The sequence below is a fragment of the Comamonas sp. CAH-2 genome (assembly GCF_009668305.1).
GTDB lineage: Bacteria > Pseudomonadota > Gammaproteobacteria > Burkholderiales > Burkholderiaceae_C > Comamonas > Comamonas aquatica.
On the sequence record NZ_VSWF01000002.1, the window covers coordinates 56563 to 112161 of the forward strand.

Below are 55599 nucleotides of genomic sequence, written 5' to 3' on the forward strand. Positions count from 1 at the left end.
GCCCGCAAGGATCGCCTCTTCGATGACCGGGCACTGGGCATTGCCCTGGAGCGCCTGACACAGTCAGCCACCGTGCTGGCGTGAGGGGGCGGCGTGAGCGAATACACGGAGGTCGAACGCCCCTTCCTGCAACAACTGGCTGAGCTGGGATGGACGATCATCGACCAGGGCGCTGGTGTACCCCAGGATGCGACCCCCAGCCTGCGCGCCAACTTCCGCCAATGGTTGTTGCCGCAGGTGTTCGACAGCGCAGTGCGCGCCATCAACCGCACCGATGACGGGCGTGAATGGTTGACCGACCGCCAGTTGGAAGATTTGCGCAGCCAATTGCTGCGCCACCCGAACCGCACCTTGCTGGAGGCCAATGAGGCCGTGCAGGCGATGCTGTTCAAGGCGCAGACCGACAGCAACGAGCTGACTGGCGAGGCCGACCCGGTGGTGCGCCTGATCGACTTCCACAACCCGGCGAACAACCAGTTCCACGCCATCAACCAGTTCCGCATTGACACGCCGGGCTGTGTGAAGGCCTTCATCATTCCGGACATCGTGCTGTTCGTGAACGGCATTCCGCTGGTGGTGGTGGAGTGCAAGAAGGGTTCGGAAACCTGCGCCAACCCGATGCAAGAGGCCTTTGTGCAACTACAGCGCTACATGTGCCGCCGCAAGGAAACCGAAGCCTCGGGCTTGAAGGAAGGCGAACCCCGACTGTTCTACAGCAGCCTGATGCTGATTCGCAGCTGTGGCCTGGAAGCCGACTACGGCACCATCACCTCGGGCGAAGAGCATTTCTATGCCTGGAAGACGCTCCACCCCGCTGACGATTCCGCGCTCGAAGGCCTGAATGCCCAGCAGCAGTTGATTGCCGGAATGTTGAACAAGGCCAACCTGCTGCAGATCCTGCGCACCAGCTCCGTGTTCATGGACACCGACGGTGGCCCACGGGTGAAGGTGGTGTGCCGCTATCAGCAATTCCGTGCTGCCAGCAAGATTGTTGAACGCTTGCGTACCGGCGAAACAGCCACCGAGCGCAGCGGCGTGGTGTGGCACACCCAAGGCTCGGGCAAATCATTGACCATGGTGTTTCTGGCGCGAATGCTGCGTGCCAGCCGTGACCTTGCCGATTACAAGATCGTGCTGGTCAATGATCGGCAAGACCTGGAAGAACAACTGGGCGACACCGCCACGCTGATTGGCGGACGGGTGAATGTGATCGAAACCAGGGCGGGTCTGCGCCAGCATCTTTCGACCGACAGTTCGGACATCAGCATGGTGATGATCCATAAGTTCCAGGAGCACAAGCAGACGCTAACCAACACCGTGGCGGAAGCGCTGGGTACTTACCTGGCCATGCCTGCGGGCAAGACTTTCGGCGTGGTCAACACGTCGGACCGCATCATCCTGATGATCGACGAAGCGCACCGCACGCAAAGCTCGGACCTGGGCGACAACCTGTTCGAGGCCTTCCCCAATGCTACGCGCATCGCCTTCACTGGCACGCCGCTGATCACGGAGCGCCACGGCGAGAAGAAGACCCACAAGCGCTTTGGCGAGTACATCGACACCTATCGACTGATGGACGCGGTGAACGACGGTGCCACGCTACAAATCCTCTACGAAGGCAAAACCGCCGACAGCGCGCTGAACGAAAAACACGCTTTCGACGAAGCCTTTGAAGACCTGTTCCGCGATCGCAGCGAAGAAGAACTGCTGGCGATCAAGAAAAAGTACGGCGCGACCGGCGATATTCTGGAAGCCGAAAACCGCATCACCGCGATTGCGCGTGACATGGTGGCGCACTACATCGACAACATCCTGCCCAACGGCTTCAAGGCACAGGTGGTATGCCATTCAAAACTGGCGTGTATCCGTTATCAGAACGGCATCAAGGCAGCATTGGCCGAGCGCTTGGCCCGCGAGGAAGCCAAGGCCTCGCCGGATAGCGATTTGATCCAGCGTCTGAGTTTTCTCAAGACTGCCGTGGTGGTGTCATCGGACGGCACCAATGAGGCGGCATACATCACCCAGGCGCGCAAGGAAGCCCAGCGCATGAACGCGGTGGAGAACTTCTGCCGCAGTTTCGATTTTGAAGATCCGGACAAGGAATACACCGGCATTGCCTTCCTGATCGTGTGCGACATGCTGCTCACGGGCTTTGACGCGCCTATCGAGCAGGTGATGTACATCGACAAAAAGCTGCGCGAACACGCCCTGCTGCAAGCCATCGCTCGCACCAATCGCGTGAAGAAGGGTAAGCAACGCGGTTACATCGTCGACTACATCGGCCTGGCCAACCACCTGACCGATGCCTTGACCCTGTACGCGGCCAGCGACGAGTTGCAGGAACTGCACGATGGGATGAAGAACATCGCGTCGGAGTTGCCAGTGTTGGAAGAGCGCTACCAGCGGCTGCTTCAGCACTTCACGGCGCTCGGCATCAAACAGATCCCAGCCTTCGTCAATGGAGAGTTGCCCGATCTGGATGCCGAGGCTGCCGTGGTGCACGAAGCGGTGAAGGCGCTCAAGGACGACAAGAAGCGCGCTGATTTTGAGGTCTACCTCAAGAAGTTCTTGATGAGCCTGGACATCATCCTGCCCAACGCATCTGCGCAGCCCTACCGCGTGCCCGCGAAGCGCTTCGGCTACATCCTGCAGGTGACCAAAGAGCGCTACAAGGACACCAGCCTGGACCTCGGCAGCGCTGGCGAAAAGGTGAAGGCGCTGATCAACGAGCACCTGATCAGTCTGGGCATCAACCCCAAGGTGCCGCCGGTCGAGTTGCTGGCAGAAGACTTCCTCGACAAACTGGCAGCGCATGCGGGCCAGAACAACGAGGCCAAGGCCAGCGAGATGGAGCACGCCATCCGCAAGCACTGTACGGTTCACCACGATGAAGATCCGGCCTTCTACAAGAGCCTGTCGGAAAAAGTCGATGCGCTGATCGAGAAACACCACGACGAATGGGATCTGCTGGCCGAAAAATTGGCCGAGCTGCGCAAGGAAGCCATTTCGGGCCGTCAGCGGGGTGAGGACGGCATGAGCAAGGAGGCGACGACCTTCTACGAATACATCGTGCAGCTTGGCTTCGCGAGTGGTTCTGTCAATGATGCAGACAAGCCTGCATTCAAGGCATTGATGGAGACCACCGTGGAAATACTGCAAGAAACCATTGCCAGCATCGATTTCTGGCAGAACCCCGATAAACAGAAGCGCGTGCGCGGTTTGATCAAAACCGAAATCGCTAAGACGGGCATCGAGGAACTAAAGCTCAATCGTGAGCGCGTGGCCGTGGAAATCATGAAGCTTGCCAAGAACCGGCACGATGAACTGGTCAACATGGCACGAGCAGGGAGCGTCTAATGCAGCTCCGTCAAGTGCGTGATATCGAATACCAGCTGCTGCCTGGCTCAGACCGCCAGACGACAGATATCGTGATCGAGCGCGACGGGATCATCACCGTTCGCCCGCCTAAGCGGATGACGCCCGAGCAGGTAGATGAAACCGTTTTAGCCAAGCGGATGTGGATCTACCGCAATCTGGCGGAATGGCGTGACCTCAATGCCACTCGCGTCACGCGCGAGTGGGTCAGTGGCGAGACGTTTCTCTACTTGGGCAGCTGCTACCGGCTGCAACTGGTGGCCGAGCAAGACGAACCACTCAAGTTGAAAGACGGTCGGTTCAACCTGCTGCGTGAGGTTGTCGACTGCGGTGGCAAGGACGCCGCCCATCAAGTGTTCGAAGCTTTCTACAAGATCAAAGGCCTGCCCCGGATTCAGACGCGCGCAGCGTATTTCGCGGCCAAGGTTGGTGTGAAGGCAGGCGATGTTCAGATCAAGGATCTGGGCTACCGGTGGGCGTCGTGCACCCCGCGCGGTGATCTGCATTTCCACTGGAAATGCCTGATGGCCCCGTTGACCATCATCGACTACATCATCGTCCACGAGCTCTGCCATATGCACCACCGAGACCATTCGAAGGCGTTCTGGAATGAGGTGGACAAGGTGCTGCCGGATTACCGCGAGCGAAAAGAATGGCTCAGGATTCGTGGCGCGGAGCTGGATCTGTGAAACGTCCTTAGGTTGCCAGAGCGGGTGCCCAGGCCCGCAACGAGATCTTGAGAACCACCCGAAAGCTTGGGCCAGCTATTTGGAAGAAGTGCAGCGGCCACCACCGCCGCAGCCTGGTGGAGACCAAGATGGGGGGGTTCAAGCGACAGGGGGAGCTGGTGATGGCACGCGACTTCGACCGGCAGGTCACGGAGCTGCAGGTGCGAGCCTCCATCCTCAACAGGTTCACCAGCCTGGGCACGCCCCATACGGTGCGCGTGGCATAGCTGCGCCAGGGGTAAGGGGAAGCTCGGCCTCACTCTGGATTATGCAACAGCGCCGTGCGGGAGTGCCAGGCATCCCTTTTGTCAGCCTCACCCTGTATTCCAGGTTGCTGGAAACCAGCAATCTAGTTTGCGGAAACTCGGCAATCCAGTTTGCTGAAATCCAGCAATCCAGTTTGCGGGAATCCAGCAATCCAGTTTGCGGGAATCCAGCAAACTGGAATGGAGGCCAATACCTTAGACCTCATCAATCAGGTGCAGCCAAAAAGCGGTGTGCTTGCGCACGTGCTCCTTCGTATATTTGCTTCGCCATACTCGGTGACACACTGGGATGCAGGCCAGCATTGACTTGCTCAATCGCGGTGTCCAGCTGCGCCAGCATCTCCAGCATCGCGGGCCACAGGCCCTCAACCCGCGTCCACTCTGCCAAAGCCTTCCAGTGCCGACGCTGGATTTTTTGCAGGTGGTAGTGGCGGCTTTGAGTCCCTGGAACAGCCATGGCCATCTTGGCTTTCTGCCAAGCAATCTTTCCGTGCCCATGGCCTATTACCGGCCATGCCGACAACACGTCATACAAAGGCGTTGCGATATATCCCCCGCCAGGTTGCATAAAGATGGAGAAATTTTTGGCGTGTCCATCGATAGCACCCAAAAGCCAAAACGCCAACTGCGCCATGACAAAACGTGCGCAATCTTGCGCAGACGCCTGGCTCTTGCTCAACACTTGCAAACATTGCGCGATCCCAGGGCCACCATCCGCTTCGTACTTCTGAGTGCTGGCGACCCCCAGCGACTGGCATAAATCTTCTTGCGGCAAACGTGCCAACCAGCCATCTGGTGTCCATGCGCGATCGAAGCGCTCGACACACAGCACCGTGTGTGGGCCAAAAGTTTCAATGCTGCAGTTCGCTACCGGCAATCCCAGCGCTTTAAGCAATTGATTGCACAACCACTCGTTTTGTACCGACTGTGTGAAATCCAGCTCTGTCCCCGGCACCAAACCAATGTTGGGCTTGAGTATGTGGGTGGTCGGCGTAGCGCCTTCGGGCACGTACCACTGCGAGTCCACGCGCAGCAGCGCTGTTTTCTCTTGTGCGCCAGCAATGGAAATGCGGAAGTCGACATCCGCATCCAGGCTGCCAAATGAAGCACCCAAAGAGCTCAAGTGTGCGCTGATCGATGATTCATCCAATCGCTGACCACGGACCTGATCAAAGCCATCAGGCTCAACACCTTCGGGCAGTAATTGCACGGCCCCTACACAATCACGGCCAATCGCTTCTAGCAAGGTAAACACGTCCAACTTGCGCAGCCCGTACCGTTGCCGAATGCGCTTGCGGATGTCGGTGTTGTCAGGCAATAGGTTGTCAAAAAAGTTCTCGACCACCTCGCCTGTGACACGCAGGTCCGGCGTAAATGGCAGCGACAGCGACAAAGGGCGCACATGTTTGCTCGCCAGCCAGCCTGGGTCATACACCACACTGTGCGCACCCGTGCGCGAGATCTCCCAGCGACCTACACGCAAACCGTTCATCCAAATACCGAGCGCGCGCATTACCAACGCCCTTGTGGCTTGTGACTCTGCCAGTCATCTGCGAGTACCGTGTGTTTCAGCGGCTGCGCGCTCGGCCTTGGCTCAAGGTGCTGGGCTGGCGCTGCCTGACTGGCTACTACCCTCGCCTGCTTGCTTTTTGACGTGGATTCACCGGCTTGCACTGGGACGGATGCTGCGTCTGAGAGCGCGGTCTCTGGGGGCAGCGTTTGAGCCCGCAGCACCAACTGCGCTCCCAACAATTCCAGGATGGCCATCATCTGCCCCACGCTGACGGCGGAAGGGTCCTTCTCAATCGCAGCGATTCTGGATTGCGTGACTTGGAGCAAGCTCGCCAATCCAGCTTGGCTCATGCCTTTGGCTTTACGCAGCGACTTGAGGTACAAGCCCAGGTGCTGCGGAAAATTCAGTGCGTAGTCCATCTCACCCCCACGGCCAAAATCATTTCAAAGTGATATATGCAAATTATCACTTTAATGTGATTTCTGCAAGTTATCACTCAAGAGTGATACTCATGAACTGGCGGTAGGACCTCGCCCTGTGACAACCAAGTGGATCACTTCACGATGCGCAATCTGGTCGCCTCTTGAGGCGCTTCAAATTGGACGTTGGCCAACTCCAAGATATACGCCTCAATGCGCTGCGCGAAGGGCCGCAACGCATCGATACTGCGCGGTCGATAACCCTCTGCCGTCGCACTGGGCTTGTGCCCCATGATCTGTGCAATCGCACCGGCAGGCGCGCCTGCAGCTTCCCCCAGCAACGAAAAAGAGCGACGCAAGCCGTGGAATGTCAAATGACCAATTCCCGCACTGCGTAGCGCCAAGGCATGGCTTGCGCGAGCGTCTGTAATCCGCCCCGCTTTACCGGTACTGGCAAACACATAGGTACCGACACGCGGTAAACGCATGAGTAGTTGCGCCAAATACGGGGTCAGCGGAATAACGCGGACCTCATCCACCTTGTCGGCCAAGGTCAACTTGCTCCAGCGGAAATCCACCTGCTGCCACGTCAAAGCTGCCACTTCTTCGCGGCGTGCCCCTGTCAGGAGCAAAGTTCTTAAATAAGCGCTGGCGGTTTGGTTGGACAACTGCTCGACCCCACTCCACCAGCTTTGCACCTGCACTGCCTCCAAAGCATCGGTCCGCCGAACACTAGCAGGCAAGCTTTCCACAATCGCAGGGGCTTTGCCGGCATCACGGTCCACCAGCGCTCGATATTTGGGCTGAGCAGCACACCAGCGTAGAAAGCCACGAAACATCATCAAGGCACGTGCAGCTTGGTGCTTACCTGTGATTGCTTCCCGGTCAAACCACACCTTCAGCGCATCTTCTGTCACACCAGACAGGGGCAATGCCAGAAGAGGAAAAAGTGGGCCGGGGCGCGTCAGTCCAGTACCGCGCTTTTTTGGCTCCCCACCGGGGAGCGCCATTGCATGAAGGTCTGCCAAGTAGCGCGGCTTCCAAGCATCCCGGCGCTTTGGTCTACCGTTCTCCAAATACAACGGCCAGATATCTCCTACTGTCAGAGCTTTGGCTTTGGCCTGCTGTCGCTGGGCGTCCTGCTCTGCCCTTTGCTGACGCTCCAGCTCGCGTGGGTCTTGGCCTTGGTCAACTGTCAATGCCAATTTCCGCGCCTCAGTGCGCGCTTGCTCGATGCTCCATACAGCTGGGGGGCCGATAGTCTTACTCAAGAAGCTGCCCTCTTTGGTTTTACGCTGAAAAACAAAAGCCTTTGCACCTTTATCAGTAGCACGAACCGCTAGGCCAGGCACTTCACTGTCACGTAAAAACACTTTCGCCTTACCTTCAGGGCAGCTCAGCCGCTCGATCAGCCCAGCGGTAAGTGCGTGGCGCTGACTCAGGTCTATAGGCGCATCTTTCTTGGGTCGGGCCATAGTCACCAATCTTTCTCATACAGTAAACAAAGGGGGTGCCTGCACTCATGCATCCCTCATGCATACCAATTCACTATATTTTGGCGAACTCCAATCAACACAACAACTGTATTTAAGCACAGATCAATTTCAATAAGTCATTGATTTATATAAAAATATCAACACAAACAAACACAACCAAACGATCAATCCCCGTCATTCGTAATGAGAAGGTCGCGTGTTCGATTCATGTCTCCGGCACCATTGAAATAAGGAAACCCCGCTATGTTCTGCATAGCGGGGTTTTGTTTTTTGCGGGGGTACAAAAGTGAGTGAGGTGCTTCACAGACGATTGGTGCTGACCTGCGTCAGTACCCCAGTCCAAACAGCGCAACAAGACTAGGTGCGTACCACCGTTGGGCAAGCCCAGCACCACCTTCATTCCGCCGCATTTGCCTATCGAATGCACCTCGCACGTGGAGCTTGCTCTGACAGTGCCGCTAATGCGCAGCACGCTGACCTCCCTGGTCAAGACCGAACGGCCCAGGCCAATACTGCGACAACATCTTGTACGGGGTACACCGGCTTATGGCCCACCCACGCCAGAAGCCAGTGAGCCACTGCTTGCCGGGTCGTTGAATTGTCCTGCTGGGGTTGGCCAATGCCAGCCTCCAGCCCCAGCGTGCTCGAACGTTCGAAGCCTGCTCCCTCCCATGCAACCGCAGTGCATTGAGACCCGTTAACACGACCCTTGATATGTCGTTGTTTTGCCATGTCGTCAGCTGGTACTGCCTGCGGCTTCACGCCTCGTCTCAGACGCAAATCTTCGATTTGCTGGGCGGCGTTAGAGGCTCTTGCTGCTCGCACTCAATCCGCTGAAATGCCGGCGGTCTTGATCAATTGGGTCCAGCGCTCCGTCTCTTGCTTGAGGTGGGTGCGCAGCACCTGCGGGGTGGTGCCCATCGGCTCGGCACCAATCGCATCCAGACGCTTTTTCACCTCCGGATCACGCATGGATTCATTGAGGGCCAGACTCAACTTTTCCACAACCGCCGCTGGCGTGCCTGCGGGCATAAAAGTCGCAAACCATGGCGAGACCTCATAGCCGGGGACCCCGGCCTCCGCCACGGTCGGCACATCGGGTAACGATGCCGAGCGCTGCTTGGTTGTCACGGCCAGGGCGCGCAGCTTGCCGGCCTGGATATGCGGGCGTGCCGATGTGATGCTGTCGAACATAAAGTCCACCTGACCACCCAGCAGGTCCGTGACCGCAGGGCCGCTGCCACGATAAGGGACATGCAACATCTGTACGCCGGTCAATGCCGTGAAGTTTGCACCGGCCAAATGGATGGAAGTCCCGTTCCCCGCAGAAGCATACGTAAACTTATTCGGCGACTTTTTGGCCTGCTCGATCACGTCCTTCACGCTCTGAATGTTCTTTTGGCTGGCGTGGGTCACCAAGACGTTGGGCACCACAGCCAGCAAGCTGACGGGTTCAAAGTCCTTGATCGGGTCATAGCTCAGTTTGCTGTACAGCGCACCATTGGTCGCCATGCCGATGGAGGTGATCATCAGCGTGTAGCCATCCGCAGGCTGTTTGGCCACGAAATCCGAGCCGATGTTGCCGCCTGCACCCGCCTTGTTTTCAATCACAAACGGCTGCCCCAGCTTGCGGCCAGCCACCTCACCCAGGGTGCGTGCAATCGCGTCCATGGCGCCTCCTGGTGGAAATGGCACCACCCATTTGATCGGTTTGTTGGGCCATTGCGCGGGATCGGTTTGCGCCAGCACGGGTGCAGCAAATGCCGCGAGCAAAGCCGTGGACACGGTGTATTTGAACAATTGAGGCTTCATGCTTGTCTCCGGGATAGATGTTTGTTGTTGTGTGTGCGTGCGTGCGTGACAGCGCAGGCTCAGCGGATCGAGGAAAGATGTTTGGCCAGCGGGGTGACCGTGATCTTCATGTAGGGAAACAAGGGCAGCTGGCTCAGGGCCTCGTGCAGCGCATCGTTGCTCTCTACGTCGAACACGCTGAAGTTGGCGTATTCACCCACTACGCGCCACAGGTGCAGCCATCGACCCTCTTGCTGCAGCCGCTGCGCATAGGCTTTCTCCTCCGCTTTGATGCGCGCAGCCTCTTCGGCAGGCATGGTGGAAGGGATCTCAACAATCATGTGAACCAGATACAGCATGTGATGTCCTTGGGAGAGAAATTGCGGGATGGGTTGGTTGGAATACCCGGAGCGGGGTCACTAGCTGCTGTCAGCGCACAGCACCCGGTGTGACTGCTGCGGGCAAGTCGTCTCAAGCGTGGCCGATGAAGCTCTGCACCGTTTGGGCAAAGTCATTCGGCGCTTCCAGATTCGACAGATGGGAGGCGGGCAGCACCGCCAGTTGCGCACGTGCAATCCCCGCTTGCATGGCCTGGGCATCGGCCACCGTGGTGACAGGATCAAACGCTCCTGCCAGCAACAGCGTGGGCGTTGTGATCAAGCCCACGTCGGCACGCAGATCGGAAGTGGCCAGGGCTTCACAGCAGGCGGCATAGCCGTCGGGGCTGATCTGTGCCAATCCCTCCTGTACGCGTTGCACCACGTCAGGCCGGTCTTGAATAAAACCTTCAGTAAACCAGCGCCCAGGGGCAGAGTCGGCAAGGCTGCGCATGCCGGCAGCTCCGCCTGCGCGCACCATCGCGGCACGCTCCTGCCAAGCGGGCTGCGTACCAATCCGTGCCGCGCTGTTGCACACCACCAGCGCACTCAGCCGTGCAGCAGCATGTATGCCCAGCCACAGCCCCGTGTGGCCACCCATGGAAATGCCACAAAATGCGGCCTGCTCCACGTCCAGCGCATCCAGCAGGGCCAGTACATCCTGCCCCAAATCATCAAAACGGTAGGGACCCGGTGTGACTGGACTGCCACCATGCCCGCGTGTGTCATAACGGATCACACGGCAGTGCTTGGCAAACTCCGCCACCTGCGGTGTCCACATCTCCAGCGTGGTGCCCAAAGAGTTGCTCAAAATGAGTGCTGGAGCGGTGACATCACCGTCCACCGCGACCCGGAAATTGCCGCGCGATGTCGGCAGCTGAAAAGGAGCATGGCCCATCAATGTTTCCTTTCATGCGGCAGGCGCTCCATCGCATCACACGGCCAAGCCGTGTGGTGCACGATGCAACGCTGTACCGGATCAAGCCATCAGGCCGCCAAGCGTGGACGATCCACCATCTGGTTGTCCACGCCATTCACCAGTGCACTGAGCTGGATGTCGAACACAATCTCAGCAAACGGCGCGCTCAGGCCCTCTGCCTGGATGCTGGCTGCATCGGTGCGCTCCACCACCGCAGGCACCAGGCCTTCGCGGGTGGCATAGGCGAAGTCATCGAACACCAGCGGATCACCATCGATGTTGATCTGCGTGGTCAGCTTGCGGTGACCGGGCGCCGACACGAAGAAATGGATGTGCGCAGGTCGGTTGCCATGGCGCCCCAGCTGATTGAGCAAGGCCTGTGTGGGACCATCGGGTGGACAGCCATAGCCCACGGGCACGATGCTCTGGAACTTGTACCGTCCCTGGCCATCCGCAATGATGGTGCGACGCATGTTGAAAGGACGCTGCTCACCGGTCGGGTCGAAGTGGGAGTAAAAGCCCTTGGTGTTGGCATGCCAGACTTCAACCTGCGCGTCCGGCAGGGGCTGGCCATTGGCGCCACGCACGGTGCCGTGCATGATCAGCGTGTGACCCTCCTTGTCGCTGCCATCATCCAGCCGTGCAAAGCCTTGCTCCACGGGGGCGCCAGCCACATACAGCGGGCCCTCGATCGTGCGGGGTGTGCCGTTCTGGATGCCCAGCGCAGCATCTTCAGCGTCCATGCGCATATCAAAGTAGCGGTCAAAACCCAGACCCGGGGATAGCAGCCCAGCTTCGCCACGCGCACCCAACTGGTTCAGATAGGCCACGCCAGCCCAGTATTCGTCGGGAGTGATGTTCAGGTCTTCAATCGCCTTGTACAGGTCCGACAGGATGCGGTGAATGATCTGCTTGGTGCGGGGATTTCCGCCTGGCTGATTGAGGCCACTGGCCAGACGCAGAAAGTCCTGCACTTCGGCGGTGTCGAAGAGTTGAATAGACATACGGGTCTCCTTGGTCATCGTAGGAACGGATAGAACAGACGCGGCTTCAGTGCGCCGCCACTGCGGCACTGCGCTTTTTGTCACGGCGGAAGAACTGCACGCGGTCTTCATCCAGCGCAATCCCCAGACCCGGAGCCGTTGGCACAGCCAGTTGGAAGTCCTGGTATTGCAGCGGCTGTGCCAAGATTTCTTCGGTTAACAGCAAGGGACCAAACAACTCGGTGCCCCACTGCAGATCTCGGAAGGTGGCAAACACATGGGCCGAAGCCACCGTGCCCACCGCCCCCTCCAGCATGGTGCCGCCGTACAGCGCAATGCCTGCAGCATCGGCAATCGCGGCCACCTGTTGTGCAGCGCGCAGCCCACCCGACTGCTCAATCTTCACAGCGAACACATCGGCACCCGCTACGCGGGCCAGGGCGAAGGCTGAAGCCGGGCCGGTCAGCGACTCATCGGCCATGATGGCAATCGGGTAACGCCCCTTCAGACGTGCCAGCGCTTCGGCGGTGGCCACGGGTTGCTCAGCCAGCTCACAGCCGGCATCGGCCAATGCCGCCAGGCCATGCTGGGCCTGCAGTTCACTCCATGCCATATTCACATCGACCCGCACGGCTGCGCGATCACCCAGGGCCTTCTTGATGGCCGCCACATGGGCCACGTCGTCGGCCACAGCACGGCGGCCAATCTTGAGTTTGAAGATGTTGTGGCGACGCTGCGCCAGCATGCGCTCGGCCTCGTCGATGTCCTTGGCGGTATCCCCTGAGGCCAGCGTCCAGGCCACGGGCAGGCTCTCACGCACACGCCCACCGAGCAACTGGGACACAGGCAGGCCGGTGCGCTGCCCCAGCGCGTCAAACAACGCTGTTTCCACCGCGCACTTGGCAAACCGGTTGTCGCGGATGGCCTTGTCGAGCTTGGCCATGATGGCGGGCACATGGCTGGCATCCGCCCCCACCAGCAAAGGTGCGAAATAGGTGTCGATGGCCAGCTTCATCCCCTCGGGCGACTCTGCCCCATAGGCCAGCCCACCAATGGTCGTGCCCTCGCCCACGCCCACGGTACCGTCTGAGCAATACAGACGCACCAGCATCAGCGTCTGGCCGTTCATCGTGGCCATGGACAGCTGGTGGGGACGAATGGTGGGCAAGTCCACCAAAAAGGTTTCTACCCGCTCAATGGCCACAGGGGCCACCGACAATTGAAGGCGTTGTGTGTGTTCCATGGCAGCCATTGAACAACGCAGTCCCCTGACACATCCAACACCAAATTCGTCTTGTTAAATACCTTCTAGGTATAGTCTCTAGCTAAGTCACTAAGAATTAACTAATTCGGCGCCATCAATTCCATTAATTAGTGGTTTACCCTATGGATATCAGGCAGCTCAAATACTTCATCGCTGTTGCCAACACCCGCAACTTCACGCGGGCATCCGAGCAACTGCACATTGCTCAGCCACCACTGAGTCGCCAGATCCAGTTGCTGGAGCAGGAGTTGGGGGTGCAGCTGCTGCTGCGCAACAGCCGCCCCCTGCGATTGACCGAAGCCGGGCGCGTGTTTTATGAGCAAGCACTGCAAATCACGAACCGGCTGGACCAACTCAAAAGCACCACCCAGCAAATCGGGCTGAACCAGCGACAAACCCTGTCCATCGGCTTTGTGGCGTCCACCCTCTACGGCGGCCTGCCCGCCCTGGTGCGCAAGCTGCGCCAGCACTACCCGGACTTGGACATCCAGCTGGTGGAGCTGACCTCCATGCAGCAAATCGCAGCCCTGAAATCTGGCCGTATCGACATCGGTTTCGGCCGTATCCGCAGCAACGATGCCGCGGTCACACGCATCGTCCTGCGCGAAGAGCGGCTGGTACTGGCCCTGCCGCCCAGTTCCCCGTTGGCTGCCGAAGCCTGCCAGCTCAGCCTGAAGGCTGTCCATGGGCAAAAACTCATCGTCTATCCCAAGGAACCACGTCCCAGCTTCGCGGACCACATCCTCAGCCTGCTGCGCGACCAATCGATACGCCCCTCAGAGATCCACGAGGTGCGCGAGATTCAAACCGCACTGGGTCTGGTGGCCGCAGAGTCCGGGCTGTGCCTCATCCCAGCCTCGGCACGGCTGCGCAGCGACCTGCATTACCGTCTGATCGAAGATCAGCGCGCGACATCTCCCATCATCTTGACCCATCGCATCAACGATAACGCCTGGTTCATCGATGCCATCAAGCGCCTAGCCACCGATGTGTATGCAGAACACCCGAGCTGGCTAGGCACGGAGCACAACCCACCCCACGGGAGTGATCCGGTTTGATGCCTGGCTGCATTGCGCTTGTCTGTTGTGAGCGCTGTGGGCTGCGCCCTTGATGAGCTGGATGTGATTGCTAGAAATTGAGCGAGGGGCACAGCGCGACCTTGAGGGCCCAAACTCCAGGTGAAATTCTGAATGAATGCGTTGGATTGATTGGTGGAATCCCCAACCCAAAGCGGCCTCCCCATGCTGCTTGCCCCCTGCGGAATGCGCAGGCACTTGTGCGCGCACCTTCTGCACCTTCTCCTTGTGATCCGCTTGTCGCAATCGCTTGTGTTCCACCACCAAGAGTCCCTGGAAGCGGCTGGAGGCCTCTGAATGGGTGACGCTGTTCAAAAGTACCGTACGAGCACCCGGCAATTCGCCGATATCGCGCAGCAGGTACTGCGCCCACACCATGGTGGCGCTGAACAGGTAAAACGTGTCTATGGCCGGATTCAATTCCAAAATTTGCGATCTGCAACAAAGTTATAGGAAGCGCCACCTGGTCACACGCTGATGTTTGGCGACATTCATTGCTACTAAAAATTAAGTACTGACCGTACGGAGGGCGCTGCCGCTGTTGCCTTGCCTGTTGAAGCGCTGACCGAGCAGACGCTCGACAAGATTTCCTGCAGTCTGGGCCATTCGCGCACGCTGCTGCGCAGGACACAACACGCACCGGATGGTTTTTGGGCAATCGCCGTATACTGTATGTATGTACAGCAACCGTCTTTTATCCGGCCTCCCGGTGCCTGCCACCGCCTCGTCCATGGCGCTGCCACTGGCCGACTGCCCGGTGCGTGCCGGCTTCCCCTCGCCTGCGGAGGACTTCCGGGGGGAGCGTCTGGACATTGCCAGCCTGCTGATCGAGCACCCGCACGCCACCTACCTGCTGCGGGTGGCGGGACCTTCGATGCGAGAGTACGGCATCGACGATGGAGACCTGATCGTGGTGGACCGCGCCATCCAGGCACGCCATGCGCACATCGTGGTGGCGATGGTGGAGGGAGAGTTCACGGTCAAGCTGCTGCACTGTGCGGGGGGCGCTGTACGCCTCCAGGCGGGCAACCCCGCCTATCCGGACATCACCCCCCAGGATAACGAGACACTGGAGATCTGGGGCGTGGTGACTTCCTGCATCAAACGTTTTGCCCGCTAGCCATGCAGCTGCCCGCACGCCGCCATCCGCAGTTCGACCCGGCCAGCCTGTATGCCTACCCGGAGCACCTGCGCGCGAACCTGCAAGACCTGCCGGCAGCCCCGGGGGTTTACATCTTTCATGCGCAAGGGGACAGCCTGCCGCTGTACATCGGCAAGAGTGTGAACCTGCGCTCGCGCGTGCTGGCCCACCTGCGCAACCCGGACGAGGCACGCATGCTGCGCCAGGCCACGCACATCAGCCACATTCGCACGGCGGGAGAGATTGGCGCCCTGCTGCTGGAGGCCCAACTGATCAAACAGCAGCAGCCGCTGTACAACCAGAAGCTGCGCCGCAACCGCCAGCTGTGCGCACTGCAGCTGCGTGACGGCCGGCCCGAGGTGGCCCATGCCCGGGACATGGACTTTGCCAGCACTCCGGGCCTGTACGGCCTGTACAGCAGCCGCACGGCGGCCTTGCAGGCGCTGCACGGACTGGCCGATGCACATGCCCTGTGCCTGGGTGCGCTGGGGCTGGAAAAGCTGCCACCGGGCCGGGCGTGCTTTAGGGCCATGCTCCAGCGCTGTCAGGGCGTGTGCTGTGGCCGTGAGACTCCGGCCGAGCATGCCCAGCGCCTGCTGGCGGCACTGGAAAGCCTGCAGATTGCCACCTGGCCCTACCCGGGGCCGATCGCCCTGCAGGAGCGCTGCGATGACCTGCAGCAGTTGCACGTGGTGCACCACTGGTGCTACCTGGGCAGCGCCACCAGCCTGCCCCAGGCGCGCAAGCTGGCCAAGGTGGCTGCCGGCTTTGACGCGGATGGCTACAAGATCCTGTGCCGCCCCATCTTGACGGGGCAATTGCCCATCGTGCAGCTGTAGGCACCGCCATGTTTGCCCTGATCGATGGCAACAACTTCTATGTGTCCTGTGAACGGGCCTTCCAGCCGGCGCTGCGCGGCCAGCCCGTGGTGGTGCTGAGCAACAACGATGGCTGCGCCATCTCCCGCTCGGACGAAGCCAAGGCCCTGGGCATCCAGATGGCCCAGCCGTATTACCAGTTCCGGGAGCTGGAGCGCACCTCCGGCTTGATCTGCCTGTCGGCCAACTTCGAGCTGTACGGCGACATGAGCGCCCGCATGATGGCGATTGCCGCAGGCCTGGGGCCGCTGCAGGAGATCTATTCCATTGATGAAAGCTTTATCGGCGACCTGGAAGGCATCCCCGAGCTGACACGCCGGGCGCGGGCCATCCGCAGCCGCATCTGGCGCTGGACCAGCATCCCAACCTGCATCGGGCTGGGCCCCACCAAGACGCTGGCCAAGCTGTGCAACCACATCGCCAAGGATGCCGAACGCCAACCCGGCCACCAGTCGGCAGAGCTGCAAGGGGTGTGCAACTGGGCCGAGCTGACCACCGCCCAGCGCCAGGAACTGCTGCAACGCACCCCGGCCGGCGGTGTGTGGGGCATTGGCCGCCGCATGGCGGCCAGGCTGGCAGAGCACGGTCTCTGCACGGCCCTGGACGTGGCCAGGATGCCTGCCCCCCAGGCCCGCCAGGAATGGGGCGTGGTGCTGGAGCGCACGGTGCGGGAGCTGCAGGGCATCAGCTGCATCAGCCTGGAACATGCCCCGACCCCCAAGCAGCAGATCGCCTGCACCCGCAGCTTTGGCCAGGCCATCCGCAGCTTGCCACCCTTGGTCGAAGCGGTGAGCGAATTTGCCACCCGGGCCGCAGAGAAGTTGCGCCACAGCCAGCAGCTGGCCGGGGCGGTGCTGGTGTTTGCGCACAGCTCTCCCTTCCGCGCGGGGCCGCGGTTCAATCGGTCCATCACCCTGCCGCTGCCATGCCCCACTGCCGACACCCGAACGCTGCTCCGTGCCGCCGTGGGTGGGCTGCGCCAGATCTACCAGCCAGGGTTTGAGCTGGCCAAGGCCGGCGTGATGCTGCTGGACCTGTGCCCTGCCAACACCCAGCAGCAAGCCGAGCTGCTGTTTGAAGCCCCCCGCACCTGCCGAGACCCAGGCAAGCTGATGGAAGCGATGGATCGCATCAATGCCCGCTATGGCCAAGCCACGCTGCACATTGGCAGCACTGGCCACACGCAGACCGATGCGGCTGGATGGCGCATGAAGCAGGAGCACCGCACGCCCCGCTACACCACAAGGCTGGACGAAATACCGGTTGCGCGGGCCAACACCTGCGCGTGAAAGCATCCCGAACAGGACAGTGGGTCACACAGCTTGAGACTGCGGTGATTCAGCTTGGGGCCCGCTTGGAACGCATGGCCCAGCAGGCATGCCACGCAGCGCCGCCAGGTACTGCAGCAGTCACTGCGCTTTGCGCACGATCGCTATGAGGCCGGCCATGCCAGCGATCTGGAAGAGCTGGACGCCCTGCGCAACCTGTACGCGGCCGAGCTGGAAGTGGTGCGCCTGCACCAGGCCGCGCTGGACAACCGCGTGCAGCTGTACAAGGCCCTGGGGGGTGGCTGGCAGCCTGCAGACGCCAAGCCCTCACCAAAACCATAGCTATTAGCGCAGTCTGCAAGCGGTCTGGAGTCACTTTGGGATACATATGCCAGGATTAAACCTGCGCACGGGCGGCAGGCCCTGGCCCCGCAGCGGCAGTGGTTTCAGGGCTGCGAGCGCCGCAACTGCAAGGCCAGCGCCAGGGTCAGCAGCAGCGCCGCCACAAACACCCCGGCCACCAGCCACCAGTCGGGCGCATGCAGCGGCTGCAGGTGCAGCAGCCGGCTGAGGGCCGGCACCTGCATGCTGGCTACCAGCGACGCCAGCGTGCCCCCCACCAGCCACCGCGCCGCAGCACGGCGCAGCTGGGTCAGGCCTGTGGTGATGCCAGCGCTGGCGACCAACAGCACCGCCAGCGCCATGGCGCGGGCATGTTCCACGTTCTGGTCCGCGCCCAGCGCGTACAGGTAGCTCCACACCACGGCCACGCTCGCCAGGCCGCCGACCAGCGCCATGCCCAGCCAGGCTTCGGGGGCAAAGAAACGGGCCGTGCGCTGGCGCCGCACCGGCGCCAGTGGGCCGTGCGCGGGCAAATCCTGGAAGGCCATCATGGCCGTCGGGTGGATCACCAGCTCCAGCCAGACGATGTGCAGCGGCAGAAACACCAGCGGCAGCCCCATCAGCGGAATGGCCGCCGCGCCCACCACCAGCGGCAGGTGCACCAGCAGCAGGTAGGCAAAGGCCAGGCGCAGGTTCTGGAACAGCTGCCGACCCTCGGCCACGGCGTCGACGATGGTGCGGAAGTTGTCATCCAGCAGCACCACGGGTGCCACCTCGCGGGCGCTGCGCGTGCCGCGGGCGCCCATCGCCACCCCGATGTCGGCCTGGCGCAGCGCGGGCACGTCGTTGACACCATCGCCGGTGACGGCCACCAGCTCCCCGGCCGCTTGCAGCGCCTGCACCAGGGCCAGCTTCTGCGCCGGCGTGGCACGCGCCACCACGTCCAGCCCCGCGTGACCATGCAGGCGCGTGGCCGGATCGTCCTCGGGCGCCAGCACCAGGGTCTGGGGGTGGGCGCCGCCCAGACCGATCGCGCGGGCAATCGCCGTGGCCGTGGCCGGGTGGTCGCCGGTGACCATGATGACGCGCATGCCCGCCGCCATGCAGTCCGCGATCGCCTCGCGCACGCCGTCGCGCACCGGGTCTTCGAACGCCAGCAGGCCGGCCCACTGGAAGCCGTGGTCGGGCTCCACCGCCATCGCGACGCCAGCGGGCAAGGCCTTCCAGGCACAGCCGATGAGCTTGCGCCCGGACTGCGCGTGCTGGTTCACCAGGTCCAGCCAGTGGCCCCGCTCGCCCTCGGACAGCACACACAGGGAAAGTATGGTTTCAGGAGCACCTTTCACATACGCAGCAAGCGCTCCAGCCTCATTGGACCAAATCGCTGTTTCCCGCCGCCGCGCTTCCGTGAAGGGAAATGCCGCCCGTTGCTCCCCCGGCGCCGCCGGGCCCAGCGCCTGGTGCAGGGCCTGGTCCATGGGATCGCCGCTGTCCGGGCGGGCAGCCCGGCAGGCCACCTCCAGCACCCCGCGCGCGTCCAGGCCCGCTGCCGGCATCTGCTGCGACAGCACCAGCGCCCCTGCGGTGATGGTGCCGGTCTTGTCGGACAGGATGCAGCTGACCCGGCCGATGTTCTCCACCGCCACGGCGCGGCGCACCAGGGCATGCTTCTTGGCCAGACGGAACACCCCGGCCCCCAGGAAGAAGGTGTAGACGACGGGAAACTCCTCGGGGATGGCCGCCACGGCCAGGGTCACGGCGCTGAGCAAGGCATCCATCCAGCCATGGCCCTGCCACAGCCGCACCAGCGCCAGCACCGCGCACACGATGAGGGCCACGCCCAGCAGGATGACCACCAGTTCACGGATGGCTTTTTGCAGGGGCGTGGCCTCGTGGCTGCCCTCGGTGGCGGTGCGCACGATTTCGCCGTAGCGGGTGTCCTGCCCGATCCAGAGCACGCGCAGCCAGGCGGTGCCGGTCAGCAACCGGGTGCCCGCCGTGCCCCAGTGCACCTCGGCCGCCGAGGGCGGTAGCGCCCCGTCGCCCTCCAGCGCGCGCTTGGCCACGGGCAGCGACTCCCCGGTCAAGGTCGATTCGTCCACCTGCAAGCCACTGCCCTGCACCAGCAGGCCATCCGCCGGAAAGTACTCGCCCGGCTGCACCCGCACCAGATCACCGGGCACCAGCGCGCGCGCAGCCATCTTCTGCCACTGTCCATCGCGCAGGCATTCGGCCGAGCTGGCCAGGCGGCTGGTCAGTCCGGCGGAGGACGCCGTGGTCCGCAGGTGCAGGTAGGCATCCATGCCCAGCAAGGGCAGCATGGCCAGCAGCAGCGTCAGCGCCTCGGTCGTCTGGCCCAGCAGACCGAACAGGCCGGCGGTCAGGGCCAGGAACCAGAGCATGGGATCGCTGGCCGTATCGCGCGCAATCCCCCACCAGCTGCGGGTCACCTGGGGCACGATGTCGTTCCAGCCGCAGGCACTGCGCTGTGCCTCGGCCTGCAGCGTGCTCAGGCCCTGCGTCCGGGCATTGACACCCGGCAGGGTGTCCGTGGGGATGCGGCGTTGTGTCATGTGGCCGATTGTTCGCCTTCACCCGCCTTGGTGCAACGCCGGCAGCCATGGAACGCGGCCTGCTGCGTGCGCAGCGGCGCCTGCACAACACCCGCAAACTTGCGTTTACGGGGGCGGGGTTCAAGGCTATTCTGATCGCCGTGTACCGCAGGCCCCGGCGGGACACCACACCACCTCCGACCCCCAGCCACCCTATGGCAGCCAGATGCCGCCACCGGTTCTCGAGGATCTACAGCATGGCGGAAAAAAACCCGGCGCTGCGCACCTGGCCTGTTCGACCCGTCATCGCCGGCATGGTCGTCACGGCCATGTGCTTTGTGGCCACCGTGCTGATCACCCTGAACTGGTTCAGCTCCCGCAGCCTGCTGATCGACTCTGCGGTCCAGACGTCCTACTACGCCGCCCACGCCGCCTCCGAGCACGCCCGCCGCCTGATTGAGCCAGCGTCGGCCACGCTGCGCACCCTGTCCTTCGACCCGCTGGTCACAGCCCCCCGGCAACCCGAACGCCTGGCGCGCATGCGCCTGCTGGCAGCCGAACTGATTGCCAATCCCTTGGTGTCCGCGATTTATGTGGGCTACGCGGATGGCGACTTCCTGCTGATCCGCCCCCTGGAGAACCCCCAGATCCGGCAGCAACTGCAAGCCCCCGAATCCGCCAGCTACCTGGTGCAGGCGGTCACGCGCGCCCCCCAGGAACAGCCCGCCGGGGCCTTCTATTTTTACGATGCGAACCTGGACCTGGTGACCCAGCGCCACCAGGCGGACTACCAGTTCGACCCGCGCGAGCGCAGTTGGTACCAGAAGGCCCAGGACCGCGCCTCCACCGTGCTGTCGGACCCGTATGTGTTCTTCTCGACGCGCCAGGTGGGCATCAGCCTGTCCCTGCTGACGCCCGCCTCGGACGCCGTCGTAGGCCTGGACATTGCCTTACACGACCTGGGCCAGGACCTGGCCGACCTGCGCATCACCCCCGGGACCGAGCTGGCACTGGTCGATGGCAAGGGGGCCGTGATCGCCTACAGCGACATGCCCGCGCTCACCGACCCGGCACAGGGCACTCCGGTGCTGCGCCCGGTGGACACCCTGCCCACCCAGGCGCTGTCCACCCTGCGCAATATCGGCCAGGATGGCGTGCCCGTGTCCTACACCAGCGAAGGCCGGGCATGGCTGGGTGTCATCCTGCCGTTCGATGCACTCAACCGCACAGACATGCGCATGCTGCTCACCGTGCCGGCCGCCGAACTGCTGGGCGGGCTGCAGCACAGCCGCACCCGCATGATCCTGATCGCCGGTGGACTGATCCTGCTGTGCCTGCCCCTGGGCTGGTGGGCCGGCAGCCGCATCGGCCAGGCCCTGGAGCACGTCACAGCCCAGGCCAAGCGCATGTCCGGCTTCGATTTCAGCCGCCCGCCGGCCCAGCCCACGCCGCTGCGCGAGGTGGCCGAGCTCAACCACGTCATGAACCACGTCAGCGCCACCGTGGAAGAATTTTTATCGATCAGCCAAGTCCTGGGCTCCGAGCCCCAGATTGAGGCCATGCTGAACCTGGTGCTGGAAAAGCTGGTGCGCGCCACGCGCTGCCAGGGTGGCGCCATCTATCTGAGCCAGCAGGACCAGGCCACCATGACCCGCTTCGCCGTCGTCGGCGATCTGAACGAGCTGGGGCCCCAGCTGCACTACGTGGATAGGCCCAAACCCGCGACCCTGCAGTCCGGCAAGACAGGCGCGCGCGTGCAGCGCATCGAATTCCAGCTCCAGGGGCGCACCGGCGAGATCGAAGGCATGCTGGTGCTGCTGTACGAGAACGACCAGGAACACGCAAGCCCCGAATTCCACGCCTTCGCCGCCAAGCTGACCGGCATGATGACGGTGGCCATCGAGACGCGCCAACTGATAGAGTCGCAAAAACAGCTGTTCGACGCCGTCATCCGCGTGCTGGCCGATGCCATCGATGCCAAGAGCCCGTACACCGGGGGCCACTGCGAGCGCGTGCCCGAACTGGCCATCATGCTGGCCAACCGCCTGGATGCCGAAACCACCGGCCCCTATGCCGACTTCAGCCTCAGCGACGAAGAGCGCTATGCCTTCTTCCTGGCCGCCTGGCTGCACGACTGCGGCAAGATCACCAGCGCCGAGCACATCGTCGACAAGCCCACCAAGCTGGAGTTGATCTACAACCGCATCCATGAAATCCGCATGCGTTTCGAGGTGCTGTGGCGCGATGCCGACATCGCCCACCTGCAAGCCCTGCTGCAGGGCGAGGATGCCGCGGCCGCCACCGCGCAGCGCGACCAACGGCACACGCAGCTGCAGCAAGACTTCGCTTTCGTGGCCGCCTGCAACATTGGCGGGGAATCCCTGCAGGACGAGGCCATCGCGCGGCTCCAGCAGCTGGGCGCCACCACCTGGTGGCGCCATTTCGACGACAGCCTGGGCCTGTCCACCGACGAATCGGCCCGGCTGCGCCAGCACCGTGGCCCCGCCCCGGAGCTGCCCGTGGCCGAGCCCTTGCTGGCGGACAAGCCGGAACACCGCATCCCCTGGGGCGCACACAAGCCCGCCGTGGAGCGCGGCGACCCCCGCAACACCCTGGGCTTTGACATGCAACTGCCGGCCTACCGGCAGCACCGCGGCGAGCTGCACAACCTCAGCATCCGCCGTGGCACCCTGACCGAGGAAGACCGCTTTGCCATCAACGAGCACATCGTGCACACGCTGGACATGCTCAAGAAGCTGCCCTGGCCGCGCCACCTGGCGCGCGTGCCAGACATTGCCGCCAACCACCACGAACGCATGGACGGCGCCGGCTATCCCCGTCGGCTGCCCGGCAGTGCCATGCAGACCACCGAGCGCATCATGGCCGTGGCCGACATCTTCGAAGCGCTGACCGCCGCCGATCGGCCCTACAAGCCCGCGAAAACCCTCTCGGAGTCTCTGCGCATCATGGCCCTGATGGGCAAGGACGGCCACATCGACACCGAGCTGTTCCTGTACTTCCTGCACAGCAGGGTGTGGCAGGACTATGCCGCGCAATACCTGCTGCCCGCGCAGATCGATGCGGTCGACGTGGCAGCCATCGCCGGCCTGCTGCGATCATGAGTTTATGAAAGAAATTGGGATGCAACGCTTATTCAGCCTGCGCTGACAGCTATCAAATAATTCATGCGTACAGCTTCAGATGCCAAGCCCGCAGCGCCCCGCACGCAAAGCGCCTGCTGCAAGGATGGTTACTGCCAGCGCATGGAAAAAGCCGATACTGGTCCGCGGTGACTGGCAGGGCCCGACACAGCCCGCACACCGTTCACTGAACGCGGCATCGGATCTTGAAGGAGCATTCCATGAGACATGTAGCTTCACTCGCCCTGGTGGCGGCAGTCGCCCTGTCGGCCTGCACGACGGCCCCCGCCAGCAATCCGTCCATGGCCCAGGCCTCACCAGCCACCGTACTGAATGGCAAGCTGGTCGGCCCCAACCAGATGACGCTGTACGTGTTTGACCGCGACGCGGCTGGCAGCGGCAAGAGTGTGTGCAATGGCGGCTGCGCCACCAACTGGCCCCCGCTGATGGCACCGGTCAACGCACAGCCGATTGGCCACTGGAGCGTGGTGACGCGCGATGACGGCGGCAAACAATGGGCCTACCAGGGCAAACCTCTGTATTACTGGGCCAAGGACAGCAAGCCCGGCGACGCCACCGGCGACGGCGTGGGCAACGTTTGGCACACTGCCAAGCCCTGAGGCCCAAGCCCCGCCAAATTGCCCCCCCACGGGAAAGCGATTGGGGGGCCGCCTGCGCGTGAAGGACCTGTGGCGACCGACTTCGCATTTGCCGTATTTGCGCTGCGCATGATTGGCGCTGGATGGCTTGTCGGCCCGTGCTGACAGGCTTGGCGGCTTACATCGTCTGCGACGTGCTGGCCTGTGCTCCAGTCTGTCGCGGTTTTTCGCGAAGCACGGTTTTTTACATCATCGTCGCCCCTGGCATTGGCATGCTGATGAGTGCCTGGAATGCAATCCTATGAAAGCGCTGGCGTGGACTGCCATCGCCAACGGGGAGGTTGCGGAACCCTCCGTGGCCATGGTGCTGTGAATTGGGCAGTCCGCCCACCTGATGGGGGACTGGTCGATCAGCCTGCGCACCGCGTAATCGGTTGTACGGCCACGCTGCCAATGGCGATTTACGTGGCCGCCATGCTGGTGCTGTGAACGCTGCTGGTGGCTGCATCGCACCAAAAGACACCACCCGTAATTGCAGTTCTCGCCGTGCTCAACGGCACGCCACCCAGTTGGGTGAAATACGGCGTGAAAAGCTCTCTGCCTGTACACACAGGAGGGACTTTGCGTTCGCGTTTTCTGCTCAGCCGACACCCATCAGGTTGCTGCACATTCTTTGATGGCATACGTCACCTGCTCTGCCGACTGCGGGCGTCCAAAAAGATAACCTTGAAAACTGTTGCAACCCAAGCCTATCAACATTTTGAACTGACTTGGAGTTTCCACCCCCTCTACGGTGGCCTCCATACCCATCACCTCAGATATTTCCAGAATTTTTCTTAAAAGACCGATGGAAGATTCTGAATTTTCGACCTCTTTTAAAAATTGCCTGTCAATTTTCAACTTATGAACTGGCAGAACACTCAAAATACCCAAGGATGAAAACCCCGATCCAAAATCATCCAATGCCCAGCGTATACCGAATTCTCTCAGAGCTTGTATCTTCTTTCTAGCTTCAACCAAGCTGAGGCACAGCGCAGATTCCGTCAACTCGAGTTCAATATTCTGCGGCTCGACACCTGCATCCAGAATCACCTGTTTCACTGCCGCTACAAAATCATCGTCATCCAGCTGAATGGGGCTGACATTCACGGCAATAAATTTATCTTTCAACACAGGGTCTGTGGCCCATCGCTGCAGCAGCTGGCACGATTGGCGCAAGACCTCCATCCCAATCTCTCTGATCAAGAAGTTCTCTTCCGCCAACGGAATGAATTTATCCGGAGACAAAAGGCCTCGCTCCGGATGCTGCCAGCGCACCAAAGCCTCGACCCCTAGAATCTTTTGTTGGCCGTCCACCTGAGGCTGGTACTGAACAACGATTTCACCCTTGCCCACGGCTTGGGCCAAATCAAGGCCCAATGAGGCCTTTTCATGCATATCATTTCTGTATATTTTGATGATGCATGAAAGCAGCAATACAGAAAATATATAGTTGGTGTATGCGCCGATCAGCCTGATGCTTTCTGGCGGCGACTTCTCCAGATGCACGGAATCCAGCATGCCAATACCGAAGGCCGCGAAAAGAAAAAGACAAATTTTGGGGAATACCATGCCCATGTATTTGTCATTTTGATTAAATATAAAAATAACACCCATGGCCAACGGCAGAAAAAATACATGTGCCGATCTTGGAATATGTGCCAAGGGCGTGTCAAAGAAAGAGATGGCAGCGACAATTAAAAGCAGAGAATGGGCAATGATTAAGAACAAAAAATAATTAAATTTTTTGGAGGCAAAAAATGATACAACCCCAACACAAAATAATCCAAAAAATATTATTGAAAAATCCAGTCTTGCATACATCAAATAGCAAACAGCCCAAATGACACCCAATACAGTGCAAACATAGCTGGTTAACGAGAGCAATTTTCTTATTTTTATGATGCGATCGCTGTGAGGGAATTTTTTATCCACCCACTCGATTTCCCGGCGTGATGCTCCTATGTTTTTATCAGAATTAATTTTTCTCCACTGCATGGTGCGTAGGCAAGTTTCATGTATTGAAACTTTGCCATGTTATATTACAAATTGTTTCAATAGAATTAATTTATAACTATTGTTAATTATTAATTGATAGGATGCACTCGGCGTGTCAAAGGCAGAGACATCATCAAAGCTTCTTGATCAAACGCTATTAATTTAAAGATCCAAGATGGATGCCGAGCAGCTTTACCCTGCGCCCAAACACTGGCTTTTAGGGTGTTTAAGTGCTGGACTGCGCTATGCTGCAATTCGCCCGGCCGCTTTGGTTTCTATAGCTTTTAGCGACCACCCTGCTTGTGCTAGAGCCCATTTTGATGCTTGGTCGCTGCGCCAGGCGATGGCAGGGACTGCACACAGGCTTGTCGCCTGCTGGGCAGAAGCAGGATCACACGGCTGATCGCCCGACAAGACAGCACCCAAGCGCAACCGCCAGCCGATTGGTACGCTGCGCTACAACGCACTTGCGTGTCATTCCAGCGGCGATGTGGAGTTCACACACCCCGCACGGGCTGGCCCTGCGTATGGGTCCATGCCGCTCAGTGCTGCACAGCAGTGCGGTGTTGAGGCTCCCACTGCCTGGTGCACATTGAAGTGCACGGCAAATGCAAGAGTGTCTGGCTCAGCCGATTCGAGGCATGCGCAACAGGATCTAGCCTGCCTCCATCTGGGCTAGCAGCCATTCCCGAAAGACCTGCATCGCGATCGTGGGGGGCCGTGATTGCAGCCGCGTGAGCCAATAGGCCCCTTTGTAGAGTTCAAGGGCGAATGGCTGCACCAAGCGCCCCTGGCTCACATCCCGCACGAACAGCTTGACAGGCAGCAGCGCCACACCCGCGCCTTGGGCTGCCGCTTCTGCCAGCGTCAACGATGAGTCGAACACGGCTCCACGCAACACCGGGCATGCCAATCCGGCCGCGGCGAACCAGTCCGACCACTCTTCGGCACGGTAGGTTCGCAGCAACGGAAGTCTCGCGAGGTCTGCGGGGCTGACCAGCCCACGCGCCATACCGGGTGTGCACATCGGCGAAAGGGGGGCTTCCATGATCTGATCTGACTGTGTGCCATGCCACGCCCCATCACCGAAGCGGATGGCGTAATCCAGCCCCTCACCTGCCATGTCGACGCGGTTGTTGTTGGTGAGCAGACGCAGGTCAACAAACGGGTGCTGCGCCTGGAATTCACGCAAGCGCGGCATCAGCCACCCGACGGCAAACGTCCCCACCACACCGACGGTGAGCACTTCGCGTGGCCGGCTATCCGCCAGCTGTTCCAAGGCCCGCTGCAACGATCCAAACGCTTGTGCGACCGCCGGCAGCAGCGCTTGCCCCTCGTCCGTCAGCGCCAATCCACGCGGCAGCCGCCGGAACAAAAGCTTGCCCACATAGGCCTCCAGGTTGCGGATATGTTGGCTCACGGCCGTCTGGGTCACGTGCAGCTCTTGTGCCGCGTGCGTCAGGTTCAGGTGCCGGGCCGAGGCTTCAAAGGCGCGCAAGGCGTTCAGGGGCAGGTGCATGGGATGTTGGAAGACCGGACCTTGCCAGTGGGCCCAGGCTTCAGTCACAAGTTTTTCTAATGGCTTCCCGCAATTATTACCGTTGGTCGCATCCACATCGAAGCCATACCATCGGCATCTTCTTTTAGAAAGGTGGATCGCGATGATGCAAAGAAGACAGTTTTCCTTGGGTTTGGCATGGACCGCCATTGGCTCTCTGGCCGGATGCGCCGCAGGCCCCAGTGCCGCTGCGAAAACCGAGCACCACTGGTCCCAAGCCATGGCGCAAATTGAACAGGACGCGCAAGGCCGCCTGGGTGTGGCAATGCTGGACACAGGCAGTGGCCTGGCACTGGGGTGGAGACAGGACGAGCGGTTTGCCATGTGCAGCACTTTCAAGCTCCCCTTGGCGGCCTGGGTGCTGGCATTGGTCGACCAAGGTCGCGAGCGCTTGGACGCACGCGTGCAGTACTCTGAGGCAGATTTGGTGGAATATTCCCCGGTTAGCGGCCCGAAAGCGGGAGCTGGCGGTGGGCTGACCGTGGGCGAGCTGTGCTCCGCGACAGTGAGCCTGAGCGACAACTCCGCAGCCAACGTGCTGCTTGCACGACATGGGGGCCCCGCCGCACTGACGGCCTGGCTGCGCTCGCAACAGGACTCCATCACACGACTGGATCGCAATGAGCCCTCATTAAACGAAGCCGCCGTGGGCGATGAGCGCGACACCACCACGCCACTTGCCATGCTGCATACGATGCAACGGCTGGTCCTGGGCACTGCACTGTCCCCCTCATCGCGCGCAACGCTCCAGCGCTGGCTGATCGAGACCAGTACCGGGGATCAACGCCTGCGGGCAGGCGCACCAGGCTGGAAGGTGGGCGACAAGACGGGCACCTCTGGCAGCAGTGGCACCGCGAACGACATTGGGGTGCTGTGGCCACCAGCAGGCGGAGCCCCGGTACTGGTGACTTGCTACCTCACACAGTCCACAGCCCGCCCCGAGCAGCGCGATGCCGCCATCGCCCAGGTCGCCCGCGCTGTGTTGACGGCGCGACAGTATCAGGCGCAATAGCGCAGGGCGGCCTGCTGATCGCACCTGGGAGTTGCATGCTTACAAACACCAAGCTTTCAGTCGTCGTGCTTGCTTGGGCTACCGTGTGCAATTCACATGCTTTTGACAACCTGACCAACCTGAGTTCCATGGCCAAAGGCGTCATCGAAACTTTGCAGGCACTGCTAGACGAAATGGAGGGCACCTGCTGCTGCAGCAACCAAGTGCACTCAAAACATGTGAATCAACCCAAAGAATGGATCGCCAATCAGTTGCTAGTAAATGGTGTTTGATAAGGCGCTACAGGCTTTAAAGATGACGTGCTGCCCCAGACGGCAGGCCACCAAGCCTACCGGACTCTTTCGAATGTCTTTGGCATGCCCTTCCAACGAGTGCTTCGCGCGCCCAATCGCTGGGCACGGCAGACAGATAAGCCATCTGACTGCCATACGGCTTCTGGATGGCCTACGGCAGCGCTGCCCTCTTCTGCAGAGCAGCCATAAAGTGACTATAGGCTGGCGCAGGATCTGCCTGGCACGCGCGCATCGCTCCTAGAGCTTCATGAATCACCAGCTTGACATTCAGAAACTCGAGTTAGCAAATCGCGCCCTTCTTAAAGCTGGTGCAGGGCTGGGGTGATTTCAAGCTAATCCAGCGAAACCTGGGCTAGCTCAAACGAGGGAATAAGGCAGCACGACATCCATTACAAGATACGCAAAAGGTGCATTCGCTCCACTGAATTCCAGAATCCACGAAAAGCTCTCGTTTTTGCTTCCGGATTGAGAGCAAAGAAAAAGCCCCGTGTATTGCTACACGGGGCTGTGTTCTTTGGAGGGTCCTGCGAGATTCGAACTCGCGACCAACGGATTAAAAGCGGGGTGCATACAAGGCGGAGAACCTTCTTCCCTATAGAAATACAAGTGCGGAGGATGCATAAAACGCACCAAATGCAGGCCGTATGTCAAAAATCCCCGCACAAATTCACCACCCGTTCATACTCTCCACCACCCTGCTCTGCCTGATCGTTGGGGCCAGCGACGGCGCCATCCTGGGAATGGCGCCGGTCGCAAGCTAAACAATCAATTTAAGAGTTTAGAACCCCAAACGCTTGGCAGCAGAAAGTGTGCTGACCACATCTGCTGTGGCTTGCGCGAATACCGTGCCTGGTGCCAAGGCATCTTCTGCTTCACGCATGCGCTTTTGGTTGATGAGCTCACCAATACCACCCGCGACACTGTGAAAGTGTTGGTGACGTCCCACCAGCTCGACAAAGTTGGGGCGCTGTGCCAAACGCTGGCCATCACCATAGATCCATTTGCCCAGCGCACAGCAGTCATCACGCGACAGCGTGGCCACATCCACCGTGCTGCGCTCCTCGATCGCCTGCCGCAGCTTGACCTTCCACTGGCGGTGCGCATCAATGATGGCATCCACATCCACGCCTTCGACCAAGGCCGCAGACTGATGGCCCTGCAGTCTGAACTCATCGACCGTGGAAGCCATCCGCATCGCAACGCGGCGCTGTGCCGTGGCCGCAGCAGCCGTTTGCTCGACCAGGGCTGCATTCGCCTGGGTGTTACGGTCCAGCTCCTGCACGGCTGCACCAATTTGCGCCACACCCAAACTCTGCTCCCGGGCGCCATTCGCAACTTCGTCCAGCAAGGCCTTCACCTGCTCGGCGCTGCCAACGATTTCCTGCATGGTGGCACCAGCCTTGCGCACCACGTCCACGCCCACGCCCACCTCGGTGGTGCTGCGCTGAATCAGTTCCTTGATTTCCTTGGCCGCTTCGGCACTTCGCTGCGCCAGGCTTCGCACTTCGCCGGCCACCACTGCAAAACCGCGGCCCTGCTCGCCTGCACGCGCGGCTTCCACCGCGGCATTCAGCGCCAGGATGTTGGTCTGGAAGGCGATGCCATCGATCACCCCGATGATTTCGCCAATCTTGTTGGACGAAGTCTGGATCCGCTGCATGGTATCGACCACAGAGGACATCACCTGCCCGCCTTGCTGGGCCGTGGCCGCATTCGCTTGTGCAATGTCCGAGGCACGGCTGACCGAATCAGCCGTCATCTGGATCGTGGAGGTCGTTTGCTCCAGCGCGGCAGACGACTCTTCCAGGGCAGCCGCAGCTTGCTCGGTGCGTCCAGACAAGTCGTTCGTGCCCTGCGCAATTTCTGCGCTGGCTTGCACCACTTGGTCACTGGCATCCTGCACCAGCCGCACCGTCTCACCCAGCGCTGTTTGCATGTGCCCCAGCTCACGCATCAGATCGGCCACCTCGTCCTTGCCCCAGGCATTGACGGACGTGCGCAGATCGCCCAGGGAAATATTCAACAGCGTCTTGCGCAGCAGCTTGAAGCCACCGAGCATCGACCGGTAAAAGCCCATCAGCATGTACACCGCCAGCAGCAGGCCCACGCAGGTCACCGCCACCGCGATGGCAATGCTGGTGCGCAAGGACTCTTGCCGATGCGCCAGAAGGTCATCCAGCACCTGCAGGTTGTGCAGCACCTGCTCGGTTTGGGCCTTGAGCACCCCGGACACCATGGCAGCGTAAGCCTTGTCGTCCCCTTGTACATCGTCGGCTGATGGGGGGAATGTCGATCGGATCGTAGCCAGCATCGTGGACAGGGCCGACTCTCCATGCTGCTTGAGCTCTCTCGCATGCTCTGGCGCGTGCTCACGCACCTTCGCCATGTGATCCGCCTGTCGCAGGCGTTCTTGCTCCACCACTGCCAACAGGCCCTGGAAACGGCTGGAAGCGGCTGGCGCCATCGCGCCATTCAAAAGCGCCGTACGGCCAAGCCCGCGCAACTCACCCACATCGCGCAGCAGATCAGGCGTGAGAATCATCGTGGCGCTCACCAGATGAAATGTCTCAATGCTGGGGTCCAATGCCAAGCGCGACCCATCGGTCACCCGATCCTGCAGTTTGGCCAACTCCGTGGTCAGGGCATTCATGGCAGGAAACAACGCCTGGGCATTGCCAGATGCGGCCTTGGCGCTTTGACTGGCACGGGTCACGGCCTCCACCAATGCAGTCGTTTCAAACTTCTTGCCCAGCTCTTGGTCAAGTGCTTTGAGGCGATCCAATTCTTTGAAAAAGCGGTTCTGTGCATCCTGGACGCCGGAAACCCCATCGCCCAGTGCAGCACTCCGGGCCAAGTAGCGCCAGTCTGCCGCCGCATCCATGGCAGTGAACACGGCCACGCCATAGCGGACCCCTGCCCGCTCTTGCGCCACAAACTCCAGGTCGTCACGCTTGCTGTTGCCGTAGACAATCAGCAACCAAACCAGTGGCAGCAAAAATGCTGCAGAAATGAGAGCAATCTTGGCAGGAAACTTCATCCGCCCCATCAAAGTTGCAGCAGGGCGCCAGATGGTTGAATTGAAAAAAATCATTAACGAACACTTTTTGTTTGACCTTCTCAATTATTCGCCATCTGTAACAGAATCGTAAAAATCGCCCACCTGAGCGCACGCTAATGTTTTGCGCCGCTCACTGCTCCTGAAAGTTGAGTTTCACGGGGCTGATTTATCAGCAAATGTTTCCCTCCCTCTGTAAACAGGTTGGCGCAACACGTGCTGGGCGCACGCTCCTAAAAGCTACTGCCCCACCATTCACGTTCGGCTAGGCAGCACATCGCGCTATGCGTGCACAAGCACGCAGTCTTTGGTACCACCTAAAACTGTATGCATGCACAGCAATCATCCTTTAGCCACCCTCCCCGTGCACATCACCGGATACCGATCGCGCAGGCACAAAAAAGCCCCGCGATGCGGGGCTTCGGCGTTCTGGCGGCCAGCTGCTAACGGGCAGCCAGACCCAGCAGTCATTCAACTGCCCACGGCGTCCTTCGTGCACTTCTTGGTGAAGCTGGCCTTCGCAGCTCCAGCCAGCTTCTTGTCAGCGGCTGTCACCTCACAGGCCGCTTTAGCGTCCTTCTCGCACTTCTTGAGGAAAGAGTTCTTTGCAGAGCCGGCCAGCTTTTTTTCCGTGGCGGCTGCAGTGCAGGACGGATTGGCAGCCCAAGTGATGCCAGAGAACATCGTGGCAAGGGCGAACACAACAACAGAGGCTTTACGCATAGGGTGCTCCAGATTGGGCTTGTGGTGGCGTAAGCATAGTGGGCTGCAGCGATCAGCGGTTATTCGCGGTGACGTGGAGGAGACAGTTTGTGGATGGTGCACTGCCGCTCAATCGTTGTCGCTGGTACTGGATCGAATAGCACAGTCAATGCCATTTCGTCGTCAACGTTAGGCTACTAACGACCAGAAGCAGCGTGCCACCATATTGATCGATCAATCAACTTGCGCTGCAAACTTAGCTGTTATCAACTTACCTGCTGCTAATGCCTAGATGAGTACGGACCTTATCGAATCCAGAGCTTAACGCTGGGACAGGCCACCGGGCACCCGTTGCATAAGGGTGTTTGGTCAAAAGCCAGTACACGAGCAGAACTATAGGCTTAGCGTACAAATTTCCCTGCGCGTGACTTTCTTTAATCTTGGCGATCACTGGTGTGCTTAGCATCGCCTTAACTTCGTCAACGTTTGCACTCGGCAGCAGGTCGCGAAACTCTTCGAGAATCTCAAGTGCGTCGTGGTCTTGCGCCGTTGGCGTGTATTCAGGAATCAGAGGTCCCACTGCTTCATCAAGCATAGTGCACCAGTCCGCGCGGCTCTTATTGACCCCATCCAGCTCCCGCACGGCCTGCACGAACATGTCGTCAGTTGATTCCATCAGCGCCATGCTGCGAGCGACCAAGCGATCTGCTGACGGCGGTATATGCCCCACGCCCTTGTAGAACTTGTCATGCACCAGCTCTGCATAGGCATGTTGAAGCAGGGTTCGGATCTGTACTTCGCACGGCATGCCACCAGGGACTCGAACACCGTCAATGTCTATGTCATCGGCAGCCCGAACGATGTAGTGAACCGACTGATAGTCGAAGTGCTTGGGCCTGTCCTTCTGCTCCCCCTGCGGGTCACGGTCCTTGCTTCGCGTCCACCCGGGATACTCAATCAAGGCCTTCTCCACGATCTCTAAGTCGAACTTCAACAGAACCACAAAGCGCGCACCTACCAAATCTGTCATCTGCTCCTTTGGGTCTGCGTATCGCTTTAGTTTCTGCTTATCGAGCGCTGATTGCCTATCCTTGACGCGAAATCCTGGGGGGACCTTAAAGAAGCATTTCAACTGCTTTTGGCCAATCTCTAACCCTACCAACTCAGTGAGCTTGGACACGACAAAGCCGCCCCAAGCCTTCAAGGCGGGTTCGGCTTCATCAAGCCAGATCTCAAAGCCGGCTGAGTTACTCATTTGATTCAACGATCCCTTGGACGACCACGGTACTCGTGCCATCCTCGTTTGGCGTGATTTTGACTAGGTCCTTTACCTGATCAGCAGGCGTGGTGATCTGGACGCCCGTGGTGAAAGTGATCTTCTGCCGCCGGCGCAGTTTGCTCTTGACGAACTCGGTGTCCTTGGTGATTGCATGCGACGGGAACTTGCTCTTGTCCATGTACGCCACGTAATTCGTAGCGTCCGTAGCATTCAAATGATCCTTTGCGAAGTCGGCAACACTAACGGACTGCGAGTTGCTACGTAGCTCTGCCCGCAAAGACTCGATCAAGTCAATCCGCTTAGCCGGGCTGAAGTTCTGATCCTTGATGAATTTGAGGGTCTTCTCGTAGAAATCTTGCGTCAAGCGTCGGTCGGAAGTGGAGACATCGCTACCGAGGAACTCGCTGTAAAAGTAGAAGGCGGCCTTACGGCTTTCCGTGCCCGTCATCAAGTGATCAAAGATGTGCAGGCTGTGCTGATCCTGGACATACTGGCCGTCCTTTTGCCCGGTGCCCGCAGCAGTTCGGGTGATGAACCCGATCTTGTAGAGCCGCTGGCTATCGGTCATGAAAAGGTCGCTCATGATCTGCAGTACGGTCTGCCCACCCTTCTTTCCCTCCGTCAACGCAGCCTCCATATCTGCCTTGATAAACGCCACAAAGGGGCGCGAGCTGGCGGTGACGGTCCCGCTCATAGAGATTAACTTGGACGGGTTAAAAGCCTTGGCTTGCTGAACTTTGGTTAGGTGCTCAGCGGATTCACTGGCCAGCCTAAGGAAATCGGCATCGTCCCCGTCCATCATCGAACAGGCGCGCTGGAACATGCTGCCTGGCTGCAGATCAGTAAAGTCGGCCTGAATGCCATGCGAGTGGTGCCCAAGCGATCTGGCAATTCGTCCGGCGACCATGTCGCTAACCGCGGAATCCAGATGCACCATTTCATTTCCGCCCGACGGAGCCACATAGCTCTTGTCTTCTGCGCGGGAAGGAATTGTGTGCACAACGACCCGCTGTATGGTCATAAGATCAATCTTAAGCATTCGCCCTCCTTGTTGTTACAAATTGTCCCAGCCAGAAGCGAAGCGTCATACCTGTATTTTCATACAGTCTTATTTTCTTTGCTGAGCGCTTGCCAAACACCCCCTAGTCTGGGAATACGGCTTGCTCGCTATCACGAACTTAAGGCTCGGGCGTCCCCCTTGCCTCCCCCACCACACACGCTATACTGAAGGCGTCTCGAAAGAGATGGAGCGTGATAACTCCTTTGGTACAGCGGAAGAACCGCACCCGAAAGTTGGCGGTTTTTTGGCGCCCGGACATTGCACGCCTGCACCCTTGCAGGTGCTGATTTTTGGCCGGGAGGGCGACGGATACAACACCCGCAAGGGGAAGAAGTCCGCCTGGCTGTACCCAGGTTATCAACCTCCCGGCCGCCTCGTGGCTGCGCGTGATAACGCGGCATGAGGCATTACAAAATCTCGTACAGGAGTCGCGCCATGTCGCAATCCACTCTGGCCATCGGTGCCAACCCAGCCACATCCACGTTTACCTTCGGCTCACATGCCGTCCGAATCATCGTCCGTGACGGTGAACCTTGGTTTGTTGCCTCTGATGTGGCCGCAGCGCTCGGGTACCAAACCGCAAAGGATGCAGCTCGAAACTTGGGCGAGCACCAAAAGGGTGGGCACATTCTGCCCACCCCTGGCGGCGATCAACGCGTCACCATCATCAACGAATCGGGTCTGTACCGGCTTGTCCTGCGCAGCCGCAAGCCCGAGGCCGAAAAATTCTCTGATTGGGTCACCGGCGAAGTACTGCCCAGCATTCGCAAAACAGGCGGCTACGGGAAACCTGCCTACGACCCCGACCAGATCGCCCTCGCCCACCGTGCGGCGGTGATTGCCACGGCCAAGGTGTACCAGTCGGTGTTTGATGCAGTAATGCAGGCCCAGGACTGGCAGCTCAACCGCTACATGCTGCGCTTTGATGTGACCGCCGAAGACGGCACAGTCGCGCGCGTCAAGCCCGTGGACCGCAACGCCTACGTGATGCCGATTGACCGCTTCCACTGCGCGATCGAAGACAGCTTGGCGGTGGATGTGCAGACGCTGACCCAACTGGCATCCACCTGTACCGCCCGCCTGGGCCGCATGGCCGCGCGCAACGTGGTGGCTGCGCCGCAGCAGGGTAGCTTGCAGCTGCGATGAAAAGTGAAGCCCGCCACGGCTCTACCCGGGCGGGCTTGCTTGCGCTTTCGCTGACGTACACCACCAAGCTGGGCGTGGTACCGATTGCGCGGGCGTGAAAAAGCCCTGCGGGGCGGGGTTTTGGTTGACTGACAGCTAACGTCCAGAAGCATCCATGCATGAAAGTGAAAAAGCACTATCGCGAACAGGACGCTATATTTGTCAATGCTGGTGGGACTAGATGTTTGAAAGCGCTTAAGCGGTTCCACAACCCAACGCGTTGACATTCAACGCTTAGGAACATTAGTCCTATGAAGTTTGAAGATGCTCAAGGAGCTTAGGCTAGTGTCTAGGAGATCTGGCCACCCCAGTGATGCCTAAACGCTTAATCGTGGAGTACAGCTTTGCGTAGCTGGAAGATAGCAAACAGTTGTGCAAGAACTACGAGAATTGGCAGAACACCTGCTTACAGTTCATTTACCTGGCGTTCGTCGCGCCACTACCCAGAAGATCGTAAACACGTTCTAAAGAAATTCAGATGGCGGCTTCACGTGGCCATCTTCAAGATTTTTCTGATCAGGTCCCAGGACTAGCCCCGAAATCACTCTTACCCCATCACCCCCCAATCCATATCAGGCTTCAATGAAAGCTGATTGACCACCACAGGGTGGGGATCAATACTTCGAACGAGTTGCTTGAGTTTTTGCTGTACCGCAATCGGATCAATCGAGCTGGGGCGTAACCGAGAATGTTTGACAGGTACTTCCAAGTGCAAAACTACACGCATGCGTGGCTTCTGCAAAAGCAATCTGGCCAATCCTTGCTCATCAGCATCGTTCGCGTTTATGCCTGCCGACACCAACCCGGCCAGAGTATCCCTAACCTTGATAGCCACCTCCAGAGGTAAGTCAATCGATTTGGTTCTGGGGTGTACGCGGTAGTCCTTCAATTCGATCAGCCATGCGGTATCCGGTGCTGCATAAACACAATCTACGGCCTTAGTGCCTCCACAAGCGCTGTTGAACTGGTTGCGATAGTGCGACCAATCGTCGTATTTGCTAGCCTGTGCTCCTGGAGGGAATGTTAAGGTCAAGCGATCCTCTTGGATGACGTTTGTGATTACGGGCATGTCCATCAATCATCCATGGCAAGAAAACGATCCGACTGCAGCAGCTCTTCGTCTAGTAGCACCAGGGTTTGCAGCGCATCAACGGAATCGCCTTGCTCCAAAGTCACCGACTCTTGTCCCAAGCTTGCGCTCAGCCCAAAATAACGTTGCTCCATCCCCAAGAAGTCTGCAGACTTGGCAAGAATTTCGAGCTCACGCAGCAGGAACAAAGAGTGGGTCGCGATGAACACTTGAATGCCTTGTTTGCACAGTTGCAGAATGCTTGTCGCCAGCACCTTGATAAGCTTAGGGTTCAGATTAGTCTCTGGTTCATCCCAGAATAGGTAACCCTTGTCCAACAACGCCCCCGTACTTACGAGCCTAGCGAGCATGGCGAGCTTTCGCAGCCCTTCAGCCACCAACGGCATCTCCATGTTGCCTTCGCCAGGAATGCTCAGATAGAACTCCCCGGTTGCATTGTCTACCACGACCTTGCCGCCCATGGCGGCTTCCAGCGGCTTCAGCAACTCTGCCGCTTTCTTCTCTTTTGGCCCTTTGACACTGGGCGCGCTCAACAGTGAGACCGTGTCGCGCCAGCTCTCCTCAAAGCGCAGGTGATAGTTGTCATACAGCGGCCCAAACCAAGGGCACATAGTGACCAGCTCCCTAGTGGGGAAATAGGCTGGCGATTGGCTCAATATGGCCTCCGGCAACAGCTCTATCTGTACTTCCGATTTGGCCTGAGATGCAAAGCTGAAGCCGCAGGAAAAGGCCTTGTCTTTCATGACGACCTGCACCTCACAACGCTCGCGCCCTTGCTTGCGCTTGGCTAGGCGCCCCAGCGCATCAGGTCGCAACACGCCTATCAGCTTGTCTGCGTACGCTTTTTGGAGTGCGGATTTCGTCAAGTCCTTAGCATCAGCATTAACCTTCAGCACCGAGTAAAGCAGCTTTAACAGTTGCGACTTACCCAGACCGTTTTCACCCACGATCACGTTCAGGCCTGAGGCAAACTTGTAATCGCAGTTGGGTAAAGGGCCAAAGTTCTTGATTTTTATCTCATCCAGCATTGTTTCCCTTTATCTCTGTCCGTGCATTCCATTTATGCGTGCTCCACGCCCAAAGCAACGACAGCATCATAACGGTCTGCACAAGCCGAAATGCGCATGTTGATTCAAACCCATCGACAGCCTGATCCGCAGCATCCCAAGTATGCCTGCAGGTAATATCGTTGGATCACATATTCCACCGATATGGGGGCTGACCGGCGGAAGCTGCTATATGAATTTTTTCTTACCAACGATCGGAGGACTGTAAAGGGTCGTTTGCAGTCAACTGAGCCAATCACCGGCTAGGCCCATGCTCACCGTTGGTGGCCCGCCAGCACTGCAACGCATACGCCTGCAAGTACTCTAGTTTTCTGGCGTCTTCGCCGATGGCTTCTCGGTGGACGAGAACACGGCGTTGTACGTCTGGATCGAGCTCGACGGTGTCATGGCCCACGCTGCCGGCGCCTGGATCGCTGGGCCCGTGACCACTTTGGACGGCGATGAGGCGCACCCCGCAAGTGCCATCAGCGACACAGCCGCGCAGGCGGTGTAGCTCTTTCTTGTCATCTTCCAGTCCTTTCCAAGCTTTCGCGTCTGCAGTTGAGATGGCGGCATTCGCTGCACGCCCAATCGCCATCACCTGCTCGGCCACGGCCAGGGCTTGGCGGTCACGCTGGGCCAGCTCCGCGGCGTGCTGGCCATCCAGGCGCCAGCCGTTGGCCACCCAGCCCGCCCCAAACACCAAGGCCGCGCCCACGGCGGCCGCCAGGGCACGGGCACTCATGCCAAGCCCCCTTCGCACAACTGGCGCTCTGCCGCGCGGCGCTGCACCAGGCCGGGCAGTTGCTTGCCACCGGCATAGGTCCAGCGGCTCAGTTCTGCGCACGCGCCCTGCAGGTCGCCGGCATTCGCCTTGCGCACCAGGGTGGATTGGCAAAACGCCCCCTCCCCCACGTTGAAGGCAAAGCTCAGGAAGGCGGCGCGCTGCCCGTCGGTCAGCGGCTGGCGGATGCAGCCCAGGGCATCGGCGTGCTGTGCCAGGTCCTGGTACAGCATGGCTTCGCACTGCTGGCGGGTGAAGGTCTGGCCCATGCGCAGCTCTGGCCCTGTGTGGCCGGTGCACGCGGTGATGATGCCGATGGGGTCGCGGTAGGTGCGCAGCACCGTGCCCTCGTACTTGGCCACCAGCGGCACGACCAGCGCGGTGGCGGCCGCACCGATGGCGGCGATCAGTTTGGCTTTGCTAGACATCGCACCCTCCCTGAATGGCTTGCATGCGCGCCAGGTGCTCGGCCTCCTTGCGCGCGTCATCGCGCAAGCGCAGCTCATGCTCCTTGCGGCGAAAGTAATAGTTCACCCCCAGGCCCAGCAGCGCGATGATCACGCCCACCCAGCCAAAGAACGCGCTGGAGGTGGCCCAACCCACACCTGCCGTTGCAGATCCCGCCAGGGTGGTTTTGCTGCCGATGGCTGCGGCGTTGGCGGCTTCGATGGCTGTTTCGACTTTCATGGTGTTCGGGCGTAAAAAAACCGCCCGAAGGCGGCGGTTAGGGGGTGGACTGCCTTCTGGGGGGCAGTGTCTCGGCCAGGGCCAGGAATGCCTAACCCTAGCCGGGGCGGCGCGAAGGCCGGCCCCCAAGCAAGCGATCGGTGCACGGGCGCAACACAGGCAGCGCGTGCCGCCACAGCAGCACGCCACACCGCTGTTAGCATCTAAAACCAGCAAACATGGAGGAATCTATGAGCTGGTATGTCTACTCCGAGCTAGTGCCCATCGACTTCAACTGGGACCTCCTGCCCACCGTCGAGAGTGTGGCAGTCACCCTCGCAAAAATTGAAGCAGAAAACCTGGTTCGTTATGGCGAGGACTCCAGCCCTGGGCTCTCGTACAGCGAATTCATTGACCTCTGGGAATCCGCCAAGATTGCCGCCGCTGAGGTGGGTTGGGAAGGCGACTTTAGGCACCCACCCTGCGTGCTGTGGCAACCGGTCGATGACGCCTTGCGTCCCGGCTTCGTGATCAAGCAAGACAACAACGGCGATACCTTTGTGGTCAGCCCGGTTCCCCTGCCGCATCTCGAAGACTGAACAATCAGCAAAGGCGCCGCCCATCATCGCCCGCCCCCACGGGCATGAGGATCAGCTGCTGCCCTGGTAGCTGTAGTTGTGGCTTTCAGACAGGGTGCCCGAGCTGCTTGCGCTGGTGCTGACCACGTTCCAGGCACTGGCCAGCAGTTGGGCGGCCGTTTGTGTGCCGGTCTTGACCACATCCTGGTTCATCTGCGCAGCCTGCATCGCAAACGCGGCATTGCTGCGCTGGGCCTGGGCGGCCACCTCCACACCGGCCTGGTACTGCTGCAGCCGGGCCTGCCAGATGCGCGCGGTCATGTTGGCCTTGGCCTCGCTGGCGGCCGTGCTGGCCCGGTAGGCATCCAGCTGCACGCGGCTGTTGGCGGCGGCAATCTCTGACAGGCTGGCCTCGGACTGCACCCGCGCGCGGTAGCCGTCGTAGCGGCTGGCCAGGATGCGCGCCTTGGTCTCCAGCGCCGTGATGGTGATCTTGGCCGCCTCGGCCCGCGCGCTGCTCTCGGCCGCAAAGGCCTGGGCCTGCGACTTGAACACCTCCACCTTGGTGGCTTCGGCGCCCACCTGGGTCTTGTAGGCATCCAGACGGGCTGTCTCGGCGTTCACGGTGGCCACGAAGGCGCGCACCTGCTCGCCGGCGGCCTGCAGCTTGGTCTGCTCCACCTGCATCAGCGTCTGCGCGCCCTGCAGCTGGGTGCGGTACATCTCCACGCGGATCTGCTGGGCCTCCACCTGGGCCTTGAACTGGGCCACCAGGGACTGGTTGATCTGCGCCTTGGTCTGCTCGGCCTGCAGCTCGGCCTGGTACTGCTGCAGCTTGGCCGTTTCCGCGTCGATCAGCGTGCGATAGATGCCGGCAAAGGTGTTGAACTGCTGCGACAGAACTTCAAACTCCCGCACGCCGGCGTTGTAGACCTGCAGGTGGCTGTCCGCCATGGCGCGGGCCGCTTCAAACGCCTGCTGCTCGATCTGCAGGGCGTTGTCCATCAGCTTGGCTTCCAGCTGCACGCCTTCGGCCACCACTTGCTGCAGGTTGCTTTGCTCCAGCTCGGCCTGCTTGATGGCCACATCGCGCGACAGGCCTGCAATCTTGTCGCGGAACTCGCGGCGCGCACGCTCCAGTTGGGCCACCACCACGCCCTGGGGCAGCTTGAAGCCCAGCGCCTCGCCGGCGCGCACCACGTCCAGCTCGGCATCGAGCGCCAGGCGCGATTCGCGGTCCACCGCGCGGCCCCAGATCAGGGCCTCCACCTCGGGGGACAGGCCGGTGCCCCCTTGGATGCGCTCATTGAGCACGGCCTTCAGGTTGTCCAGCAGCTGCGATGCATAGGCCGGGCCCCGCTGGTGCACCAAGGCGGGGTGGGCCGCACCAGGTCCAGGGTGGGCGCGTTCTTGAGGCGCTCCAGCCAATCCGCATGGCTGCTCATGCCGGCAAACGTGGGCGTGCTCAGGGCCAGCATGCTGGGCAAGGTGGGCAGCGTCACCTCGGGCGCATCGGGCAGGGCCACATCGCGCACCGTGGGCAGCACCGGCACCGTGCCAATCGCAATCTGCGGCGCCACGCCAAAGTTCAGCACCGGCGGGGTGGCGGTGAACTGGGGCAGATCCACCACCACGTCATCCAGCCCCGGCACGTCCTCGCTGGGCAGGGGCACGGCCTGCGGCGTGTGGGCCGTCAGCGCGGGCACCGGGCCCGGCTCAGGAATCACGGGCGCCTCAATGTCGCTGGTGTCAAAGCGCACATCAATGGCCGGCGCCGTCACCGGCGTGGCGGCCAGGGCCTGCATCATGCTGGTCACCTGGGTCTGGATGGCATCGGCGTAGGTGCGCGAACGCTGGTACTGATCGGTGACGATTTCTGCCGAACTCATGACAGGGGTGGTGGCCATGTTCAAACCCTCCGGGTTGCAGAGGCATGGGTTTGCACCTCGATGCGCTCGATTTCAAAGTCAGCCCCGGCGACATTGCGCACGCCAAAGCCCAGGTAACTCTCACGGATGCCGCGCCCCGGCTGGGCCCGGGCCACGCCGCGGGCTTGCTGCTGCAGCGCATAGGCATAGCGCTGGCCGGTGGGCAGCTCCACCAGCACCTCCAGGCCCTGCACCTGGGCGCTGGGCGTGCTGACGTAGACCATCGCCACACCTTTGACCAGGCTGCTCTTGTGCTGGCTGACCGGCGTGGTGGCCAGCGCGGCAATCGGGCGGCCGGCGTCGGTGTCGCCGCCCAGGGCCAGCAGGCCCTCGGCGCCCGTGGCGTAGCGGCCACTCAGGGAGGAAAAGTCCCAGTCGTACTCGGTGGCAGCATGGGACTGCAGGTTGAAGGCGATGGTGGTCATGATCTTTTGTCCACTCCAGCAATCTTGAGAGCGTGGGCACACAGGTGCGAAACCCCGGTCAGGGGCAGTTTTCTGAGGGCGGAGGCGTCGATTTCCCCACCCTTCCACAGCACGCCTTCGCTGGTGGTGGAAGCGGGGTAGGCCTCAGGGGGCAGGTTGATGGCAATCGCCACCGCCGAAGGCGCGTCCAGGTCGGTCGTGACGTAGCTGGCGCCCCAGGCGGCCAAAGGCACCTGCACGCTCTTGCCCCAGCCTTGCCGGGTGCGCACATACCTGGTCGCGCCGGCCGAGCGCACCGCGCGGATCGACGGCTCGCCTTCGGGCCCCACGTAGTAATGGTTGCTCAAGGGCGGAACCCAGACAGCATCGCATTTCACTGTTTTGGGGACTGCACACCATATCCACTCGCCCGTGTACGGGTCAAAAACCTCATACTCCAGATGCAACAACACCAGCCGGACACCTGCGGGGATCTGGCTATCAAACACCACTGGAGCGCCCAGCTCCCCTTGCGGCACCTCGTCAAACCCCTGGCTTTGGGCATCGACCATCCAAGCTGGAATCGCGCTGCTCAAAGCATCCACGATGCACTGCGCGGGCTCAACGCCGTGATAAGAGGGCGTCGTCACGACAAGTTTGCTCAAGGCGGCGTTCACTACGCCCGTTCTGAAACCATTCAGCGCTGCAAGCTCCTCCCCGCGCTCTAGCTCCTTCCAAGGGGTAGCGGTCTTGCGGTACGCGGCATCAAAGATGGACTGCCGGGTCACCTGCTTGACCATATCGTCTGCACCGACGTACTCCACCGAGGGCGCGCCCACGCTGCCTTGCTTGAGCATTTCCAGCACATTGCCGTCTTTGGGCTTGTACCGCGTCAAGTACGGGAAACGCAAAATCCGTGCATTGCGGTGGGCGTCGTCGCCCAAACCACGCTTGCACCATGCAGAAACAGCACGCCCTATAGCTTGTCGCCCAGCAATACGTTTAGGCGCAAGAAGTGGGTGCGGTTTGATGCGTAATTGCTCAACAATCGCCTCGCACAGCGCCACCGTCCCTGTGGCGTCCACGCTGATGGCCGCCTGCGTCTGGCCGGGGCTGGTGGTCACGTTGCCGCTGCACAAGCCGCGCCAATACTCCATGCCTGTGCCGGCCTCAAAGTGCCCGATGGCCTCGGGTGCGCGCGGGATGGTGAGGCTGTAAATGCCGCGCACCCATCCCCCGCCCTCGGTGCGCATCGACGTGGCAATCGCAATCCGGCTGTCGCTCACATCAATGCTGTCGATCCGGTGGTAGCGGTCATAGGACTGATCGGTATCCGCCCCGTATTACCCGCCGATGCTCTTGTCCACCCCCGGCAGCACCCCGGCAAAGGTGTGCACGCCATAGGCCCCGTCATCCCACTGGGTCGGGGTGAAGCCCCAGCTTTGGGTGAAGCTCAAGCCCCGGATGTGGATCTCCACCACCCGGGTGCTCAGGAAAAAGCCCAGGTTGGTGCCACCACTGCTGAAGTTTTGGTAGGTGGCGGTCTCCAGCACATAGCCCAGGGGCACGGGCTCGTCGTCTATGAAAACGCGCTCATACAGGGGGCTACATAGCCCGGTTCATAGATCACAGGCCACGCCACATAGTTGGTGATCGTGTCGGCAGCGCTGCGCGGCTCCACCACCACCTGCACCGCCCCGTTGTGGGCGTACAGCCGGTAGCGGCTGCCATCGGGCAGCGCGCCGTTGGCCCACTGGGTCGGGGCGCGCGACAGGCGGCACTGGGTCAGGAAGTTCTGCAGCCGTGCCTGCAGCTGGGCGCGCTGGCCGGGCTGCAGGGCGTGCGGCCCCTGCACCACCCAGCGGATGGGCATGGCTTGGCGCGCCGCACCCACAAAGCCGGCCACGTCCCAGCGCATCACCGCAGCACCTGCACCATGTACTGGGGCATGCGCCCCTGCAGCCGGAACGCCGCGCTCACCTCTGCGCCTCGGTGCGGTAGCGCCCCTCGGACAGGGGCACCGCCTGCCCCGAAGGCAAGCCCGCCGTGATCACCCCATCCACCAGGGCCAGCATGCATTCGCCTTCGGCGTTGCCCTCCCCGATGCGGACAAAGCGCCCATCCACGGCCACGCCCGAGCCCAGGGCCACCGGCCCGGTCATGGGGGTGCTCATGCGCAGCGTGTCCCAGGTCTCGCCGGCCAGGAAGTGCAGCGCCTCGGTCGTGCCCACAAAAATGCCGTTGCCCACGGGCTGCACCAGGGTGATCGCGGCCCCGAACTGGCGATAGTCGCGCGTCAGGTCGAACTGCTCGGGCATGGTTGGCAAGCTGGCCAGCAGCATGGAGCCCACCGCCACCAGCGCGCGGCCGTTCCACTCGGCCAGCAAGATGCCCGCCGGCGGCGCGTCCAGGTCCAGGGTGCGCGCAGGCCCTAGGCCAGCAGGGGACGTGATGCGCAACTGCCCGCCCGCGGCCCGCCCTACCCGGAAAAACTGCTCGCCCCCCGGCTGGGTCAGGTACACCTGCGTGTCAAAGCCTTCGCGCTCGGGCAGGCCCATCAGGGCCAGGCCGCCGTGGGCCACCTCCTGCACGTCGCTGGTCACCCCGCCCGACTCCAGCCCATCGGCGCGGCGCACGTGCGTGACGGCCCAGCGGTACTTGCCCGGCGCCAGGCTGCCCTGGGCCGCTACGGCCACCCCCACGCTGTCGGGCTTGCGGGCGCCCCACTCGCTGCCCGTACGCCCATCGCTGATGCCGCACTGCAGCCCGTTGGAAAACGCCACCCGCCCATCGGGCAGTCGCGCATACCAGATGCGGCCCACCCCCATGCTGGGGTGCACCGTGGCACGCTGCCCATCCGGCCAGATGGCCACCAGCGCATGGTGGGCATCCGTGGCCAGCAAATAGCCCGGCGCCTCAAAAAGATTGGCGTGGCAGCAGGCGTCCTGCACCGTGTACCCCTGGCGCCGCTGCAGCCGCCCGGCATTGCTCACATCCACGTTCGTGGCCGTGCCCAGGTCGGCGGGCGTCAGCTCCGTGCCCCGGGCCTGGTTGTTGATGCCCTTGAAACTCTCAAACTTCAGCATGGACATGCTGCCTCCCATTGAACCAACGGACGCCCCAAGCGGGCGCGTGCAGACAAAGGCAGGGGGTGCGCCACCACCTGCAGGCGGTGTGCCCCCCAGCGCATGGGACCCAGGCCCTGGGTCACCTCGATCACGGACAGGGACTGCAGCACCGGCCGCCCCAGCCGGCCACCGCGCAGCGGCTGCGGGTGCAGCACCTGCACCACCGCAACCGAGCCCCAGGACAGGCGCGACACCAGCGACTGCACACCCTGCACGGTGGATACCGTGGGCCTGCCCAGCCGCAAGGGGGCCAGCAGGGGCGCCGGCGTCAGCACCAGCTGCAGGCGTGCCCCACCCACGCGCAGGGGGCTGCGCAGCGCCGCGGGGTGCAGCACCAGGCTGGCCGTGGGCGTGCCCAGGCGGCCACCGCGCAGGCTGGGGGCCGCCAGCACCAGCTGCAGCGCAGGCTGCCCCCAGTGCATGCGGGCCACCAGGGGCGCGGGCCACAGCTCCAGCACGGGCTGCGGCTGCAGCACCTGCACCTGGGCCCCGCCCCAGCGCAGCGCCGCCACCAGGGCCGGCGGCGTGAGGGTGATGTCCTGTGGCTGGGGTTCAGCCGGCGTGCCCAAGGTGTTGAGGCCAAGGGTGTTCAGGCGCTGGAGGTTGAGCAGCATGGTTTAGCCCCGGGTGCGCACCACCGTGCCGCGCAGGTAAAAGCGCCCCTGGCAGTGGCCGCCGGCGGCCAGCTGCGTCAGCGTGATGGCCAGCGCGCCCGTCAGCCCGACCGGCTGCGCAATGGGCAGGCGCAGCATGCGGTACGAGCCATAGGGCCCGGGCAGCTCCACGTCGTTGAGCACGACCGCGGGGTTGTCCACCGTCCCGAAGCTGAGCCTGGCCCCCGTGGTGACCGCGCCAACCTCGGTACACAGGAAGCCGATTTCTGTCACGTAGAACAGCTGGTGCTCGTACAGTTCAAACAGGTGCTTTTGCGCCAGCCCCGCAAAAAACGGATGCCACCAGATGGCGTTGTTCTCCGAAGCCACATAGTCCTGGAAGATGGGTTCGGTCTGCCCAGTCGTCGACGTGTTGTCCGAAATCTGTGGGACAAACAGCAGCTTGGCAGCGTAGGCATACGGCCCGCCGGCGGCCGGCACCACCACATCGCCCTCGCGCACCAGCGATTGGGGCTGCCATGCCCGCGGCTGACCAATGTCCGTGTGGGTCAGCGTCACCGTCGCCTCGGGCGCGGCCGTGCCGTCCCACACCTTCACCGGCGTGCCAAAACTCGCCCATGCGTCCCGGGGCACGGGCAGCCCGCAGATGGTCCAAGCATAGGGCACATTGACCTGGGTGCCTACGGCGATAGACCCCTCCGCCAGCGCTTCGGCGTAACCGCCCAAGGCGACGGCGTAGTCTCCATCGCCGCGAGATTCCTCCCCGATGGCAACACTGGCCGCCCCTGCGCAAGACAGGTTGCGGCCAATCGCCACCACCCCATCAGCAACTTCGGCGGTGCTGACCGAGCTGCCAATCACTACACTGCCCGCTCCACTGGGGGAAATATCATCCCCAATCGTGACGCTGCCATCCTGCAGTTTGGGGGTGACCGCCTCACGCAGTACACGTTGCCGCACATCTGCGGCGAATCATCAGGCGGAGATTGCCCCAGCGTGCCTTGGTTGAGCGCCTTGTAGTAGCTGCTACCGACTTTGAATACCGTCCCGTTGCCCACCAGCATTGCAGGCGCAAACGCTGCGGCGCCGCTCAGATCCATGAATGTCGGCACCAATGCGATGTGCGGGCTATCAGTGCCAAGGCGCACATCGGAGGCGGTGGCAGCTTGTCCTGCGCGCAAGCTACCCAGGCTGTCGCCAATAAAACCACCGCCTCCGCTATCACCACATCCAGTACCAGCGCCATCTTGTACCGCATGCAAGGCGCCCGCTGTCAGCAACGCCTGAATCGGCGTGCCAGCAGGCCACGGTGCAACACGGGCCGTGGCCTCTTGGTTGCGCTCGACCTGGAAGGCGTATTCGTCCGAACCACTCAGAAACTGGGGCGCGGACAGGTGAACAATCTCAAAAGACCCAGGGGTTTGCGGGTCGCCCAAGGTGGCCACCACGTAGTCACGCCCATCCGGGGGCACAAAATGCCCGCCCTGGGCCGCCGACATGTGCAGCACACTGCCATCGGGTGGCGCGGCCAGCTCCTGCGAGAGCACGCCGGCCGTGTTGTTGCGAAATCCGATTTTTTTGGCCATCACACACCTCAGATGGCCAAAATCTTGTCGGCTTGGTCGTTCCAGGTGATCTTGAGCTCGCCCCCGCTGGTCTGCGCCGGCAGGCCTGGCACATCGTCCAGGTAGCCGATCAGCGCGGACGTGCCCGCCACACCCGTGTCCTTGTAGAGCACGACGGCGCGGGCCGTGTTGCCGGCGGCCAGGGCCGGAAAGCTCACATCGTTGGCATCGAACGCACCATCGACCACGGTTTTACCGGTCAACTCCTGGGCGTCGATTACGTGACCATTCAGGGCCGACAGGAACTCATGGCCCGCGTCAAAGGCGTAGGTGTTCTTGACCAGGGCCGCCTTGATGGTGGCGGTCTCAAAGTCAATCTTGGCGGTCAGAATCTTGGTTTTACCCTTGGGGTAGAAGGTGTTGGCCATGGCTGGGGCTCCTGAAAAGAGCCTTCAGTCTCTTCAGCACGGCCTCCTGCTGCCACACCTAGGCGGGGCGACACAATGAGGACCAAGTGCAAGCGCAGCCCCAGCTAAAAAGGTGCCTAGCGCTTAAATAGTGCACAAAACTTTACGTGGCATACACAAAAACTTTACTCATTGAATACAAATAGTTTTCATTTGTATAAAATTCAATTCTCTGAAGCAGGGGTAGCCCCCTAGCGGTCTAGGTCTGCCGTTGCTCGGCGTGATCTAGGCGTCTTACCCAGCGGCTGCATGGTTGCAAGGCACGGTTTCAGGCATTCAAGGCTTTGACCCAAAAGCCCTCAATCTCTCCGAACCTCAACTTATGCAGAGCAATCCTCTACAGGCGCAGCCGTGCGCATCTTCTTCAATTGGTTTCCAGTACAAGGCCCTGGTCATGGCCGTGGCGGCGGTATGCACGTCACTAGCGCATTCCCAAGAGTCTGCATCCCAGCCCGCACTTGCTGAGATGACTGTGACAGCCACGCGCTCAGAGGCACTCGTCAACTCTGTTCCTCAATCGATCACCGTGGTGCGCCGCGAAGAGATCGAGCAACAGGTAAGCGCAGGAAGTGGACTGGGGGATATTTTGGGCAAGCTGGTGCCGGGGTTCGGCCTCGGGCGAGAGTCTCCCAGCACCTTCACTCAGACACTGCGGGGACGCAACATCAATGTCTTGATTGACGGTGTGCCGCAAAGCACCAACCGCAACGGCGCACGCATCCTGACGCTGATCGATCCTTCGGCGGTCGAACGCATTGAAGTCATTCGCGGAGCCACAGCGATTTATGGCGACGGCGCGACTGGCGGCGTGGTCAACATCATCACTCGCAAAGGCAACGGTCCTGTGAGCCACGTGACCGAAGTAGGTGGCAACCTGTCCTTGTCGCACCCTTCTGACAGTTTGGGAACCACGGTTCGCCACACCTCCTCGGGGTCCAAGGATGGCTTGGACTTCATGCTCAACATGGCTGTAGAGCAAACCGGGGCATTTTTCGATGCCGATGGTGATCGCATCCCCCCCTCTGGCGCCAACCAAGGCAGCTTGGCTGAAACGCGAAGCTACAGCTTGCTGGGCAAGTTGGGCTACAAGATCGATGGGACACAAAGCATTCAGCTGACGGCACAGGCCTACAAGGCCGACCAGGACACCAACTACACAACCGACCCCTCCGTTCCTGGCGCACCTTTGCGAGGCCACAAGTCTCGCGCCATCTCCGGGCTGAGCCTCGATAAAAAGGAAGGTACGGAAAACAGCCAGCTGTCGCTGGACTATCACAACAAGGATGTCTGGAGCAGCAAGATGCACGCCCAGCTGTTCACGCGCGAGTACACAACGGTGTATGCCCCCTTCAGACGCCACAACGGCTCTGGCGCTGGCCCTGAGATCTTCCAGTCCTTTATTGACTCCTCCAAGAACGGTGGCCGCCTGGAGTTCGACACCCTGTTGTCAGACAAACATGGGGTGACCATGAGCTGGGGTCTGGACCATATCCGCGAAACCACTTCGCAGTCCGGCTACGTGAACGACCCAGCCGTCTACGCGGCAACTGGGGGGCGCGTGTTCCAGAACACGGGCCAGGTGGTTACTTGGGTGCCACCGTACGACATCAACAGCACCGGCGCCTTTGCACAGTTTGAGTGGCAAGCCACCGAAAAGCTGTTGCTGCGCGGCGGCCTGCGCCATGACCGGTTTGATGTGGATGTCAAAGACTTCACCAACATCAACGGCGGTGCTGTGGGTGGCGGCAAAAAAAGCTACCAGGACACGCTGTACAACGTCGGGGCGGTGTACGACCTCAATGACCGTATCAACCTTTACGCCAGCTATAACCAAGGCTTTTCGTTGCCCGACATGGGCTTGACGCTGCGTGGTGCACCAGCAGGCAGCTCGTTTGCAACGCTGAATACACAGCCGCAGGTCGTGGACAACTACGAAATCGGTGTGCGAGCCAATTGGGACAAGACCCAAGCGAGTTTTGCGGTGTTCTGGAGTGAAAACGACCTTGGTGCACGCTCTGGTGGCTTGAACTCTGCGGTCTTGCGCGCGCCAGAAAAGATCTATGGCTTTGAGGCAACCCTGGACCACCAACTGAGCAAAGCATGGCGCACAGGGGGTACGTTCTCTTGGGTTGAGGGCAAAAAGTACACGGCATCAGGCCAGGAGATTGGCTACCTGGGCAATGATGCAATTTCGCCTCCCAAGCTCACCTTGTATGTGGAACACCAAACGAATGCGAAATGGTTCAACCGCCTGCAGCTTGCATACAGCGGCGTGCGTGATCGCTTTGCCTCCACCAGCACTGCGCCTTACCAAAACAGGATCGAAGATTACGCGGTCCTTGATTGGATGAGTCAATACAAGGTCAGCAAAAAGGGAACATTGACTTTCGGCATCAACAACTTGCTCAACCGTCAGTATCACAACACTTTTGCTCAGACGGTAGTGACGCCTGGCGTGTACGGCAATGTGGCATACGCTGCTGCATCGGGTGCGACATTCCACGCTTCGTACAAGCATGCTTGGTAAGCACCAGCAGGTGTCAAACTCAGCCGCACGCGCCCGCGTGCGGCGGGTTTGGCTGAAAGTACACCGTTGGATAGGCTTAAGTTTGGGCCTAGTTCTGACTGTGGCTGCTGTGAGTGGCAGCGCCATGCTGATTGCGGACCCGCTGGATAAAGCCTTAAATCATCACATTTTTACGGCACCCAACTCCAGCACTGTCGATTACCCTGCAGTTTTAGCCGCTTTGAAAAATGAGGTTGATGCGTCATCCAGCATCACGCTAAGGCCTCCGCGACAGCCAGAAGAGTCCCTGCACGCTTTGATTCGTGGTCCTTGGCGCGGAACTATTTATCTCAATCCAACGACTGCAGAAATTCTTGGTCGCCGCGCTGAAACAGAAGGGACGATGGGCTTTCTTTTTGCCCTCCACAGCCATTTGTTTGCAGGAGAAATCGGTAAAATCGTACTTACCCTTTCTGCATTCGCATACCTGTGTCTACTCGCTTCAGGTTTTTACCTGTGGTGGCCCAAGCGTTGGAGCCAAGCATTCAATATCCGATTGACTGCAAGCAGCCTGCGAGCGCTGTTTGACTGGCACAGAGTGACCGGAGCAATCCTCGGCATTGGAGTTCTGGTGTCGGTTGCCTCGGGGGCATACATGACTTGGCAGCCCTTCGCACAAGCCGTGACCTATCTCAGCGGTGGCACCGCCACCGTGGCCCCGAAGGTTCAAGCAAGCGCACCGTCAGGCAACATCATCGCATTGGCAGTGGATCGAGCTCGTTCAACCTACGCGAATGCGAGCATTGGCTATATCCAAGTTCCAGCCAAGCCAGACCAGCCAATCAGAATTCGCATGCGCATGGCCGACGACCCGCATCCAAACGGATTAACCTCGTTGTGGCTCGACCCAAGCAATGCCCAGATTCTCCAGATCAATCATTGGGCGACACTGGATCTTGGCACCAGAGCATATTCATACATTTACCCATTACATACGGGTGAGTTATGGGGAATATCCTGGATGGTGATCACCTTTATTTTTGGCGTCACATTATTCGGGTATGGTTTGACTGGGATTTTGCTTTGGTGGAGAAAGCGATAACAGCATGAAGCTTTATGCTTCCTGCACATCCCCCACGCTGTGCAGGCTGGCAGCCGATCATATTGAACACCGCTTCGCCCAAGGTGGTGTCGATCACATGAGCACCCAAGGCCGACAGGCACTCATGGCCAGCGTCGACGGCAAGGTATTTTTGACCAGGGCCGCCGTGATGCTGGCGGTCTCCAAGTCCATCTTCGCGTTCAGAATTTAGGTTTTACCCTTGGGGTAGAAGATGCCCCCATGGCTGGTGCTCCTGAAAAGAGCCTTCAGTCTCTTCAACGCCGCCCCGTACCCCATCGGCTGGGTGAGAAATTACTGAAAAAAATAATCTTCGAAACTCTGTCAGGAATCCGCATCTCGGTACGACTAGATCACCGTGCACGTCTTGTGCATGCCATTTTCTAGGAGTCAAACATGTCCGCCCTGAACATCAAATCTGTTGCAACGATTGCTGCTGCTCTTATTGCTTCTTCGGCCTGGGCTGCAGGCGCTGCTGAGCAAAAGTGCGGCGCGGGAACCTGCGGCAAGAAGGAAACGACCTGCAAACCTGGCGCCCAGTGCGATGCATCGTGCAGCAAAAAAGACAGTGCGTGCAGCAAGAAAGATGCGGCCTGCTCCAAAAAAGACGCTGCTTGTTCCAAGAAGTGAAGGAGCATGGCCATGGCCGGATTGGGTTATCGCCGCGAAATGGCCGACTGGGACATGTCGCTGGTTCTGGCTGACTTCTTTGAAGTTGCCCCCGAGAACTGGATACGACGTGATCGCAGCCCTTTGCACAGGCTGCGAGCATCCGGCCGGCCTGTGCACCTGCACGGTGTGTCTCTGAACTTGGGCGGAGACAGTGCCATTGATCACAGTTTTTTACGGGATGTCCGCGCCTTGATGGATGAGCTGGGGACCATCAGGTATTCAGACCACTTGGCGGCCAGTGGAGACGCCCATCAGCTGTATGACCTGTTCCCCATCCCCTTCACCAAGCAAGAGGTCCAGCGGGTGGGAGACCGTATCCGCCAGGTGCAGGACGTCCTGGGGCAGCAAATTGCGATCGAGAACAGCACTTGGTACACCAATATTGGTGACATCCCTGAGCCCGACTTCTTGGGCGCTGTCGCCGAATGGGCCGACTGTGGTGTGCTGCTGGATCTCAACAACATCGTGGTCAATTACAAGAACCATGGGCAACACAGTCTGCAGGAGTTTGTTGCGCGTGTGGATCTGACGCGAGTCAGTTACATCCATGTGGCTGGCCATGAGTTCGATGCTCGTTTTGGCCTGTTCATTGACACCCACAGCGAGACCGTGGAAGAGCAAACCATGACCATGGCCCGCCAACTTCAGCGCACCCATGGCCTACAAGTGCTGCTGGAGTGGGATAACGATGTGCCGTCTATGGACACACTCAACCAGGAACTCACATGTCTAACGCCTTTTATGACTACGTGAGGGGGCGCAGCGAGACAGTGCCGGCAGGGTACACCCTGGCAGGACTTCGTGCATACCGGTATCTGGTCTATCTGGGCGCCAGCCAGATGGTGGAGGCCAATTTCCCATCCCTGCGGGAGCAATTGGGAGAGCAGGCGTGGCGCCTGCTGATTGAAGGGTTCGTGCGGCAATCCGCTTGGACATCACCGTATTACGGAGATTTGCATCATGAATTTATTGCTTATCTGGGGCGAGAAAGCACAGACACACATGCGTGACCTGGGACTGCTGGGACTCAGAATATGGGCCGCGCAAGAGTTTTTGTTCGCCGGCTGGACCAAATTGAGCGCTGGCGGCTCTGCTCCTGCATGGTTTGCAGGTCTGGACTTTCCTTTCCCCCATCAGTTCCTGGGAGCACAACTGAACTGGCTGGCAGCCGGCATCGGCGAGGTCGTGCTGGGCTTTTTGCTGCTACTGGGGTACAAGGGCCGATTCGCGGCATTGGGCCTGATTTACATCACCTACATCGCTGTCTATACCGTGCACTTTGATCTGGGCTGGGCAGGTTGGCGGGCGATTGAAACCGATGAAGGCCTGGGGTTTAAGGTTCCTCTCATGCTGGGGCTGATGCTGTTTGCCGTGCTGACCCAAGGACCTGGGCGATTTTCTTTGGATGCAGCGCAAGCAAGCATGTCGCCAAAGTCCAATCAGGGCGCATCCAAGCGAGTTTCCTCTACCTAGCAATACACCGTATGAGTCTCGTGATCGACGACAGGTCGCAGTGGATATGCCAATGGCGTGGGCCGATGCTTCGATTTGCTTGCCTGCATCTAAGCCCACGCGAGGAAGCTGAGGACGCAGTGCAAGATGCGTTGATTGCATTGTTGGAGATCGATTTCAACAAGTTGCAAGCTGTAGACCCCAAGTGCTACTTGTTCGGAATTCTCAAAAACAAAATCACGGATCGACTACGCAAGCGCTATAGCGGGGAGGTCAGCTACTGCGAAGCGTTTTCGGACGATCTGGATGTTTATTTGTTCAATGAGCGCAGCCATTGGATAGAAGGCGTCGCTCCTGTAGGCTGGCACAGGCCAGACGAACGGCTGCAAACAGATCAGTTCTTTGCCGTGGTCGATTTGTGCGTGCACAACTTACCGACCAAGCCTGCCCAGGTGTTCAGCATGAAGGAGTTTCTGGAGTGCGATGCCGATGAAATCTGCGCCACTCTGGGCTTGAGCAAAACCGATTACTGGCAGTGCATGAGCCGGGCCCGCAAACAAATACAGCTGTGCTTGAGCCAGAAATGGTTCGGAGGTGCCAGTCAATGATGACTTGCAAGCAATACATCTTTCACATCACATCGGGGCAATCCGAGGAAGCAGGCGCTATCGACCGTTTCTGGGCTGCTCAGCACCGGCTTATTTGTTATCGCTGTCGGAATTTCACTCGCAACGATCAGCAGCTTTCGACAATCCTCAAAGACTATCGGGAAGACATTCTTGATCCCGATAAGCCGGTCAAAGATTGAGTCTGTCATGTATTGACGGATAGGCCTCGCGCTCTGCAATCGCTTGCTGCAACCGCTTGGCGCGCACATGGCGGGGGCCCAGGTCTGCGGCCAGGGCCTGCAGTTCCTCGGTGCTCATCTCGTCGGTTTTCTTGCGGCGCAGGGCTGCCAGGTCGTGCTTGGCAGCCAGTTGGGCCGCTGCATTGCCCTGCTCCTGCAGCGCATCGGCCTGGGCGCGCGCGCTGGCTTCCTCCCCCTTGGCCTGCACCACTTTTTTGAGGCGGCGCTGCTCGTTCGCCTCACCCACATCCGCCGGTCCGCCCTGGGCGGCGTGTTCTGGCAGCTCCTGGGGGTTGGGCTTGTACTGGCGCCCCACCCAATCGGCGGCTTCGGCCGCAGCGGCATCCACTCACCTTCACCCAGCATCTTCACCGCGGTGCTGTCGATCAGCAGGTGCGGCTTGGATGGAGTTCATTCTGGTTGT

At 60.4% G+C, this 55599-nt stretch carries 54 protein-coding genes and 2 pseudogenes (1 of these 56 only partly in view); 24 read left to right on the forward strand and 32 right to left on the reverse strand.

Translation table 11 applies throughout. From position 1 onward, the window contains the following. The 4 genes and pseudogenes from FYM52_RS02325 to FYM52_RS02340 all read left to right on the forward strand — a co-directional run. Nucleotides 1-84 carry the end of a macro domain-containing protein gene (locus FYM52_RS02325; protein ID WP_154162950.1) on the forward strand. Its footprint begins 993 nt before the window's first position, so 84 of the gene's 1077 nt are visible here — the last part of the coding sequence; its start codon lies off the left edge, out of view; its stop codon occupies nt 82-84. Between the two features lie 9 nt (nt 85-93). Continuing rightward, complete coding sequence (locus tag FYM52_RS02330) at nt 94-3357, forward strand: HsdR family type I site-specific deoxyribonuclease (RefSeq protein WP_162524626.1); 3264 nt, start codon at nt 94-96, stop codon at nt 3355-3357. Beyond that, nucleotides 3357-4064, forward strand: a complete 708-nt coding sequence (locus FYM52_RS02335) for a M48 family metallopeptidase (protein WP_154162951.1) — start codon at nt 3357-3359, stop codon at nt 4062-4064. Before FYM52_RS02330 ends, FYM52_RS02335 begins: the two co-directional genes overlap by 1 nt. 20 nt (nt 4065-4084) lie before the next feature. Beyond that, nucleotides 4085-4330 (forward strand): annotated as a pseudogene (locus FYM52_RS02340) (IS5/IS1182 family transposase); the annotation flags it as partial. Nucleotides 4331-4574: 244 nt separating this feature from the next. Here the strand turns inward: FYM52_RS02340 and FYM52_RS02345 are convergent. The 8 genes from FYM52_RS02345 to FYM52_RS02380 form a co-directional block, all read right to left on the reverse strand. Continuing rightward, a complete protein-coding gene (locus tag FYM52_RS02345) occupies nt 4575-5882 on the reverse strand; it encodes a type II toxin-antitoxin system HipA family toxin (protein ID WP_154162952.1) in 1308 nt (435 codons plus the stop codon). Then, a complete protein-coding gene (locus tag FYM52_RS02350; RefSeq protein WP_154162953.1) occupies nt 5882-6301 on the reverse strand; it encodes a helix-turn-helix domain-containing protein in 420 nt (139 codons plus the stop codon). Before FYM52_RS02350 ends, FYM52_RS02345 begins: the two co-directional genes overlap by 1 nt. Nucleotides 6302-6435: 134 nt before the next feature. Beyond that, nucleotides 6436-7776, reverse strand: coding sequence for an integrase family protein (locus FYM52_RS02355; RefSeq protein WP_154162954.1), 1341 nt, complete (start codon nt 7774-7776; stop codon nt 6436-6438). An 846-nt stretch (nt 7777-8622) separates the two neighbouring features. Then, complete coding sequence (locus tag FYM52_RS02360; protein WP_154162955.1) at nt 8623-9609, reverse strand: tripartite tricarboxylate transporter substrate binding protein; 987 nt, start codon at nt 9607-9609, stop codon at nt 8623-8625. A 59-nt stretch (nt 9610-9668) separates the two neighbouring features. Continuing rightward, nucleotides 9669-9947 (reverse strand): muconolactone Delta-isomerase, encoded by a 279-nt coding sequence (gene catC / locus FYM52_RS02365; protein WP_154162956.1) that lies wholly within the window; start codon nt 9945-9947, stop codon nt 9669-9671. Nucleotides 9948-10059: 112 nt separating this feature from the next. Further along, nucleotides 10060-10863, reverse strand: coding sequence for a 3-oxoadipate enol-lactonase (gene pcaD, locus FYM52_RS02370; protein WP_154162957.1), 804 nt, complete (start codon nt 10861-10863; stop codon nt 10060-10062). An 89-nt stretch (nt 10864-10952) separates the two neighbouring features. Further along, nucleotides 10953-11888: a catechol 1,2-dioxygenase gene (gene catA, locus FYM52_RS02375; protein ID WP_154162958.1), complete on the reverse strand. Its 936-nt coding sequence runs from the start codon at nt 11886-11888 to the stop codon at nt 10953-10955. A gap of 46 nt (nt 11889-11934) precedes the next feature. Then, nucleotides 11935-13119, reverse strand: coding sequence for a muconate/chloromuconate family cycloisomerase (locus FYM52_RS02380; RefSeq protein WP_370513786.1), 1185 nt, complete (start codon nt 13117-13119; stop codon nt 11935-11937). Nucleotides 13120-13253: 134 nt separating this feature from the next. On the opposite strand from FYM52_RS02380, the gene FYM52_RS02385 reads away from it, so the two are divergent. The 5 genes and pseudogenes from FYM52_RS02385 to FYM52_RS02405 all read left to right on the forward strand — a co-directional run. Further along, a complete protein-coding gene (locus FYM52_RS02385) occupies nt 13254-14189 on the forward strand; it encodes a LysR family transcriptional regulator (RefSeq protein WP_154162959.1) in 936 nt (311 codons plus the stop codon). Between the two features lie 694 nt (nt 14190-14883). Continuing rightward, nucleotides 14884-15327 carry a LexA family transcriptional regulator gene (locus FYM52_RS02390; RefSeq protein WP_154162960.1) on the forward strand — a complete coding sequence of 148 codons (444 nt, stop codon included), beginning with the start codon at nt 14884-14886 and terminating at the stop codon, nt 15325-15327. Nucleotides 15328-15329: 2 nt separating this feature from the next. Continuing rightward, nucleotides 15330-16187 (forward strand): excinuclease Cho, encoded by an 858-nt coding sequence (cho, locus tag FYM52_RS02395; protein WP_154162961.1) that lies wholly within the window; start codon nt 15330-15332, stop codon nt 16185-16187. Nucleotides 16188-16195: 8 nt separating this feature from the next. Continuing rightward, a complete protein-coding gene (locus FYM52_RS02400; RefSeq protein ID WP_154162962.1) occupies nt 16196-17515 on the forward strand; it encodes a Y-family DNA polymerase in 1320 nt (439 codons plus the stop codon). Between the two features lie 84 nt (nt 17516-17599). Continuing rightward, a pseudogene (locus tag FYM52_RS02405) lies at nt 17600-17836 on the forward strand (hypothetical protein); the annotation flags it as partial. 104 nt (nt 17837-17940) lie between these two features. Here the strand turns inward: FYM52_RS02405 and FYM52_RS02410 are convergent. Continuing rightward, nucleotides 17941-20409: a cation-transporting P-type ATPase gene (locus FYM52_RS02410; RefSeq protein ID WP_154162963.1), complete on the reverse strand. Its 2469-nt coding sequence runs from the start codon at nt 20407-20409 to the stop codon at nt 17941-17943. 236 nt (nt 20410-20645) lie between these two features. On the opposite strand from FYM52_RS02410, the gene FYM52_RS02415 reads away from it, so the two are divergent. Both FYM52_RS02415 and FYM52_RS02420 read left to right on the forward strand, forming a co-directional pair. After that, nucleotides 20646-23510: an HD domain-containing phosphohydrolase gene (locus FYM52_RS02415; RefSeq protein WP_154162964.1), complete on the forward strand. Its 2865-nt coding sequence runs from the start codon at nt 20646-20648 to the stop codon at nt 23508-23510. 239 nt (nt 23511-23749) lie between these two features. After that, on the forward strand, nt 23750-24148 hold the full coding sequence (locus FYM52_RS02420) for a hypothetical protein (RefSeq protein WP_154162965.1): 399 nt from the start codon (nt 23750-23752) through the stop codon (nt 24146-24148). A 633-nt stretch (nt 24149-24781) separates the two neighbouring features. Here the strand turns inward: FYM52_RS02420 and FYM52_RS02425 are convergent. Both FYM52_RS02425 and FYM52_RS02430 read right to left on the reverse strand, forming a co-directional pair. After that, nucleotides 24782-26164, reverse strand: coding sequence for a bifunctional diguanylate cyclase/phosphodiesterase (locus FYM52_RS02425; RefSeq protein ID WP_154162966.1), 1383 nt, complete (start codon nt 26162-26164; stop codon nt 24782-24784). A 655-nt stretch (nt 26165-26819) separates the two neighbouring features. Beyond that, nucleotides 26820-27683 carry a LysR family transcriptional regulator gene (locus FYM52_RS02430; protein WP_154162967.1) on the reverse strand — a complete coding sequence of 288 codons (864 nt, stop codon included), beginning with the start codon at nt 27681-27683 and terminating at the stop codon, nt 26820-26822. A gap of 145 nt (nt 27684-27828) precedes the next feature. On the opposite strand from FYM52_RS02430, the gene blaCAE reads away from it, so the two are divergent. After that, nucleotides 27829-28734, forward strand: a complete 906-nt coding sequence (gene blaCAE, locus FYM52_RS02435; protein ID WP_154163071.1) for a CAE family broad-spectrum class A beta-lactamase — start codon at nt 27829-27831, stop codon at nt 28732-28734. 35 nt (nt 28735-28769) lie between these two features. Then, entirely contained in the window at nt 28770-29006 is a 237-nt protein-coding gene (locus tag FYM52_RS02440) for a hypothetical protein (RefSeq protein WP_154162968.1), read from the forward strand. Nucleotides 29007-29805: 799 nt separating this feature from the next. Here FYM52_RS02440 and FYM52_RS02445 read toward each other — a convergent pair. The 4 genes from FYM52_RS02445 to FYM52_RS02460 form a co-directional block, all read right to left on the reverse strand. Further along, nucleotides 29806-32022 (reverse strand): methyl-accepting chemotaxis protein, encoded by a 2217-nt coding sequence (locus FYM52_RS02445; RefSeq protein ID WP_162524627.1) that lies wholly within the window; start codon nt 32020-32022, stop codon nt 29806-29808. A 531-nt stretch (nt 32023-32553) separates the two neighbouring features. Further along, nucleotides 32554-32805, reverse strand: coding sequence for a hypothetical protein (locus FYM52_RS02450; protein WP_154162970.1), 252 nt, complete (start codon nt 32803-32805; stop codon nt 32554-32556). Between the two features lie 250 nt (nt 32806-33055). After that, nucleotides 33056-34039, reverse strand: coding sequence for a GTP pyrophosphokinase family protein (locus tag FYM52_RS02455; protein WP_162524628.1), 984 nt, complete (start codon nt 34037-34039; stop codon nt 33056-33058). Next, nucleotides 34032-35102: a nucleoid-associated protein gene (locus FYM52_RS02460; protein WP_154162972.1), complete on the reverse strand. Its 1071-nt coding sequence runs from the start codon at nt 35100-35102 to the stop codon at nt 34032-34034. Before FYM52_RS02460 ends, FYM52_RS02455 begins: the two co-directional genes overlap by 8 nt. A 205-nt stretch (nt 35103-35307) precedes the next feature. On the opposite strand from FYM52_RS02460, the gene FYM52_RS02465 reads away from it, so the two are divergent. Together FYM52_RS02465 and FYM52_RS02470 are read left to right on the forward strand one after the other, a co-directional pair. Then, nucleotides 35308-35526: a hypothetical protein gene (locus FYM52_RS02465; RefSeq protein WP_154162973.1), complete on the forward strand. Its 219-nt coding sequence runs from the start codon at nt 35308-35310 to the stop codon at nt 35524-35526. Between the two features lie 32 nt (nt 35527-35558). After that, nucleotides 35559-36269 (forward strand): Bro-N domain-containing protein, encoded by a 711-nt coding sequence (locus FYM52_RS02470; protein ID WP_154162974.1) that lies wholly within the window; start codon nt 35559-35561, stop codon nt 36267-36269. Nucleotides 36270-36855: 586 nt separating this feature from the next. Here the strand turns inward: FYM52_RS02470 and FYM52_RS02475 are convergent. The 5 genes from FYM52_RS02475 to FYM52_RS02495 form a co-directional block, all read right to left on the reverse strand. Further along, nucleotides 36856-37383, reverse strand: a complete 528-nt coding sequence (locus FYM52_RS02475) for a hypothetical protein (protein ID WP_202981130.1) — start codon at nt 37381-37383, stop codon at nt 36856-36858. Beyond that, nucleotides 37383-38426 (reverse strand): ATP/GTP-binding protein, encoded by a 1044-nt coding sequence (locus FYM52_RS02480; RefSeq protein ID WP_154162975.1) that lies wholly within the window; start codon nt 38424-38426, stop codon nt 37383-37385. Before FYM52_RS02480 ends, FYM52_RS02475 begins: the two co-directional genes overlap by 1 nt. Nucleotides 38427-38700: 274 nt before the next feature. Beyond that, nucleotides 38701-39189 carry a lysis system i-spanin subunit Rz gene (locus FYM52_RS02485; protein ID WP_154162976.1) on the reverse strand — a complete coding sequence of 163 codons (489 nt, stop codon included), beginning with the start codon at nt 39187-39189 and terminating at the stop codon, nt 38701-38703. Further along, complete coding sequence (locus tag FYM52_RS02490) at nt 39186-39656, reverse strand: lysozyme (RefSeq protein ID WP_154162977.1); 471 nt, start codon at nt 39654-39656, stop codon at nt 39186-39188. The genes FYM52_RS02485 and FYM52_RS02490 overlap by 4 nt, the downstream gene beginning before the upstream one ends. Then, entirely contained in the window at nt 39649-39915 is a 267-nt protein-coding gene (locus tag FYM52_RS02495) for a holin (RefSeq protein ID WP_042419021.1), read from the reverse strand. Before FYM52_RS02495 ends, FYM52_RS02490 begins: the two co-directional genes overlap by 8 nt. A 230-nt stretch (nt 39916-40145) precedes the next feature. On the opposite strand from FYM52_RS02495, the gene FYM52_RS02500 reads away from it, so the two are divergent. Then, nucleotides 40146-40493, forward strand: a complete 348-nt coding sequence (locus tag FYM52_RS02500) for a hypothetical protein (protein WP_042419042.1) — start codon at nt 40146-40148, stop codon at nt 40491-40493. 51 nt (nt 40494-40544) lie between these two features. Here FYM52_RS02500 and FYM52_RS18755 read toward each other — a convergent pair whose 3' ends face one another. Genes FYM52_RS18755 through FYM52_RS02550 form a run of 11 tightly spaced genes read right to left on the reverse strand, consistent with a single transcriptional unit; the run spans nt 40545 to nt 48539 of the window. Beyond that, nucleotides 40545-41840, reverse strand: a complete 1296-nt coding sequence (locus FYM52_RS18755) for a hypothetical protein (protein WP_179954922.1) — start codon at nt 41838-41840, stop codon at nt 40545-40547. Beyond that, the gene (locus tag FYM52_RS18760; protein WP_179954923.1) at nt 41792-42379 is read right to left on the reverse strand and encodes a hypothetical protein; all 588 of its coding nucleotides are present in this window, start codon (nt 42377-42379) and stop codon (nt 41792-41794) included. The genes FYM52_RS18755 and FYM52_RS18760 overlap by 49 nt, the downstream gene beginning before the upstream one ends. A 2-nt stretch (nt 42380-42381) precedes the next feature. Continuing rightward, nucleotides 42382-42825, reverse strand: coding sequence for a hypothetical protein (locus tag FYM52_RS02510; RefSeq protein WP_154162978.1), 444 nt, complete (start codon nt 42823-42825; stop codon nt 42382-42384). Next, nucleotides 42822-44090: a hypothetical protein gene (locus tag FYM52_RS02515; protein WP_154162979.1), complete on the reverse strand. Its 1269-nt coding sequence runs from the start codon at nt 44088-44090 to the stop codon at nt 42822-42824. The genes FYM52_RS02510 and FYM52_RS02515 overlap by 4 nt, the downstream gene beginning before the upstream one ends. Before the next feature lie 57 nt (nt 44091-44147). Continuing rightward, nucleotides 44148-44372 (reverse strand): hypothetical protein, encoded by a 225-nt coding sequence (locus tag FYM52_RS02520; protein ID WP_154162980.1) that lies wholly within the window; start codon nt 44370-44372, stop codon nt 44148-44150. Nucleotides 44373-44383: 11 nt separating this feature from the next. Further along, nucleotides 44384-44722, reverse strand: coding sequence for a hypothetical protein (locus FYM52_RS02525; protein ID WP_154162981.1), 339 nt, complete (start codon nt 44720-44722; stop codon nt 44384-44386). A gap of 58 nt (nt 44723-44780) precedes the next feature. Then, a complete protein-coding gene (locus FYM52_RS02530; RefSeq protein ID WP_154162982.1) occupies nt 44781-45896 on the reverse strand; it encodes a hypothetical protein in 1116 nt (371 codons plus the stop codon). Continuing rightward, complete coding sequence (locus tag FYM52_RS02535; protein ID WP_154162983.1) at nt 45884-46546, reverse strand: hypothetical protein; 663 nt, start codon at nt 46544-46546, stop codon at nt 45884-45886. The genes FYM52_RS02530 and FYM52_RS02535 overlap by 13 nt, the downstream gene beginning before the upstream one ends. 3 nt (nt 46547-46549) lie before the next feature. Then, a complete protein-coding gene (locus FYM52_RS02540) occupies nt 46550-47407 on the reverse strand; it encodes a hypothetical protein (protein WP_162524629.1) in 858 nt (285 codons plus the stop codon). After that, on the reverse strand, nt 47407-48132 hold the full coding sequence (locus FYM52_RS02545; protein ID WP_154162985.1) for a hypothetical protein: 726 nt from the start codon (nt 48130-48132) through the stop codon (nt 47407-47409). Before FYM52_RS02545 ends, FYM52_RS02540 begins: the two co-directional genes overlap by 1 nt. An 8-nt stretch (nt 48133-48140) precedes the next feature. Continuing rightward, nucleotides 48141-48539 (reverse strand): hypothetical protein, encoded by a 399-nt coding sequence (locus FYM52_RS02550; RefSeq protein ID WP_154162986.1) that lies wholly within the window; start codon nt 48537-48539, stop codon nt 48141-48143. 361 nt (nt 48540-48900) lie between these two features. Between FYM52_RS02550 and FYM52_RS02555 the strand changes: the two genes are divergently transcribed. From FYM52_RS02555 to FYM52_RS02590, 8 genes are all read left to right on the forward strand, one after another. Next, nucleotides 48901-51105 (forward strand): TonB-dependent receptor, encoded by a 2205-nt coding sequence (locus tag FYM52_RS02555; RefSeq protein ID WP_154162987.1) that lies wholly within the window; start codon nt 48901-48903, stop codon nt 51103-51105. Then, entirely contained in the window at nt 51095-52186 is a 1092-nt protein-coding gene (locus FYM52_RS02560) for a PepSY domain-containing protein (protein ID WP_162524630.1), read from the forward strand. Before FYM52_RS02555 ends, FYM52_RS02560 begins: the two co-directional genes overlap by 11 nt. A 4-nt stretch (nt 52187-52190) precedes the next feature. Beyond that, nucleotides 52191-52397, forward strand: a complete 207-nt coding sequence (locus FYM52_RS02565; RefSeq protein WP_154162989.1) for a hypothetical protein — start codon at nt 52191-52193, stop codon at nt 52395-52397. A gap of 203 nt (nt 52398-52600) precedes the next feature. Further along, the gene (locus FYM52_RS02570) at nt 52601-52834 is read left to right on the forward strand and encodes a hypothetical protein (RefSeq protein ID WP_054066560.1); all 234 of its coding nucleotides are present in this window, start codon (nt 52601-52603) and stop codon (nt 52832-52834) included. A gap of 12 nt (nt 52835-52846) precedes the next feature. After that, the gene (locus tag FYM52_RS02575) at nt 52847-53629 is read left to right on the forward strand and encodes a DUF692 family multinuclear iron-containing protein (RefSeq protein WP_154162990.1); all 783 of its coding nucleotides are present in this window, start codon (nt 52847-52849) and stop codon (nt 53627-53629) included. Further along, nucleotides 53602-53886 carry a putative DNA-binding domain-containing protein gene (locus tag FYM52_RS02580; RefSeq protein WP_154162991.1) on the forward strand — a complete coding sequence of 95 codons (285 nt, stop codon included), beginning with the start codon at nt 53602-53604 and terminating at the stop codon, nt 53884-53886. Before FYM52_RS02575 ends, FYM52_RS02580 begins: the two co-directional genes overlap by 28 nt. Next, nucleotides 53837-54349: a DoxX family protein gene (locus FYM52_RS02585; RefSeq protein ID WP_238826084.1), complete on the forward strand. Its 513-nt coding sequence runs from the start codon at nt 53837-53839 to the stop codon at nt 54347-54349. Before FYM52_RS02580 ends, FYM52_RS02585 begins: the two co-directional genes overlap by 50 nt. An 11-nt stretch (nt 54350-54360) precedes the next feature. Next, nucleotides 54361-54936: a sigma-70 family RNA polymerase sigma factor gene (locus tag FYM52_RS02590; protein ID WP_154162992.1), complete on the forward strand. Its 576-nt coding sequence runs from the start codon at nt 54361-54363 to the stop codon at nt 54934-54936. Nucleotides 54937-55125: 189 nt separating this feature from the next. Here the strand turns inward: FYM52_RS02590 and FYM52_RS02595 are convergent, their stop codons facing one another. Continuing rightward, on the reverse strand, nt 55126-55524 hold the full coding sequence (locus tag FYM52_RS02595; RefSeq protein ID WP_154162993.1) for a hypothetical protein: 399 nt from the start codon (nt 55522-55524) through the stop codon (nt 55126-55128). Nucleotides 55525-55599 lie beyond the last annotated feature (75 nt).

What these genes read in the sequence shown, in the direction of transcription:
- FYM52_RS02450 (WP_154162970.1), bottom strand. Translation starts at nt 32,805, where the DNA reads ATGCGTAAAGCCTCTGTTGTTGTGTTCGCCCTTGCCACGATGTTCTCT.
- FYM52_RS02400 (WP_154162962.1), top strand. Translation starts at nt 16,196, where the DNA reads ATGTTTGCCCTGATCGATGGCAACAACTTCTATGTGTCCTGTGAACGG.
- FYM52_RS02485 (WP_154162976.1), bottom strand. Translation starts at nt 39,189, where the DNA reads ATGAGTGCCCGTGCCCTGGCGGCCGCCGTGGGCGCGGCCTTGGTGTTT.
- FYM52_RS02345 (WP_154162952.1), bottom strand. Translation starts at nt 5,882, where the DNA reads ATGCGCGCGCTCGGTATTTGGATGAACGGTTTGCGTGTAGGTCGCTGG.
- catA (WP_154162958.1), bottom strand. Translation starts at nt 11,888, where the DNA reads ATGTCTATTCAACTCTTCGACACCGCCGAAGTGCAGGACTTTCTGCGT.
- FYM52_RS02415 (WP_154162964.1), top strand. Translation starts at nt 20,646, where the DNA reads ATGGCGGAAAAAAACCCGGCGCTGCGCACCTGGCCTGTTCGACCCGTC.
- FYM52_RS02500 (WP_042419042.1), top strand. Translation starts at nt 40,146, where the DNA reads ATGAGCTGGTATGTCTACTCCGAGCTAGTGCCCATCGACTTCAACTGG.
- catC (WP_154162956.1), bottom strand. Translation starts at nt 9,947, where the DNA reads ATGCTGTATCTGGTTCACATGATTGTTGAGATCCCTTCCACCATGCCT.
- FYM52_RS02575 (WP_154162990.1), top strand. Translation starts at nt 52,847, where the DNA reads ATGGCCGGATTGGGTTATCGCCGCGAAATGGCCGACTGGGACATGTCG.
- FYM52_RS02565 (WP_154162989.1), top strand. Translation starts at nt 52,191, where the DNA reads ATGAAGCTTTATGCTTCCTGCACATCCCCCACGCTGTGCAGGCTGGCA.
- cho (WP_154162961.1), top strand. Translation starts at nt 15,330, where the DNA reads ATGCAGCTGCCCGCACGCCGCCATCCGCAGTTCGACCCGGCCAGCCTG.
- FYM52_RS02420 (WP_154162965.1), top strand. Translation starts at nt 23,750, where the DNA reads ATGAGACATGTAGCTTCACTCGCCCTGGTGGCGGCAGTCGCCCTGTCG.
- FYM52_RS02545 (WP_154162985.1), bottom strand. Translation starts at nt 48,132, where the DNA reads ATGGCCAAAAAAATCGGATTTCGCAACAACACGGCCGGCGTGCTCTCG.
- FYM52_RS02425 (WP_154162966.1), bottom strand. Translation starts at nt 26,164, where the DNA reads ATGCAGTGGAGAAAAATTAATTCTGATAAAAACATAGGAGCATCACGC.
- FYM52_RS02480 (WP_154162975.1), bottom strand. Translation starts at nt 38,426, where the DNA reads ATGCTGGATGAGATAAAAATCAAGAACTTTGGCCCTTTACCCAACTGC.
- FYM52_RS02550 (WP_154162986.1), bottom strand. Translation starts at nt 48,539, where the DNA reads ATGGCCAACACCTTCTACCCCAAGGGTAAAACCAAGATTCTGACCGCC.
- FYM52_RS02535 (WP_154162983.1), bottom strand. Translation starts at nt 46,546, where the DNA reads ATGCTGCTCAACCTCCAGCGCCTGAACACCCTTGGCCTCAACACCTTG.
- FYM52_RS02465 (WP_154162973.1), top strand. Translation starts at nt 35,308, where the DNA reads ATGGAGCGTGATAACTCCTTTGGTACAGCGGAAGAACCGCACCCGAAA.
- FYM52_RS02570 (WP_054066560.1), top strand. Translation starts at nt 52,601, where the DNA reads ATGTCCGCCCTGAACATCAAATCTGTTGCAACGATTGCTGCTGCTCTT.
- FYM52_RS18760 (WP_179954923.1), bottom strand. Translation starts at nt 42,379, where the DNA reads ATGGCCACCACCCCTGTCATGAGTTCGGCAGAAATCGTCACCGATCAG.
- FYM52_RS02460 (WP_154162972.1), bottom strand. Translation starts at nt 35,102, where the DNA reads ATGCTTAAGATTGATCTTATGACCATACAGCGGGTCGTTGTGCACACA.
- FYM52_RS02475 (WP_202981130.1), bottom strand. Translation starts at nt 37,383, where the DNA reads ATGGACATGCCCGTAATCACAAACGTCATCCAAGAGGATCGCTTGACC.
- FYM52_RS02530 (WP_154162982.1), bottom strand. Translation starts at nt 45,896, where the DNA reads ATGTCCATGCTGAAGTTTGAGAGTTTCAAGGGCATCAACAACCAGGCC.
- FYM52_RS02410 (WP_154162963.1), bottom strand. Translation starts at nt 20,409, where the DNA reads ATGACACAACGCCGCATCCCCACGGACACCCTGCCGGGTGTCAATGCC.
- FYM52_RS02390 (WP_154162960.1), top strand. Translation starts at nt 14,884, where the DNA reads ATGTACAGCAACCGTCTTTTATCCGGCCTCCCGGTGCCTGCCACCGCC.
- FYM52_RS02440 (WP_154162968.1), top strand. Translation starts at nt 28,770, where the DNA reads ATGCTTACAAACACCAAGCTTTCAGTCGTCGTGCTTGCTTGGGCTACC.
- blaCAE (WP_154163071.1), top strand. Translation starts at nt 27,829, where the DNA reads ATGCAAAGAAGACAGTTTTCCTTGGGTTTGGCATGGACCGCCATTGGC.
- FYM52_RS02510 (WP_154162978.1), bottom strand. Translation starts at nt 42,825, where the DNA reads ATGACCACCATCGCCTTCAACCTGCAGTCCCATGCTGCCACCGAGTAC.
- FYM52_RS02490 (WP_154162977.1), bottom strand. Translation starts at nt 39,656, where the DNA reads ATGTCTAGCAAAGCCAAACTGATCGCCGCCATCGGTGCGGCCGCCACC.
- FYM52_RS02430 (WP_154162967.1), bottom strand. Translation starts at nt 27,683, where the DNA reads ATGCACCTGCCCCTGAACGCCTTGCGCGCCTTTGAAGCCTCGGCCCGG.
- FYM52_RS02590 (WP_154162992.1), top strand. Translation starts at nt 54,361, where the DNA reads ATGAGTCTCGTGATCGACGACAGGTCGCAGTGGATATGCCAATGGCGT.
- FYM52_RS02560 (WP_162524630.1), top strand. Translation starts at nt 51,095, where the DNA reads ATGCTTGGTAAGCACCAGCAGGTGTCAAACTCAGCCGCACGCGCCCGC.
- FYM52_RS02360 (WP_154162955.1), bottom strand. Translation starts at nt 9,609, where the DNA reads ATGAAGCCTCAATTGTTCAAATACACCGTGTCCACGGCTTTGCTCGCG.
- FYM52_RS02495 (WP_042419021.1), bottom strand. Translation starts at nt 39,915, where the DNA reads ATGAAAGTCGAAACAGCCATCGAAGCCGCCAACGCCGCAGCCATCGGC.
- FYM52_RS02335 (WP_154162951.1), top strand. Translation starts at nt 3,357, where the DNA reads ATGCAGCTCCGTCAAGTGCGTGATATCGAATACCAGCTGCTGCCTGGC.
- FYM52_RS02470 (WP_154162974.1), top strand. Translation starts at nt 35,559, where the DNA reads ATGTCGCAATCCACTCTGGCCATCGGTGCCAACCCAGCCACATCCACG.
- FYM52_RS02555 (WP_154162987.1), top strand. Translation starts at nt 48,901, where the DNA reads ATGCAGAGCAATCCTCTACAGGCGCAGCCGTGCGCATCTTCTTCAATT.
- FYM52_RS02380 (WP_370513786.1), bottom strand. Translation starts at nt 13,119, where the DNA reads ATGGCTGCCATGGAACACACACAACGCCTTCAATTGTCGGTGGCCCCT.
- FYM52_RS02355 (WP_154162954.1), bottom strand. Translation starts at nt 7,776, where the DNA reads ATGGCCCGACCCAAGAAAGATGCGCCTATAGACCTGAGTCAGCGCCAC.
- FYM52_RS02385 (WP_154162959.1), top strand. Translation starts at nt 13,254, where the DNA reads ATGGATATCAGGCAGCTCAAATACTTCATCGCTGTTGCCAACACCCGC.
- FYM52_RS02525 (WP_154162981.1), bottom strand. Translation starts at nt 44,722, where the DNA reads ATGCGCTGGGACGTGGCCGGCTTTGTGGGTGCGGCGCGCCAAGCCATG.
- FYM52_RS02580 (WP_154162991.1), top strand. Translation starts at nt 53,602, where the DNA reads ATGTCTAACGCCTTTTATGACTACGTGAGGGGGCGCAGCGAGACAGTG.
- FYM52_RS02350 (WP_154162953.1), bottom strand. Translation starts at nt 6,301, where the DNA reads ATGGACTACGCACTGAATTTTCCGCAGCACCTGGGCTTGTACCTCAAG.
- FYM52_RS02455 (WP_162524628.1), bottom strand. Translation starts at nt 34,039, where the DNA reads ATGAGTAACTCAGCCGGCTTTGAGATCTGGCTTGATGAAGCCGAACCC.
- FYM52_RS02585 (WP_238826084.1), top strand. Translation starts at nt 53,837, where the DNA reads ATGAATTTATTGCTTATCTGGGGCGAGAAAGCACAGACACACATGCGT.
- pcaD (WP_154162957.1), bottom strand. Translation starts at nt 10,863, where the DNA reads ATGGGCCATGCTCCTTTTCAGCTGCCGACATCGCGCGGCAATTTCCGG.